At 41.8% G+C, this 57,671-nt stretch carries 48 protein-coding genes (1 of these 48 running past the window's edge); 31 read left to right on the forward strand and 17 right to left on the reverse strand.

All coding sequences use genetic code 11. The features are described from left to right. Nucleotides 1-762: 762 nt before the first annotated feature. Nucleotides 763-1,554: a lysophospholipid acyltransferase family protein gene (locus LZ23_RS04375; protein WP_045211928.1), complete on the reverse strand. Its 792-nt coding sequence runs from the start codon at nt 1,552-1,554 to the stop codon at nt 763-765. Nucleotides 1,555-1,629: 75 nt separating this feature from the next. Continuing rightward, on the reverse strand, nt 1,630-3,417 hold the full coding sequence (locus tag LZ23_RS04380) for an ABC transporter ATP-binding protein (RefSeq protein WP_045211930.1): 1,788 nt from the start codon (nt 3,415-3,417) through the stop codon (nt 1,630-1,632). 764 nt (nt 3,418-4,181) lie between these two features. Between LZ23_RS04380 and LZ23_RS04385 the strand changes: the two genes are divergently transcribed. The 3 genes from LZ23_RS04385 to LZ23_RS04395 are packed head-to-tail and all read left to right on the forward strand — an operon-like array spanning nt 4,182 to nt 7,446. After that, entirely contained in the window at nt 4,182-5,252 is a 1,071-nt protein-coding gene (locus LZ23_RS04385; protein WP_157493106.1) for a glycosyltransferase, read from the forward strand. Further along, a complete protein-coding gene (locus LZ23_RS04390) occupies nt 5,252-6,025 on the forward strand; it encodes a glycosyltransferase family 2 protein (protein ID WP_045211931.1) in 774 nt (257 codons plus the stop codon). Before LZ23_RS04385 ends, LZ23_RS04390 begins: the two co-directional genes overlap by 1 nt. Beyond that, nucleotides 6,022-7,446: an O-antigen ligase family protein gene (locus tag LZ23_RS04395; RefSeq protein WP_045211933.1), complete on the forward strand. Its 1,425-nt coding sequence runs from the start codon at nt 6,022-6,024 to the stop codon at nt 7,444-7,446. The genes LZ23_RS04390 and LZ23_RS04395 overlap by 4 nt, the downstream gene beginning before the upstream one ends. On the opposite strand, the gene LZ23_RS04400 is transcribed toward LZ23_RS04395, so the two are convergent. The 4 genes from LZ23_RS04400 to larB form a co-directional block, all read right to left on the reverse strand. Then, nucleotides 7,433-8,272, reverse strand: a complete 840-nt coding sequence (locus LZ23_RS04400; protein WP_045211935.1) for a lipopolysaccharide kinase InaA family protein — start codon at nt 8,270-8,272, stop codon at nt 7,433-7,435. The two genes, LZ23_RS04395 and LZ23_RS04400, sit on opposite strands and share 14 nt — an antisense overlap. A gap of 358 nt (nt 8,273-8,630) precedes the next feature. Further along, nucleotides 8,631-9,431, reverse strand: coding sequence for a hypothetical protein (locus tag LZ23_RS22320; RefSeq protein WP_052507116.1), 801 nt, complete (start codon nt 9,429-9,431; stop codon nt 8,631-8,633). A gap of 7 nt (nt 9,432-9,438) precedes the next feature. Next, nucleotides 9,439-10,374, reverse strand: coding sequence for a lysophospholipid acyltransferase family protein (locus tag LZ23_RS04410; protein WP_198145899.1), 936 nt, complete (start codon nt 10,372-10,374; stop codon nt 9,439-9,441). A 7-nt stretch (nt 10,375-10,381) separates the two neighbouring features. Continuing rightward, nucleotides 10,382-11,167: a nickel pincer cofactor biosynthesis protein LarB gene (larB, locus tag LZ23_RS04415; protein ID WP_198145900.1), complete on the reverse strand. Its 786-nt coding sequence runs from the start codon at nt 11,165-11,167 to the stop codon at nt 10,382-10,384. A gap of 64 nt (nt 11,168-11,231) precedes the next feature. Between larB and LZ23_RS04420 the strand changes: the two genes are divergently transcribed. The 20 genes from LZ23_RS04420 (at nt 11,232) to acs (ending at nt 31,700) form a co-directional block, all read left to right on the forward strand. Further along, a complete protein-coding gene (locus tag LZ23_RS04420) occupies nt 11,232-12,644 on the forward strand; it encodes a sigma-54 dependent transcriptional regulator (RefSeq protein ID WP_045211936.1) in 1,413 nt (470 codons plus the stop codon). A 431-nt stretch (nt 12,645-13,075) separates the two neighbouring features. Beyond that, nucleotides 13,076-14,257 (forward strand): pyridoxal phosphate-dependent aminotransferase, encoded by a 1,182-nt coding sequence (locus tag LZ23_RS04430; protein ID WP_045211940.1) that lies wholly within the window; start codon nt 13,076-13,078, stop codon nt 14,255-14,257. A 459-nt stretch (nt 14,258-14,716) separates the two neighbouring features. Continuing rightward, entirely contained in the window at nt 14,717-16,165 is a 1,449-nt protein-coding gene (gene ffh, locus LZ23_RS04440; protein ID WP_045211944.1) for a signal recognition particle protein, read from the forward strand. A gap of 35 nt (nt 16,166-16,200) precedes the next feature. Then, a complete protein-coding gene (rpsP, locus tag LZ23_RS04445; RefSeq protein ID WP_045211945.1) occupies nt 16,201-16,440 on the forward strand; it encodes a 30S ribosomal protein S16 in 240 nt (79 codons plus the stop codon). Between the two features lie 165 nt (nt 16,441-16,605). Continuing rightward, the gene (locus LZ23_RS04450) at nt 16,606-16,839 is read left to right on the forward strand and encodes a KH domain-containing protein (RefSeq protein WP_045212016.1); all 234 of its coding nucleotides are present in this window, start codon (nt 16,606-16,608) and stop codon (nt 16,837-16,839) included. A gap of 8 nt (nt 16,840-16,847) precedes the next feature. Then, on the forward strand, nt 16,848-17,384 hold the full coding sequence (gene rimM, locus LZ23_RS04455; RefSeq protein ID WP_045211947.1) for a ribosome maturation factor RimM: 537 nt from the start codon (nt 16,848-16,850) through the stop codon (nt 17,382-17,384). A gap of 102 nt (nt 17,385-17,486) precedes the next feature. Beyond that, nucleotides 17,487-18,764, forward strand: coding sequence for a tRNA (guanosine(37)-N1)-methyltransferase TrmD (gene trmD, locus LZ23_RS04460; RefSeq protein ID WP_045211949.1), 1,278 nt, complete (start codon nt 17,487-17,489; stop codon nt 18,762-18,764). 238 nt (nt 18,765-19,002) lie between these two features. Next, on the forward strand, nt 19,003-19,362 hold the full coding sequence (gene rplS, locus LZ23_RS04465; RefSeq protein WP_045211950.1) for a 50S ribosomal protein L19: 360 nt from the start codon (nt 19,003-19,005) through the stop codon (nt 19,360-19,362). 111 nt (nt 19,363-19,473) lie between these two features. Then, nucleotides 19,474-20,088, forward strand: a complete 615-nt coding sequence (rnhB, locus tag LZ23_RS04470; RefSeq protein WP_045211952.1) for a ribonuclease HII — start codon at nt 19,474-19,476, stop codon at nt 20,086-20,088. After that, on the forward strand, nt 20,070-20,468 hold the full coding sequence (locus tag LZ23_RS04475; RefSeq protein WP_045211953.1) for a YraN family protein: 399 nt from the start codon (nt 20,070-20,072) through the stop codon (nt 20,466-20,468). Before rnhB ends, LZ23_RS04475 begins: the two co-directional genes overlap by 19 nt. Continuing rightward, entirely contained in the window at nt 20,413-21,249 is an 837-nt protein-coding gene (rsmI, locus tag LZ23_RS04480) for a 16S rRNA (cytidine(1402)-2'-O)-methyltransferase (protein WP_045211955.1), read from the forward strand. Before LZ23_RS04475 ends, rsmI begins: the two co-directional genes overlap by 56 nt. Then, nucleotides 21,249-22,025, forward strand: a complete 777-nt coding sequence (locus tag LZ23_RS04485; RefSeq protein WP_045211957.1) for a PTS system mannose/fructose/sorbose family transporter subunit IID — start codon at nt 21,249-21,251, stop codon at nt 22,023-22,025. Before rsmI ends, LZ23_RS04485 begins: the two co-directional genes overlap by 1 nt. 60 nt (nt 22,026-22,085) lie before the next feature. After that, nucleotides 22,086-22,379, forward strand: a complete 294-nt coding sequence (locus LZ23_RS04490; protein ID WP_045211958.1) for an HPr family phosphocarrier protein — start codon at nt 22,086-22,088, stop codon at nt 22,377-22,379. Further along, nucleotides 22,380-24,146, forward strand: coding sequence for a phosphoenolpyruvate--protein phosphotransferase (gene ptsP, locus LZ23_RS04495; protein ID WP_045211960.1), 1,767 nt, complete (start codon nt 22,380-22,382; stop codon nt 24,144-24,146). A gap of 6 nt (nt 24,147-24,152) precedes the next feature. Continuing rightward, nucleotides 24,153-24,914, forward strand: a complete 762-nt coding sequence (locus LZ23_RS04500) for an MlaE family ABC transporter permease (protein ID WP_045211962.1) — start codon at nt 24,153-24,155, stop codon at nt 24,912-24,914. 572 nt (nt 24,915-25,486) lie between these two features. After that, nucleotides 25,487-26,251, forward strand: coding sequence for an ABC transporter ATP-binding protein (locus LZ23_RS04510; protein ID WP_084590891.1), 765 nt, complete (start codon nt 25,487-25,489; stop codon nt 26,249-26,251). A 65-nt stretch (nt 26,252-26,316) separates the two neighbouring features. Further along, nucleotides 26,317-27,837 (forward strand): MlaD family protein, encoded by a 1,521-nt coding sequence (locus LZ23_RS04515; RefSeq protein ID WP_045211966.1) that lies wholly within the window; start codon nt 26,317-26,319, stop codon nt 27,835-27,837. Nucleotides 27,838-28,271: 434 nt separating this feature from the next. Further along, nucleotides 28,272-28,553 carry an amphi-Trp domain-containing protein gene (locus LZ23_RS04520; protein ID WP_052507118.1) on the forward strand — a complete coding sequence of 94 codons (282 nt, stop codon included), beginning with the start codon at nt 28,272-28,274 and terminating at the stop codon, nt 28,551-28,553. A 178-nt stretch (nt 28,554-28,731) separates the two neighbouring features. Further along, nucleotides 28,732-29,595: a LytR/AlgR family response regulator transcription factor gene (locus LZ23_RS04525; RefSeq protein ID WP_045211969.1), complete on the forward strand. Its 864-nt coding sequence runs from the start codon at nt 28,732-28,734 to the stop codon at nt 29,593-29,595. 185 nt (nt 29,596-29,780) lie between these two features. Beyond that, nucleotides 29,781-31,700: an acetate--CoA ligase gene (acs, locus tag LZ23_RS04530; RefSeq protein ID WP_045211970.1), complete on the forward strand. Its 1,920-nt coding sequence runs from the start codon at nt 29,781-29,783 to the stop codon at nt 31,698-31,700. 190 nt (nt 31,701-31,890) lie between these two features. On the opposite strand, the gene LZ23_RS04535 is transcribed toward acs, so the two are convergent. The 3 genes from LZ23_RS04535 to budA form a co-directional block, all read right to left on the reverse strand. Beyond that, nucleotides 31,891-34,806 (reverse strand): insulinase family protein, encoded by a 2,916-nt coding sequence (locus tag LZ23_RS04535; protein WP_157493107.1) that lies wholly within the window; start codon nt 34,804-34,806, stop codon nt 31,891-31,893. A 543-nt stretch (nt 34,807-35,349) separates the two neighbouring features. Then, a complete protein-coding gene (locus LZ23_RS04540) occupies nt 35,350-36,027 on the reverse strand; it encodes a M48 family metallopeptidase (RefSeq protein WP_045211974.1) in 678 nt (225 codons plus the stop codon). Then, the gene (gene budA, locus LZ23_RS04545; RefSeq protein WP_052507119.1) at nt 36,024-36,755 is read right to left on the reverse strand and encodes an acetolactate decarboxylase; all 732 of its coding nucleotides are present in this window, start codon (nt 36,753-36,755) and stop codon (nt 36,024-36,026) included. Before budA ends, LZ23_RS04540 begins: the two co-directional genes overlap by 4 nt. 319 nt (nt 36,756-37,074) lie before the next feature. On the opposite strand from budA, the gene LZ23_RS04550 reads away from it, so the two are divergent. After that, entirely contained in the window at nt 37,075-37,833 is a 759-nt protein-coding gene (locus LZ23_RS04550) for a ParA family protein (protein ID WP_045212019.1), read from the forward strand. 687 nt (nt 37,834-38,520) lie between these two features. Here the strand turns inward: LZ23_RS04550 and LZ23_RS04555 are convergent. After that, the gene (locus tag LZ23_RS04555) at nt 38,521-38,940 is read right to left on the reverse strand and encodes a hypothetical protein (RefSeq protein WP_045211977.1); all 420 of its coding nucleotides are present in this window, start codon (nt 38,938-38,940) and stop codon (nt 38,521-38,523) included. A gap of 136 nt (nt 38,941-39,076) precedes the next feature. Between LZ23_RS04555 and LZ23_RS04560 the strand changes: the two genes are divergently transcribed. Next, nucleotides 39,077-39,961: a ParB/RepB/Spo0J family partition protein gene (locus tag LZ23_RS04560; protein ID WP_045211979.1), complete on the forward strand. Its 885-nt coding sequence runs from the start codon at nt 39,077-39,079 to the stop codon at nt 39,959-39,961. Next, nucleotides 39,958-40,929: a bifunctional heptose 7-phosphate kinase/heptose 1-phosphate adenyltransferase gene (locus LZ23_RS04565; RefSeq protein ID WP_045211981.1), complete on the forward strand. Its 972-nt coding sequence runs from the start codon at nt 39,958-39,960 to the stop codon at nt 40,927-40,929. Before LZ23_RS04560 ends, LZ23_RS04565 begins: the two co-directional genes overlap by 4 nt. A 138-nt stretch (nt 40,930-41,067) precedes the next feature. On the opposite strand, the gene LZ23_RS04570 is transcribed toward LZ23_RS04565, so the two are convergent. From LZ23_RS04570 to LZ23_RS04580, 3 genes are all read right to left on the reverse strand, one after another. Then, on the reverse strand, nt 41,068-41,613 hold the full coding sequence (locus LZ23_RS04570) for a type I restriction enzyme HsdR N-terminal domain-containing protein (RefSeq protein WP_045211983.1): 546 nt from the start codon (nt 41,611-41,613) through the stop codon (nt 41,068-41,070). A gap of 155 nt (nt 41,614-41,768) precedes the next feature. Beyond that, nucleotides 41,769-42,554: an adenine nucleotide alpha-hydrolase family protein gene (locus LZ23_RS04575; protein ID WP_045211984.1), complete on the reverse strand. Its 786-nt coding sequence runs from the start codon at nt 42,552-42,554 to the stop codon at nt 41,769-41,771. Next, a complete protein-coding gene (locus tag LZ23_RS04580) occupies nt 42,541-43,713 on the reverse strand; it encodes a homocysteine biosynthesis protein (RefSeq protein ID WP_045211986.1) in 1,173 nt (390 codons plus the stop codon). Before LZ23_RS04580 ends, LZ23_RS04575 begins: the two co-directional genes overlap by 14 nt. Nucleotides 43,714-43,775: 62 nt before the next feature. On the opposite strand from LZ23_RS04580, the gene LZ23_RS04585 reads away from it, so the two are divergent. The 5 genes from LZ23_RS04585 to LZ23_RS04605 all read left to right on the forward strand — a co-directional run bounded on the left by LZ23_RS04585 (nt 43,776) and on the right by LZ23_RS04605 (nt 52,779). Beyond that, nucleotides 43,776-45,080 carry a helix-turn-helix domain-containing protein gene (locus LZ23_RS04585; RefSeq protein WP_045211988.1) on the forward strand — a complete coding sequence of 435 codons (1,305 nt, stop codon included), beginning with the start codon at nt 43,776-43,778 and terminating at the stop codon, nt 45,078-45,080. A gap of 131 nt (nt 45,081-45,211) precedes the next feature. Then, on the forward strand, nt 45,212-46,375 hold the full coding sequence (gene dnaN / locus LZ23_RS04590; protein ID WP_045211989.1) for a DNA polymerase III subunit beta: 1,164 nt from the start codon (nt 45,212-45,214) through the stop codon (nt 46,373-46,375). A gap of 5 nt (nt 46,376-46,380) precedes the next feature. Then, nucleotides 46,381-48,768, forward strand: coding sequence for a DNA topoisomerase (ATP-hydrolyzing) subunit B (gene gyrB, locus LZ23_RS04595; protein ID WP_045211991.1), 2,388 nt, complete (start codon nt 46,381-46,383; stop codon nt 48,766-48,768). A gap of 455 nt (nt 48,769-49,223) precedes the next feature. Then, the gene (gene gyrA, locus LZ23_RS04600) at nt 49,224-51,647 is read left to right on the forward strand and encodes a DNA gyrase subunit A (protein ID WP_045211992.1); all 2,424 of its coding nucleotides are present in this window, start codon (nt 49,224-49,226) and stop codon (nt 51,645-51,647) included. A 325-nt stretch (nt 51,648-51,972) separates the two neighbouring features. Next, nucleotides 51,973-52,779: a tetratricopeptide repeat protein gene (locus LZ23_RS04605; protein ID WP_198145901.1), complete on the forward strand. Its 807-nt coding sequence runs from the start codon at nt 51,973-51,975 to the stop codon at nt 52,777-52,779. Between the two features lie 89 nt (nt 52,780-52,868). Here LZ23_RS04605 and LZ23_RS04610 read toward each other — a convergent pair whose 3' ends face one another. The 4 genes in view from LZ23_RS04610 to LZ23_RS04625 are tightly spaced (at most 26 nt apart) and all read right to left on the reverse strand, a layout consistent with a single transcriptional unit that may run on beyond the window. After that, entirely contained in the window at nt 52,869-53,759 is an 891-nt protein-coding gene (locus tag LZ23_RS04610) for a hypothetical protein (protein ID WP_045211995.1), read from the reverse strand. Next, on the reverse strand, nt 53,756-55,273 hold the full coding sequence (malQ, locus tag LZ23_RS04615; protein WP_045211996.1) for a 4-alpha-glucanotransferase: 1,518 nt from the start codon (nt 55,271-55,273) through the stop codon (nt 53,756-53,758). The genes LZ23_RS04610 and malQ overlap by 4 nt, the downstream gene beginning before the upstream one ends. Further along, entirely contained in the window at nt 55,270-57,156 is a 1,887-nt protein-coding gene (glgB, locus tag LZ23_RS04620; RefSeq protein ID WP_045211997.1) for a 1,4-alpha-glucan branching protein GlgB, read from the reverse strand. The genes malQ and glgB overlap by 4 nt, the downstream gene beginning before the upstream one ends. A gap of 26 nt (nt 57,157-57,182) precedes the next feature. Next, on the reverse strand, nt 57,183-57,671 hold the 3' portion of the coding sequence (locus tag LZ23_RS04625; protein WP_052507121.1) for a DNA polymerase III delta subunit-related protein. The gene runs 357 nt beyond the window's last position; 489 of the gene's 846 nt are visible here — the last part of the coding sequence; its start codon lies off the right edge, out of view — the gene reads right to left on this strand; its stop codon occupies nt 57,183-57,185.

Consider the following 57,671-nt stretch of genomic DNA (forward strand, 5'->3'; position numbering starts at 1 on the left):
ATTTTGCCAATAAAATCAGACGGTTACAATTTTCATATTTTTACGATTTTTGATCATGATTGATGCACATTTGCCTGAAAAATTCCGTTAAAGATGGGAACTTTGCGCCTGGCACAGGGACTGTCCCTCGCTGTGTAAATTTTTTCATTGAAGCAAATTTTTTACAGGAACCAATGCAGTATTAATCTTTTTTATAGTACCTCGCGGGGACTGTCCCAATTTCCAAATATGGGACTGTTCTTCAATGTGGAGGCGGCTTCCAGCCGCCTGGAATTAAATAGCCTGCAGGATGCAGGCTCCACTTTAAAGACAGTTACTCGCAGGTTCGGTCCCGGGCCGCCCCAGGGGAACAAATATGTGACAGTTCTTCAAGGTGGAGGCGGCTTCCAGCCGCCTGGAATTAAATAGCCTGCAGGATGCAGGCTCCACTTTAAAGACAGTTACTCACAGGTTCGAACCCGGGCCGCCCGGGTAAAGAGCTTACAAGTAAATTCAAAAAAACTGGACCCCGGATCAAGTCCAGGGTGACTGTTAAAGCAAACTATTACTCTTTGTCGTCATTCCGGCGAAAGCCGGAATCCAGGTTTTTATTTGCACTTGTTCCCAGGCTCCAGCCTGGGAACATCTCTTTTTTTTGTGGCTCCAGCCACATTGTAAAGAAGCGGCTGGAGCCTGGGAACGAGGGGTAAAAGTTACTCACACTTTCGGTTCCGGTCCGCCCGGGTGAAGCGCTGCTAATAGACAACAGCTTTATTTAAACATTTACTCCTCAAGCTTTTTCCATTTTTCCAGCTTATCCTGGATAAAATCCACCACCTGCTGATGCTCTTCCTTGCCATTGCCCTCAACTTTCATGGGCTGACCAAAGCAGAAATGAATAAACCTTTTGGGTCTTATGCGGCCAAAATCCTTTAAAGGCCAGCCTGTGCTCCAGGCATCAGTTTTTAGCGCCAGCGGAATCAGGGGCACTCCTGCTTTTCTGGCCAGCTTGACTCCAATAGAATTGAACTTTTCCGGATCAAGTTTTGTGGTTCTCGACGTCTGAGGAAAGACAACTATGGATGTACCTTGAGATAATTTCTCCTGTCCCTGTTCCATAACGGTCTTGAAATCCTGCTTTGGGGTCTTGCGAGTGACCACAATGGGTTGCCGGGAAATCATGACATGTTTGAAAACCGGATAGCGAACCAGGCTATCCTTGATGACAAAAGTAACCTTTCTGTGCGGACGGATTATCCCGCCCAGAACAAAAGTCTCTAAGGTGCTCATGTGATTGGCTACAAAAACGCATGGCTCCTTGAGATCAATGAAATTCTTCTTGCCATTGACGAAAAACCTGCAATCCACCTTTTCAAGGTGCTTCAGGATGGAAAGACTGCTATCCACCCAGTCTTCTCCTGTAAACTGCTTTTTTTTGGCCTTGCGTGCTGAACGAAATACAGTTCCCAGCATCCTCAGGTAGAAATAAGGGGTAGGCAGGATGTGAAAGATTTCTGATGACTTTGCAGGATTGGTTACATAGCTGTCTTCATAGCTGATTACAGATGAACTCATGACATCTCCTTATGTATTGTTGAAAAGTAACTCTAAAGCGAAAATAGTTTCAGGCATTGCCGGCAATTGCCGTTTTTATCCCAGCGATGCAGTATCAACCTGCAACTCCTGGGTAAACTGCATATCATGCAGGCGCTTGTATAATGAACAAGACTCAAGTAGCTCAAAGTGTGTACCCATGGCCAGAATTTTTCCATTAGACATAACTACAATTCGGTCAGCGGTCAGAACTGTGGACAGCCTATGGGCGATGACAATGCTGGTCCTCTCCTTAGTCAGATTGTCCAAAGCTTTCTGTACAATACGTTCAGACTCGGTATCCAGGGCGCTGGTGGCCTCATCAAGGATGAGAAGAGCTGGATCTTTCAAAATGGCCCTGGCTATGGTGATCCTCTGTTTCTGCCCTCCTGACAGCTTGACCCCTCTTTCGCCGATAACTGTATCATAACCCTGGCTGAGTTCCAAGATAAAATCGTGAGCATAGGCTGCTTTGGCAGCGTTTATTATGTCATGTTCAGGAACATTGTCCATTCCGTAGGCAATATTATCGCGTATAGAGGCATTAAACAGAAAGTTATCCTGAGCCACAATGCCCATAAACATGCGCAGATCAGCCAGGTTATAATCTTGAACAAAATGGCCGTTGATGAGAATCTCACCGTGCTGGTGCTCATAAAACCTGGGCAGAAGATTTATTAGAGTTGTCTTCCCTGAGCCGCTGGGCCCGACTATTGCCAGTTTTTCACCCTGTCGGACATCTAAGCTGATATTATTTAGTGCCGGAGCCTGACTGCCTGGGTATGAAAAAGTGACTTTCCTCATCTCCAGGCTTTGAAATGGAGGCTTAAGCTCCTTTGATCCTCCTTTTTCTATTCTTAATTCCCTTGAATCCAAAACCTCGAAAACCCGCTCAGCACCTGAAAGGGCCTTTTGAATTGCGATATTGGTCTTGCTCAGACCTTTAACCGGCTGATAGAGCATGATCAAAGCCGTCAAAAAAGAAAAAAAGGTCCCTGGAGTAGAATTACCTGCAATAACCTGACTTCCGCCGTACCAGACAATGAGTCCTACTCCAATGGCTCCAATGACTTCCATGATAGGTGAAGAGGCATGATGGTATCTGTTTTCTTTAATGGCAATGCCCACAAGTTTCCTGTTTTCAGCGGAAAAATTGTGCTGTTCTTTCTTTTCATTGGCAAATGCCTTGATTACCCTGATGCCTGAAAATGTTTCCTGTAAGAAATTGGTTATATCTGAAATTTTGGATTGAGTTTTGCGGCCCATTTTCCTGAGCTTCTTGGCAAAATAAATAAAAGGATAAATGGCCATGGGATAAATAACCAGGGACAGGGTGGCCAGAACAGGATCACGGTAAAAGATAACTGCCATAAGCACAAGCATGGTCAAAAGATGCCTGACCAACTCTACAAGCTTGGGCAGACTGACAGCAAGCAGATTTACATCACTGGTTATCCTGGCCATGAGCATACCTGTCCGGTTGTCCTCAAAAAAGCGCACAGGCAGGGCAATCATTTTAAAATAAAGCTCTCTGCGCAGCTGACCAAGAACCTGAATACCGCAATAATTCATCTGAAAGTTCTGAACATAAAGAAAAAAACCTTTGAGAGCAAAGACCAGTACCAGAAGCAGCGGTATTAACACCAGAGCCTGCTGATCTTTATTAATAAAAATATCATCTAAGGCAGGTTTAACCAGAAATGCTGCTGCTCCAGACATGGCAGCCACTATTCCAAGTGCAAATAGTGAAATAATTATTCTGACCTTGAACTGCTTGAAATACGCCAGGGTTCGTTTGGACAGCCGCCAGCTGTCAACTTTAGACCAGTCGGATTTTAATTGCATGAAGTATAAACACTTGATTTTAAAAGTTTATCTAACGCGGATTGTACCCGCAACCCAAAAAAAGATATTTTAACCGCCCGTTCGAAGACTCACTCAAGACGCAAAGTGCATTCAACCGGGGTGCCTTTACGGTTCAAATTTTCCTGTATTTTATGACAGGGTTTCAGGAGTAAGTTACTAAGCTTTTTCCGTGACCCTGCACGGAAAAAAGTGGCCCCTTCGGGGCAAAAGAGACTGCCCACGGAATACTCGGAAAAACACTGAATAAAGAAAAGAGACATTTTCCGTGTCCTTCCGTGTGTTCCGTGGGCAAAACCTCTTGGCTTTCTTTGAAAATGAAACAACATGTTTGTTTGAAATTTCCGCTAAGCGCCTAAAACTATAAGCAAGCTATCAAAACATGAAAAATGACCATCATTTCTGATAAGCTCTGCGTAAACATGTGCAGACTATTCAGTTCCGCATAAAAAAACAATACCCGACACAGTGCTTTGCGTCAGCAGGAACTGAAAAAGACGAAAGCTTGTAATGTCATTAAAACAAATTTATGCCAGACTCCGGTGCAGTTCATCGTCTCGTCAATTCTATCCTGATTCCTCAAGCGCGCAGTTGACATGTCCATGCTTAGAGAATTAATGGATCATGGATTGACTTTTTACGATCAGATTGCCCACAGGACAAACGCACAGGCGAACAAACAAGTGCTCACCATGCTAATTCAATAACACAAACTACCCAAATTGAAAAAATCTCTGAAAATTCTCATGGTCACCAGGACCAGTCATATCACTGAAATAGATATGATGTGCAGAATGCGTGCGCAAGGTCAGGATGTCCACGCCCTTATTGAATCAGCCTGCACTCATGCTGACCTCCTCAGTCAGGCTGGTGTACCTTATCATAACCTTGATTTATCATCCCGGCTGGATATAAAAGGCATACTTTTTTTACGCAAGCTGATCAGGAAAGAAAAATTTCAGGTGGTGCACGGCTTTTCAAACAGGCCCATCAGTAACCTGGTCTGGGCCAGTCTGAACCTGCCTCATGTCCTTGTAGCCTACAGGGGGGCCATTGGTCATGTTCGGCGCTGGGACCCTGACTGCTGGCTGAAATGGCTTCACCCCAGGTTGGATCGCATCAGTTGCGTTTCTGAGGCAGTACGCCAGGATCTCAAAAATTCAGGTGTCCGGCCGGACAAGCTTGTAACCATTTACAAAGGGCACAATTTTTCCTGGTATGATGATCTTGCCCGGATAAATATCCACAAGGAATTCAAGATACCAGCCCAGGCTGTCATTGTTGGCTGTGCTGCCAATATGCGCCGGATCAAAGGGGTGGACGTACTCATTGAGTCCCTGTACCATCTTCCTGAACATATCCATTTGCTGCTCATGGGTGAAGTTCGTGATCCTTTGCTCATCAGGCTTTCAAAGGATCCTCGCTTAACCCGAAGAATTCACTTTGCAGGATTTCGCAAGGACGCTCCATCCCTTCTTGGCAGCTGCTGTATAGCAGTGGCACCTTCAAGAGGAAGAGAGGGTCTCACCAAGTCAATAATTGAACCCATGGCCCAGGGAGTTCCTGTTGTGGTCACTGCAGCTGGAGGTCTGCCGGAAATGGTAGAGCACGGAAAAAGCGGATTTGTTGTACCCATGGAAGATCCAGCAGCCATGGCTCAAGCCATTAAGCAACTGACCTGCAATCCTGAAAAACGAAAATTTATGGGCCAAAATGCCAGGAAGTATGTTCGCTCCAGATTCAGCATTAACCAGACTGTAAACCAAACCCTGGAAATGTATCACCAGGCATGCACCCAAAAAGGAATTTTGTCCTGATGCCTGAATATACTCCCATAAGCGTTATAATTCCTTGTTTTAATGAGGAAAACAATCTGCATGACTGTTTAGAAAGCGTAAAATGGGCTGATGAAATTATTATAGTTGATTCTTTCAGCACTGACAAAAGCTTAGACATTGCCGGCAGGTATACGGACAGAATTTTAAGGCGAGCTTATAAAAACCACGCTGATCAGCTTAACTGGGCAATCCCCCAGGCAAAATTCGACTGGGTTATGGTGGTGGACTGCGATGAACGTATTCCTCCTGAGCTTATCAGGGAAATTCGTGCCCTTAATCTCAGCCAGAGTAATGTGGACGGCTATCGCATAGTTAGGTCTAATCATTTGTTTGGAAAAAAAATGCGCTACTCAGGGTGGGGCAGGGACAGTGTACTTCGACTATTTCGTAAAGATAAGGGTAGAAAAAAAATCAAAAGAGTTCACTCTGACTTTCAGGTGCCGAAAGAAGCACCCTTAAAAGGGGAAATACTTCACTACCCCATGCCTTCCATGGAAATCTGGTTGGAAAAAATAAACCGCTACACCACATGGAAAGCCTTGGATAAAATGGAAAAACCAGGTATTTCCCCTGTGATTCATCTCTTTACCCGTCCTCCACTTCGTTTTTTTAAGGACAGCATTCTGCGACTCGGCATTCTGGATGGATGGCGCGGTATTCTTGTAGCTGCCATGTCCGCTTTTGCTGAAATGGTTATGTCTGCCAAAATGATAACGCTGGATCAAGTACTTAACAAAAGGAGTAAAAGGTGAGTAAGAGTATTTTAGTTTGGATAGATGAATCTTTTACAAGACTATTTAACCCAGGTAATCATAACAATAATATGGCTGCCAAATATATCGGTGTGTTGGGCTTGGTATTGTTTGCGATAGGCCTATCTTTGGGTAAATCTCTTCAACTCATAGGTATAGCTGCAATGCTTACTGGAATCATTATGGACAGCAGTAGATTTTTTAAAATCGTCCGCCTCAGCAAACTAATGTGGATGGTTATCTGCTTTTTGGTTTTCATTTGGTTAAGGACATTTTATGGGATTTTAGCTGAGACAGATATTGAAGCACACCGATTAATCGATGGTGCCAGAAAATATTCATATTTAGCAATAGTTCCAATTTTTGCTTACTGGATAAAAGGAGATGAAAAAATTGTTACATTTTTTTTTCTTATTACCATAATATCTTCTGTAGCCTACCTTATGTTGTTTTCTGGTTTGGATTTTTTAAATTTTACACAAGGCAGGGGCGTCGACCTTAACCTACCCACCTTAATTATTGCCTATGCTATGTTTTTGAGCCTTATGCTTTTATGGATATTTTTATTCGCATTAAAAATACCTGCTACTCTTGCGCAAAACTACTTTAATAGATTAATTTTTGCTTCCCTGTTAGGGTTTTCTTTTTTTACAATAGCCATTGCTCTAATAACATTAGAAGCAAGGGCATCTTCAGCTGCTCTTCTACTTTGCATTATAATATTCGCTCCCTGCCTCGTTTTCAGTCACCTAAAAAAAGCAGGAATAATCAAGACTGGAAAGTCAGCTACTGTTTTTTTTATATGCTGTACTATGTTTTTTTTGCTATTTTCTCTATCATCCTTTTCAATGGTCAAATCCCACCTAAGCAACAATGAGAAAGCATTTGTCCACCTTAAGCAGAGGATCAACGATGACTATTTAGCAATAAAGCATATAATAAATCGAGGCGACATACAAGAAACCCCAATTACAAGCTTGGGAGAAAGAATTTATATGTGGGCAATAGCATGGGAGCTTATCAAGGAAAAGCCATTTTTTGGACACGGAAGGGGGGTAGTCATAAAAATTCCCGATGCTGCAGGTCCAGCTGGAACAAAAAGGGTCACACCTCATTTCCATAATACAATAGTAGAAGCTCTTGTTGCTTGGGGTATCGTAGGCTCAATGTTGCTGTTCGGGCTCTTCATTGGAATACTCATCCAAGCCCATAGAGTATGGAGAAAAGATGCTATGAGTTTAGAAATGTATCTCTATATTATTGGAGGAGCTCTTATTATTGTGGCTTCTGGAATGACTCACTCTTTAGGGGTCAGACAAACCACATGGACATACACCGCTTTATGGGCTGGAGTGGCACTCTCATTTTGCATGAATAACATAAACAGATCTCAAATAAGGCAGACAATTACCCGAGCTTGAGCTTGCTAGTTTTTTTTATCTTGAGCCTTCTTTTTATACAAAAACCGCCGTTTCGTAAAAAAAACAACAAATGTAACCAAATTGTTCTGTAATCCGAACCAAAGTATTCTCTTAAAAACCATTCTGTCTCTGGCTTTGTATATTTTAGGCGCATAAGGCATCGTAGATCTAAATATTGCTTGATAAAAGGGACAAACTTAGAAACTCTCGCACAGTGAACCTTGTCAGTATCTACTAAAAAAATTTCAAGCATTTCGTGACAATTTCTTTTTACCAAAAAATTATGCTCTACGATGTCGGTATGGCGCAATCCATGATCATGTAATTTTTTGGCAAGATGGGCCATTTTTGAAAGAAGTACGGGTTGATTCGTTTTGCAAACTTTAAGATAGTCTTGAACGTTTCCATCGTTCGCAAGGTACTCACAAATTGCTATGCCTTTTTTTTTCCATGGCCAGATACCGAAAGTACAGTATCCGACAGGTTCCGCTGTTGGAATTCCAGCTTTTTCTAATTTCAAGGCTCCGTAGAAACTTTTTTTCGCTCGACTTTGCAACAATTCTTTCACAGAAAACTCAATTCGCCTATTCCATGCTAACTTACTGCTTAAATCAAAAATTTTAAGAAAAAATTTTTGATTATTATAGGTTATTACCTTTAACGAGTGCCCTTCTCTGCCAGAGGATAGTTCATTACCCAACAAATTTTTGTCGCTTTCTTTAAGTGCCTTTCTTATGTAGTGCATTAAAGATACTTTGGTTTTGTTAGGCTTGTATACTTCCCAGTTTCGCCCTTTTAGCAAGTGAGCCTTGCAAGCTGTCTGCATAAATATATCTCTTTGGACGGTTAGGTTAGCCTGCATCAAATTGACACTAAAAATTAGCAGAAAACTTTCATATTTTTCGCAACAAAAATAGCACTAAAGCGACGTTTTCTTTCAGCATCAAGGGGACAGCCACTTATGCTAACTTATAGTCTGGCCTTTTACGGTTTGATGTAGACAACAATGGGTGTGTAGGGTGGCCGAGGATTAATTTACTTAAATAGTAGCTGTACTGACAGCCATTTAAAGTTAGAGCATGCCCTCTTGGACTCTTTGGAGTATGACAGCTATTTTCACAAACTATTTCGAAATGATATCCAATACTGAATTGAGTCCGTATTTTGGATAAACCCAATGCATACTAATGTAGATCAAGCCTTATATTGGAAATCACATTTTCAACAGCCTCTTCACCTGCAACATTCCTGGTATGTCTTTCCCACCAGATGCGATGGACGGCCCTCACGCATACGGGAATGCTTGCCAGCCCCACCTGCATGGCCATGGCCAGTCTATGCAGGCCTTTGTTTATTTTTACAAGTCTGCCATTTCTATCCACAGCAACTCCGATGGGATCAGGGGCCAGATTATCGTCATACCCGTTTTTTTGCAGTTGATACATAAATGCCAGATAAATCTCAAGAAACCTGACTACCTTTTGCTCAGTATCAAGATACACACCTTTATGGTATGAACGATAAGGCCTGCCCTCGGCAATAAGAGAAACAAGTTCTTTGTAGCGCGTACTCTTTGTCAGGTCATCCCTGTGTTGCCAGATATCAGCCATAAACCTGTAACGAAAACTCCTGGTAAAATCTACAATAGACTCATCCCAGTCCCCATCCCAGATAAACCGGTTGGCCAGACGCCTCCTTTCGTACTTGCTGTCAAACTTGACCAGATCGGTTAATAAACATACAGGGACCAGCAATCTAATTTGACGGGCAAAGCGCTGCTCTATACTGCGCCTTGACAGACCCGCATTTTGCACCATGCTTCCAAATGGATGGTTATACTGCCACAGACTGAGCAGTGTGTTTTCCACAGGCTGAACTACAAGATGCTTGCACTTCTGTCGGACCGCCCTTTGCAGACCAGCCCAGAACATGGAAAAATAGAGCCTGGGATGTCCGAGTGTTAGAAAATCCTTTTCACTAAGCATCTTCGGATCAAAAGTCCTTCAAAGGTAACTGGTTAGACCTTTTCCAGCGGTTATGCATCCAAAGCCACTCCCCGGGGTAATGCAAAATAAAGTCTTCCATAACCTTGTGATATCGTTTTACCAGTTCTAAAATATCTTCCTTAACACATTGCAGGTCAGAAGTTTGCACTTCAATAATTTCCAGCTCATAATGACCATGACTGTTCCTCCTTGACAGCTCTACAAACAAAGGTACACCAGCCTTAAGGGCCAGAAATGCAGGCCCAAGAAAAACAGACGATCTGCGCCTTAGAAACTCAATATATTGATCCACTTTTCTCTGAGACTGATCAGCCAGGATTACAAGAATCTCACCGTTTTTCAAGGCTTTCATGCCCTGCCTCAAAGCCTTGTCTTTGGGAATTACCCTGTTGCCGTGAAAAGTTCTTAAGCTGCTTATATATTTGTCGAGATATCTGTTTTTTATAGGCTTAACCACGAAGTTCATGGGCTTGAGCAGAAGACCTGTACATACCCCAATGATCTCCCAACTGCAGTAATGCCCTGATACCACCACTGCACCCTGATTATTACGCAGTACTTCATGGAATGAGTCACAGGCTTTAAGGCTTACGAATTCACGGGCATTCCGGGCATCTTTTATCAAGGGAATGCGCAGCATCTCTAAGAGGTTAAGTACCTGTGAATGATATGATTCCCGGGCAATATGCTCAATTTCCAAGTTTGTTTTTTCAGGAAAAGTATTCTTGAGGTTACTTAGAACCATTGATCGGCGGATGCGCAGATGATCATAAACAAAATTGCCAATGGAAGAGCTTAAGCTGATTGTCCTTTCCCTGGTCAGACGTCTGATTAGAACAGCGCACAGCATCAGGATCCATGATGCAGGAAGACAAGCCATCCTCTTCATTTTTTTGGAAAATTTCTTTTTTTTTGCACTCACTATTCCGTCACCCTCCGGCATCAGCACCTTGTGATTTTCTGAGCATCTTGACTGCAAAACATGCCGCACCAAAACCATTATCAATATTAACCACAGCAATACCTGGAGCGCATGAAGTTAGCATGGCCAGCAAAGGAGTTATACCGCTTAAGCTTGTTCCATAGCCCACAGAAGTAGGAACCGCAACCACAGGTGTATCGCAAAGCCCTCCCAATACTGAAGGCAGGGCTCCTTCCATGCCTGCTACTGCAATTATGACTCTGGCCTTATATAAACTGTCAAGATGGGGAAGCAGACGATGCAGACCTGCCACGCCTACATCAGAGATAAATCCGGCATCAACCCCAAAAAACTGGCAGGCAGCCAGGGCTTCGAGGGCTACTGGCAGGTCTGCCCCTCCAGCTGAAACAATAAGAGCCTCGCCATATTCCTGCCAGGGAAAGTCTAAATCTGTGTTACCATTCAGTACAAATATGCCTGGTACTTTCCAGAATTTCCCTTCTGGAAACTTTTCTGCCAAAGCGCAGCCTTTGGGTTCATCTAATTTGGTGACCATGACCGGGGTCTGTCGGGCAGCCAGAATTTCAACTGCAGAATAAAGTTGTTCAAGACTTTTTCCTGGTCCGAACACAACCTCTGAAATACCAGTTCTAATCCCTCTATGAGGGTCAAGGTTCAAACCATGGTCTGCCTGGATAAAAGGGAGATGCCCAATTCGGGCAAGAGCCTGTTCAGTGGATATGTCGCCATTGGAAACCTGACTCAACAATTCAAACAATTCATGTTTCAACATATTTTAATTTCACCTGTATAAACGCATTGAAAATTTATTACTTTAGTTGTATGGGAAAGCACTTATGTCCGCTAAATCAATACTTTTTATAACCAGAGCCGACCTGCTCAGCCCGGTTTTATCCAAACTAAGGGATAAAGGTTACGAACTTTTAATGAGTGAATCCCTGGCCGGAGCTGCCAAGGTTCTGGAGCAGAAGTCACCGCCCCTTGTTTTTTCCCAGGCCGAATTGCCCGGGTATCGGGCCGAGGATCTGCTTGACCATTTAAAAGACTGCAGCATAGCGCCCAGAGTAATTGTTGTGGCTGAGCACGGCAGTGCGGAACAGGCTAAAGCAATTATGGAAAGAGGAGCAGCTGACTACTGGCTTGCACCTTTAATCTGGGATAAAGTCAAAGCAGTGCTTTCCGGTGAGTCAATAAAATCAGCTCCCCTTGCCAGAGAAAAAGCCCGGGAAACATCAATAATAGGCAGCCATCCGGCTATGAAAAGGGTCCTGGCTTTGGCAAGACAGGTGGGCCCATCTAAGGCAACAATTCTTATAAGCGGAGAATCAGGTACGGGCAAGGAAATGTTTGCCAAGTATCTGCACGCCAACAGTCCGAGATCCGGCAATGCCTTTGTGGCCATAAACTGCGCAGCCCTTCCGGAACATCTTTTGGAAAGTGAACTGTTTGGCCATGAAAAAGGCTCTTTTACCGGAGCCATCAGTCGCAAGATCGGCAAATTCGAACTGGCTGACGGAGGAACCATTCTTCTGGACGAAATTTCTGAAATGGATCTGTCCCTTCAGGCTAAACTTCTGCGAGTTCTCCAGGAAAGCGAAGTGGACAGGGTAGGTGGATCAGAGACTGTCAAGGTGGATGTGCGTGTTCTGGCTACCACCAATCGCAATATTGAAGACTGCGTTTCCAAAGGAGAGTTTCGCCAGGACCTGTTTTATCGTCTCAATGTGATTCCCCTCAAGTTGCCCGCACTTCGAGAGCGTGGAGATGATGTGCTGCTTCTTGCCGGTCATTTTGTTTCCAGTTTCTGCAAACAATATGGTCTGGGCAAAATGACCTTTGATCAAAAAGCTCAACAATGGCTTATGGACTATGACTGGCCGGGTAATGTCCGGGAACTGCAGAACCTTATGGAACGGGCAGTCTTGCTGGCCGGCCCTGACAAGATTATTGGCATTAGAAATTTTCTGCTCAATGACCAGGATTGGATGGGCCATGAAGAAATGGAAACTGAACAATGCTCTGATCCCGTCCAGGAGCTTGATTCTCCCGCGCCGGATTCCCAGGCCGTACAGGTAGAACTAAGTGACGATGATGTAATACCTATATCAGAAATGGAAAAGCGCATGATAATCAAGGGACTTGAGCGTACCGGCGGCAACAGGACTCAGGCTTCAGAGCTTCTCGGCATTTCAGTCAGAACCTTGCGCAACAAACTTAACGAGTATAAAAAAGAGGGCCTTATTCTTTGAAGAAGGGGGGAGGCTGGTTTAAAAGCTGAAGGTTTAAAGGCGGAAGGCGGAAGGCGGAAGGCGGAAGTGAGAGGGTAGTTGTTGCGATTTTGGTGACATATATAAAACTTTGTTCCCAGACTGGAGCCGAATTTTGACGAAGCGGCTGGTGCAGCAAAAAAAGAGGTATTCCCAGGCTGGAGCCTGGGAACAAAAAAAATTGCCTTAACGCGTTAGGGATTGCCGCGCTCGAAGACTCGCTCGCAATGACACCTGAGCTGTCAGGGATGTAGTTGCTCAAAACCTGTCACCCACGAGGGAGCCTAAGCGACCGAAGCAATCTGTATGGTATAACCATAATGCTTTATATTTTTTGCCATTTTGGTTTTAGCTGCTTGTTCTTTTTGTCACAGACCTTCTGGTTAAATCACTGAAACAAAAAAAGGATTTTTATGTCAATAGTTACTAAACAGATCAGTCAGTATATGGAAAAGGCATCCTGGATCAGAAAAATGTTTGAAGCAGGCAGTCAACTCAAACAGGAGCACGGAGCTGAAAATGTTTTCGATTTCAGTCTGGGTAATCCTGACCTGCCTCCTCCTGCTGAAATCAAAACCGCTCTTGAAGACATTGCTGCCCATGTAGATAAGCCTTTCAGTCTGGGCTACATGCCCAACGCAGGCCTGCCCCCCGCTCGTGAAGCACTGGCCAGGTATCTGACTGAGGAACAAAAAGTCAGCCTGAGTGCCGGAGATGTCATCATAGTTAATGGAGCGGCCGGTGGAATAAATGCCCTTTTCAGAGCAGTCCTTGAACCAGGAGATCAAGTAGTATGTCCAGCTCCTTTTTTTGTGGAATATGGATTTTACGCAGAAAATTTTCAGGGAAAACTTATTCCTGCCCAATGCAAGCCCGGCACATTTGAACTTGACCTGGCTGCTTTGGACCAGGCTATTGGACCAGAAACCAGGGCTGTACTCATCAATTCTCCCAACAACCCCTCAGGCAGGGTTTACACAGAGCAGGAACTATTGGATCTGGTAAGTATCATTAACAGCAAAAACGCCCAGACCCGGCACCCTATTCTGCTGCTGTCCGATGAACCTTACCGCTTCCTGACTTTTGACGGCATTGAAGTCCCATCCATCATGGCTATGTACGAGCACAGCATTGTAGTAAGTTCTTTTTCCAAAAGCCTGTCCATGGCAGGTGAAAGGGTCGGCTTTTTATGCGTCCATCCTGATATGCCGGGCAAAGAAGAACTTCTTGCGGCAGTTACCTTGACCAATCGCATTCTGGGTTTTGTTAATGCCCCGGTAATCGGCCAGTTACTCGTCCAAAAAGCTCTTGGTGCCAGTGTCGACACAAAGGTTTACCAGAAGAGACGACAGGCCATGGCAGAAGTTCTGGACAAGGCAGGAATAAAATATTCCATGCCAGGCGGAGGATTTTATTTCTTTCCTGAGGCTCCGGGAGGTGACGATCAGGCCTTCACCAGGAAACTTTTTGAGCACAACGTCCTGGCAGTGCCAGGAACGGGCTTTGGCTATCCAGGCTATATTAGACTGACATTTTGCGTATCTGAGGATGTCATTAGACGCTCAGAAGCCGCTTTTTTGAAGGCTGTCCAATAGCACAACCAGCTGAGTAATGACTGTGTATACAACTAATGTATCTGTTTAGCGCTTTTAAAGAAAGCAGGGGACAGGCACTCCGGGACCCACTTGAGCATCAATTTGTGCTCAAAATGACTCATTTTTGGGACAAGTGGGCCCCGGAAGAGCCAGTCCCCCTCCGGGCTGTATGCCTCCGGGCAGGAAGCCGTGCCACTTACAAAGCGCTAAACAGATACCAACTAATTTGCTGTATCAGCTCAAAAATCACATTTGGTGTCTGGATGATATCAGCAAATCAGATACTTATGATGATATCAACTTTGGGGTGAAGGCTGCTTCTACTTTGCTTGACTTGACAGACAATACGGGATAAAAAGAGTACTTTTTTCTTATCTCAAATTTTATAAAGATCTAATTCAAATGCATTTGGTACCTCTCGTAGCCTGATGTCATGCTTTACAGGAATATATACAACTGATGTTCGACAGTTTATCCGACAGACTGAATTCTGTTTTTAAAAAATTAAGGGGCCAGGGCCGTCTGGATGAAAAAAGCATCCAGGAGGGAATGCGCCAGGTGCGTCTGGCCTTGCTTGAGGCTGATGTTAATTATAAGGTTGTCAGGGACTTCACTGAAAAAATACGTGAACGGGCCATGGGACAGGATGTCCTCAAAAGCCTGACCCCTGGTCAGCAGGTCATTAAAATAGTTAACGATGAGCTGGTGGAGCTTCTTGGAGGAGATCAGGAAGGTCTTGATCTCAAAACCAGGCCTCCGGTCATTATTATGCTTGTGGGCTTGCAGGGATCTGGAAAAACTACATCTACAGCCAAGCTCGCACTTTACCTGCGCCGCCTTAACTACTCTCCCTACCTGGTACCCGCTGACGTCTACAGACCGGCCGCTATCGACCAGCTTACCCGTTTAGGCCAGGAACTGGACATGCCTGTGCATCCATCACAGTCTCATGACAATCCGGTGGATATTTGTGCTCAGGCTATAGAAGTCGCCCACCAGAAGGCTCACACTGCCGTACTTCTTGACACAGCAGGGCGTTTGCATGTTGATCAAAAGCTTATGAATGAGCTTGTCATGATCAAGGAAAAGTGTTCGCCCCATGAACTGCTTTTTGTAGCAGATGCTATGACCGGACAGGATGCAGTCAATGTAGCCCAGAAATTTAACGAATTACTTGATGTCACCGGCATAATCCTTACCAAAATGGAAGGTGATGCCCGGGGAGGAGCAGCACTTTCCATAAAGTCCGTCACCAATAAGCCCATCAAGTTTATTGGTACAGGCGAAAAACTGAGCGATCTCGAGCTTTTCCATCCTGACCGGGTTGCCTCCCGCATACTGGGTATGGGCGACATCATGACCCTGATTGAAAAGGCCCAGTCAGACATTGGCGAGGATGAAGCCAAAGATATGCAGGAAAAGCTGCAAAAGGCCCAGTTTAATCTTGACGACTTTCGCAAGCAGATGCGCAGACTTAAAAAAATGGGATCCATTGAAGGTCTGTTAAAGATGATACCCGGCATGGGTAAAATCAAGGACAAGATTAAGGACCTGAAAGTACCTGAAAAAGAAATGGTTCGCCTGGAAGCCATTATCAATTCCATGACACCTGCAGAAAGAAAAAATCCCAAACTTTTCAATGCGTCCCGCAAGAAACGAATTGCTGCCGGTAGCGGAACAACTGTTCAGGACGTAAATCAGCTTTTGAAAAACTTTGAGCAGATGCAGAAAATGATGCAGAAAATGGTTAAACAGGGCGGAGGAGGTTCTGCGGCACCCTCCATGCCTGGAATGCCTGGAATGCCTTCCATGCCAGGCCTGACAGGTACTGGTGGCGGAAAGTCAGCCACAAAACCCAAACCAAAGCCCAGACGAAAAAAAGTCAAACGTAACAAAAAGAAAAAGTAACTATTCACTATAACAATAAACGGGGGTTTATACAAATGGCACTTAAAATCAGACTTACAAGAATGGGCTCCAAAAAGAAGCCCTTTTACAGAGTTGTGGCCCTGGACAGCGCTACAAGGAGAGATGGCCGGGCATTGGAATATCTTGGATATTACAATCCCATGAAAGAGCCTGCAGAAGTAAACATTGATATGGAAAGGGTACAGGTCTGGATTGATCAGGGTGCGAAACCCAGCAATACAGTTAAGTCTCTTTTAAAAAAAGCAGCAGCCTGACTCTACAGCTTTTTTAAAAGCACCTCAAACAGTTATCCGAGGCAGATCAATGCCCTTTTTGAAAATCTATGCTGATACTTAAAAGCCCGGTTTCCCCAGGCTGATTTGATTTATGCCTGAAGGCCGCAATACCTGTCCTGAATCGCACTTATATCGGAGGTGATTATTATGAAGGAACTGATCGAATACATTGCCAAATCATTGGTTGACAACCCTGATGAAGTATCGGTTTCCGAAATCGAAGGGGAACAGACATCAGTCATTGAACTCAAAGTTGCCAAAGAAGATCTGGGCAAGGTTATCGGCAAGCAGGGACGCACAGCCAGGGCAATGCGGACCATTCTCGGTGCTGCCTCAACTAAGGCCAAAAAGAGGGCTGTTCTGGAAATTATTGAATAATACCTTCCATGGCTCTTAAAGATCTCATAGTTTGCGGAAAGGTTGTGAAGCCGCATGGACTCAAAGGGGAGATTCAAACCTTGTGGTTTGGAAACTCCCCTTTACTTTTGGATAAAGTTCCCGGCATTTATCTAAGAAAAACTGGTGCAAGGCCGGTGCAATTCAAGGTATCTTCCTGGCGCCGACATCAGAGCAGGATTCTTCTCATTTTAGACAGACTAAGTGGTCGCGATGTAGCTGAAAGCTGGCGTGGTGCCGACATACTCATAGATCCAATCCATCTTCCAGAGCCCGATAATGAAGAGCTTTATGTCTATCAACTGACCGGTTGCTCTGTCTGGCTGCCAGAGGAAAAGTACATCGGCGTATTGGAGGAAGTAATGGATAACAAAGGCAGTGAGGTGTGGCGCATAACCACTGCTGATCATCTGGAAGTTCTATTTCCTGCCCATGACCAGTTCATTGTAAGTATTGATACCCATAAGCGAAAAATCATCATCAAGCCACCAGAAGGTCTCCTGGAAATTTATGGCATCGACTTCTAAGTAACTACACTTCATTATATTTCATTACCGCGCTAAGCAGACAAGATTTTTGTGACGCAATAATAGACAACTTTTGACCGTCAGTTAAGAAGGTTTTTATAAGTGCATTTTCATATTATCAGCATCCTTCCTGAATATTTTACCTCTCCACTTTCCTGCGGTCTTCTTGGAAAGGCTATTGATAATGGAATTATATCCACTTCAATGATATATCCAAGAGACTTTACTCATGATCGCCACAGCACTGTTGATGATCGTCCTTATGGAGGAGGGCCGGGCATGGTCATGAAAGTTGATCCCTTGCTGCAGGCCATCCAAAGCCTTCCCCAAGGATGCACCACTGTACTGCTTACTCCCAAGGGCAAACCTCTTAGTCACTCAACAGCATGCAGGCTTTCTCTACACAATAATATTGCCCTTATCTGCGGAAGGTATGAAGGCATTGATGCCAGACTGGAAGATCTTGCTGAGTTGGAGCTAATTTCAGCCGGTGACTTTGTTTTAAACGGGGGAGAAGCAGCAGCACTATGCCTGATGGAAGCAGTAGCCAGATTTTTGCCTGGTTTTATGGGCAAAGAAGAATCCGTTGGAGAAGAAAGTTTTTCCCATGGACTGCTGGAGTATCCTCACTATACTCGTCCTGAAATATTTCAGAATAAGGAAGTCCCTGAGGTGCTGCTTTCCGGACATCACGGCAGAATTGAACGCTGGCGCAGGGATCGATCTTTAGAAAATACACTGAATAACAGACCGGAACTTCTTGACAAGACCATCCTCAGCAGCCAGGACACCTCATTTTTAAAATCAGTGCAGCGTGCCAAACCCTCACGCAATCTTTACCTGACCTTACTGCACTGGCCGGTACTCAACAAATTCGGCAAATCCGGCACAACTTCTTTGACAAACCTTGACATACACGATATAGCACGCGTTTCCGAAACATTTGGTCTTGGAGGTTATTATATATGTACCCCCCTGAAGGACCAGCAGCTTTTGGCAGAAAGGCTTATTACTCACTGGACAACAGGTCCTGGCAGTAGAGGAAATCCTGACAGGGCTGCAGCGCTTTCAAGAATCAGGGTAGCTTCCAATATTAATGAGGCCATCAAAAGCATTGAGGAAAAAACTGGAGCAAGGCCGCACATTGTGGCCACCAGCGCCAGGGGTGATGGAGATGCCACATATCAGCAGGTCAGGGAAACTCTAAGCAAACGGCCTGTGCTTTTAGTATTGGGCACCGGTCATGGACTCAGCCCGGATATTATGGACATGGCCGACAATTTCCTGAGACCCGTGCGCTACTTGAGCAGCTTTAATCATCTTTCAGTAAGATCTGCTGCTTCCATAATGGTGGACCGCCTCATAGGAGACTATCTTTAGAAATATTTCAGCAAGCCTGTAACAAAAATGCAAGAAATTGCTAATACTTGTTTTTCAGCTCTTTTTCACAGCTTTGACCCTTGGAGCAAGGGGTGTATTTTTTCAGGTTTGATCCCGGTTTCACCGGGTGGAGAGCCTGCAACCAGGAACTTCCGGCACTCAAAAAAAGAATCATTATCAAGCTTGAACTGCTTTCAGGCGCTTAACAGACAAGACAATTCATATTCAGGAGAATACAATGAACATCATGCAAAAAATCCAAAGAGAACAGCTCAGGATGGACATTCCCAAGTTCAAAGCCGGGGACACCGTGAAGGTGCATGTCCGAATTATTGAAGGTGAAAAGGAACGTGTACAGGTTTTTCAGGGAATAGTGTTGCGGGTCAAGCGCGGCGCAACAAACTCCACTTTTGTTGTCAGAAAGATTTCTGATGGTATTGGAGTTGAAAGAGTTTTCCCTCTTAACTCTCCCTACTTGGAAAGGGTAGAGGTTCTCAGCGAAGGCAAGGTCAGACAAGGCCGCATTTTTTACCTGCGCAAACTGCGCGGTAAAGCGGGTCGCATAAAAACCAAAAACACCTGGAACAGACCAAACTAACTACATGCCAGCTTTATCAGCCAGCTGGCGCTTAAACTCATACGCGTCAGCTGGCTCATTTCACTTCCTCCAAATTCCTGCCACATTACCCGATAAAAATTGTATTCACAAATGAGCACTTCTCAAACTTTACAGCCCGGAATCATTGCCGGTACTGATGAAGCCGGCAGTGGTTGCCTTGCCGGACCGGTAGTGGCTGCCGCTGTAATATTACCAAATCCCTGCATGCTTATCGGCCTTACTGATTCCAAAAAACTTTCTGCCTTAAAAAGATCTAACCTGGCTGAAGCTATCAAGGAACATTCTGTAGCCTGGTCTCTTGGATTGTCATGGCCGTCTGAAATTGATCGCATAAATATTCTGCAGGCCAGCCTTAAGTCCATGGTCAGAGCCTTGATGGGCTTGAAAATAACGCCTGAGCATGTTCTGGTGGATGGCAAGTTCACTGTTCCCATGCACATTTCCCAGAAGGCCATCGTCCGCGGGGATATGCTGGAACCTTGTATTTCTGCAGCTTCCATACTTGCCAAGACCTTCAGAGATGGTTTAATGAAAAGCCTTGAAAAAAAATATCCAGGATACGGACTGGCCAAGCATAAAGGATATCCAACAAAAATGCACCTGCAGTCCATAAGAAGGCTCGGGCCTTCCAAAATACACAGAAGATCTTTTAAAGGAGTTCTTCCCATTACCAGGGAGAGACCTTTATGGCTAATCAATACTTAAACACCGGTAAATTCGGCGAACAAGCGGCAGGCTCCTACCTCACTGAAAAAGGTTATACGATTCTGGACCGAAACTGGCGATATCGAAGAGGAGAACTGGACATTGTCTGCACTAAGGATAACATACTTATTTTCGTAGAGGTCAAGACCAGATCTTTTCAGTCCAGAGCAGAGCCAGTTGAAACCCTTGGCAAAGTTCAGAAACAGACACTGCTCCGGACAGCCAGTCATTATCTTTGTTCCCAGGGTCTTTGGGAAAAGGAGTGCAGGTTTGATTTTATAAGCGTAACAATAGCCTCGGAAGTACACATCAATCATGTCAAAAATGCCTTTGAATTCAGCTTTGTGGGTGGTCGCAACGCCCCTTGGCAACCTTGGTGATATTTCATCCAGGGCTTTGGATGTGTTACGCTCTGCCGGGCTGATACTGGCTGAAGACACTCGCAAGACCGGACTGCTTCTGGAGCATCTCGGCATAACCGGCAAAAAATTTCTTAGCCTGCATGAGCATAACGAGGAAAAGCGCGTAATGCAGGCCATGGCAGAAGTAGAATCAGGGGTGGACTGCTGCCTGGTCAGTGATGCTGGTACTCCCCTGATTGCTGATCCAGGATACAGATTAGTCCGTGCTTTCAGATCCAGGGGGATTAATGTTATACCCATTCCAGGTCCATGTGCACCCATTACTGCACTCATGGCCTCTGGACTCCCACCATATCCTTTTGCTTTTCTTGGCTTTACTCCAAGAAAGCAGGGAGATATAGCTTCTTTATTCAGCAAATGGATTACAATATCAGCCACTTTGATTTTTTTTGAACGTAAAAACAGGCTCAACTCAACTCTTGATACTGCATATAAGATTTTTGGCTCACGTGAATTTTGCGTGGCTCGAGAGCTGACCAAAAGGTTTGAAGAATTTATCCACGGGCAACTTGGAACAACTGTTATTGATGAAAACAGTCTTCTCGGTGAAATAACTGTAATAGTTGCCCCGCCCGGCAAGGAAGAAATGAAGACACCCCTGCAGCAAATACAGAACATGATTGATGAATGCACGCGCAAAGGCATGAAAGCCAAAGAAACAGCACGTGCAGTTCACCTTGGAGCGCATGGCTGGAGTACTAAGGCAGTCTATGAATTAATGATCAGAGGTGAGAACTGATGCTTCCTGTCAGCCTCAAAGCACTGGTAACTTGTTTTTTTCGCTCATACCTGACTGCGGCAGCTTTTAATACCAAGGGTATGCAGAATATTGGACTGGCCTATGCATTAGATGCAGGTCTCCAGGAAATTTATAAGGAACATGGGAAGCTGCAAAAGGCCAGACGGCGCCATCTCAAGCTTTACAATACACATCCCATGTGGAATCCGCTGTTAATTGGCCTTTTTCTCTCTCTTGAGCAGAAGATATCGCACAATGTGTTCCCGTCCCAGTCCATGCCCAAGGTCAAATCAACCCTTGTTTTCACTTTGTCCGCAATAGGTGATTCTTTTTTCAGCGGCAGTCTGCTCATTACATGGTCACTGATTACTTTGATTTTGCTTATGTCTGGACTTTATTTTCCAGCCATAATTTTTGGGACAGTTTTTTTTCTCAGCCTGCACCTTTTCAAGGTTTATACTTTCTATATGGGGCTGACTCGCGGCCTTGTCTTTATCAATGATTTAAAAAGGTGGAATTTGATTAATCAGGGCAGTCGGCTTAAAGTCCTGAACTCATTGTTAGCTGTGGCTTTTGGGCTTGTCATTTGGCCGTTTAGCTGGCATTATATACACTTTATACTGGTATTTGCGGCAGGCCTGATCCTGACCTTCCTCTACCGCAGACTAATCTGGATTAGAGAGGTGCTGCTTGCATCTGTGCTTGGATTATGCCTTATTGCCCCGGAATTCCCTTTTTGGCTGCATGATTTTCTGCAGCAGCATTTGACCTGGTAATGTCAAATCCCTCCTTTTGGTGGGACTGAACTTTGAACTCTCAAGTTTGCGAATTATCTCATGGAAAATATTGTGGACGAACAATGCTTTGAAGTCAGTATCAGTTTGGACAGCGAATTTGGACTGCACGCCAGGCCTGCAGCTATTCTTGCCAAAGAGGCTCAAAATTATGCCTCAGATATTAAAATGGTCTTTAATGGAAGTGAAGTAGATGCCAAAAGCATTCTGGACATTCTGACCCTCGCAGTGCCTCACGGCGGTCATTTGGTCATCAGGGCTACCGGTGATGACGCGCAGGAAGCTGTAAAGCGCATTAAAAAACTCATCAATGGACGATTTGAAGGAAATACTTAGATGGCTCATCAAATATTTAAGGGAATACCAGTATCTTCAGGTATAGCCATCGGCAAAACTTACTTTCTCCATCGAGGAACTCACACCTCCACTTTGCGTATGGACATCGAGCAATCTCATGCACCTCAAGAAGTTCAGCGCCTTCAGACAGCTTTTACTGCTGCCTTGCATGACCTTGAAAAAATAAGGGAAAAGATTCCTGGAGAGCTTAAGGAACAGACTGCCATCATTGATTCTCATATTATGCTTCTTAAAGACCGAAAATTTCAGACAGCTGCCCGAAACTATGTCAATGAGCGCTTCATAAATGCTGAATGGGCCCTTGAAAAGTCAGTTACAGATATTGAAAAGGCTTTCAGCAAAATCGAAGATGAATATATTCGAGAAAGAATCCAGGATGTCCGACTTGTGGCTGACCGGGTCAAAAGTCAGCTCTATGGAACTCCCACAGACATAAAATCTCTGACGCAAAGAATGATACTGCTCGCCTCTGATCTGTCTCCGGCTGACACCATAGAGCTGCAGTTAGATAAAATCATGGCCTTTGCTACTGTATCCGGGGGCAAAACCCCCCACGCAGAAATAATCGCCAGATCACTTCAGATTCCCGCCATAGTAGGTATAGAAGGCCTCAGTGATATCCAGGATGGACAATTTGTTATCCTGGATGGGTTCAATGGCAGGATGATTGTAGATCCTTCTGAAGAAGAGCTGGAACATTACACCCAGCTTAAGTATCAGTTTCAGGAATATCAATCCCAGGTCAACCGGAACTGTTATCTCCCGGCCGAAACTTTTGACGGTTATAAAATCAATGTTTCAGCTAATATTGAGCTCTTTGAAGAAGTTGCTGCAGTCATTGACAACGGAGGGGAAGGCATCGGGCTTTACAGGACCGAGTACAGCTTTCTGAACCGAGATGACCTGCCTGATGAAGAAGAGCTCTATGAAGAATACCGTGACCTTTCTTCAATAATTTATCCGCAGAAAGTAGTTATACGCACTCTGGACCTGGGAGCTGACAAAATCGCCACCCAGTTCGGCCCAGTTCGGGAAGCCAATCCAGCACTGGGCATGCGGGCCATAAGATTCTGCCGCAAACATCCTAAACTTTTCAAAACCCAGTTAAGAGCTATTTTGCGGGCCAGCGTACTTGGAAACGTATCCATAATGTTTCCCATGATCTCCGGTCTTCAGGAACTTTTTGAAGTAAAGGAAATCTATTTTGAGGTCCGCCAGGAACTCAAGTCCCAGGGTGTATCCTTTAATCCGGTCATGCCCATGGGCATTATGATTGAACTTCCAAGCGCTGTGCTCATTGCTGACATGTTAGCCAGGGAAGTGGACTTTTTCAGCATTGGCACCAACGACCTGATCCAATACTCTCTTGGCATTGACCGGACCAATAAGCATGTCTCCTATCTCTATCAGCCATTACATCCTGCCATTTTGCGAAGTATCAAATCAGTAGTGGACGCAGGTCACGAGGCGGGCATAGAAGTCAGTCTGTGTGGAGAAGTAGCAGCTGATCCATACTGCATTCCCATATTAATGGGCATGCAGATCGATTCTATCAGTCTCAACCCCCAGGCAATACCTGGAATCAAGCGCATAATCCGCCAGGCCACTATGGATGAATGCAAGGAGCTGCTCAAAAAAGTTCTGGAAAGTGATGATGTTAAAACAAGTAACAAGCTGGTCAAGGAAATGATTTTTACCAATTTCCCTGAAGAGCTTATGTTTTACACTTCGCTGATAGAGGAATAACAGAATATGCTCAGTTATATCGGCAGGAGCACCATAAGTCTGCTGGCTGAAACGGGCCGCATTGCAATGCTCTTTCTCGAAGCGCTGTTCTGGCTTTTTCGTCCACCATTCAGGGTCAGGCATTTTTTCAAGCAACTTGAGTTTATTGGCGTGAACTCCTTGTTTGTTGTTATGCTCACATCTCTTTTTACGGGTATGGTTCTGGCTCTTCAAACCTACTATGCTTTTAGAATGTTTTCTGCTGAAACCCTTGTTGGGGCCACTGTTGCCTTGTCCATGACGCGGGAACTTGGGCCGGTAATTACCGGCCTCATGGTCACCGGCAGGGCAGGGTCAGCTATATGCGCAGAAATCGGAACCATGCGTGTTACTGAGCAGGTTGATGCCCTGACAGTAATGGCCATTAACCCGGTTCAATACCTGGTAATGCCCAGGGTATTGGCCGGATTTATCGTATTGCCTCTTTTAACCATTGTCAGTGATGCTATGGGCATTCTTGGGGGCTACATCGTCGGGGTTCAAATTCTGGATATTCATGGTGGTCTCTTCATGAACAAAATTTATGAATTTGTAGAACTTGCTGATGTTTACAATGGTTTGATCAAGTCATCTGTTTTTGGAGTAATTCTGACCCTGGTAGGATGCTACAAAGGGTTTTACACCAAAGGCGGAGCTGAGGGTGTAGGCCGCTCTACTACTCAGGCTGTAGTCATGTCATCTGTTCTGATTCTTGTCAGCGATTACATTTTAACAGCTATTATGTTCTAATTCGGGCTTTGCCCGCAACCAAAAAAAGATATTTTAACCGCCCGTTCCAAGACTCACTCAAGACGCAAAGGGCGCAAAGGATGAAAAAAGTTTTTTCAATCTGCCGGGGAACGGCAAATTAAATGGCAGCCCGTTTGAAAACTGATGCCCTTTTTTTAAAAATATCTTCTTTGTTGTCTTTAACTTTGAGTCCTTCGCCTGCCCAGTTGAATTGTTCTAAGAGCAAGCCCGAAGGGCATTTAACCGGGGCACATTTGCGGTTCAAATTTTCTTGTTTTTTCAACACGATTGAAAGGTAAGTTACTAAGCTTTTTCCGTGACCCTGCACTGAAAAATGTGGCCCTTCGGGGCAAATGAGACTGCCCACGGAATACTCGGAAAAACACTGAATATAGAAAAGAGACCTTTTCCGTGTCCCTCCGTGTGTTCCGTGGGCAAAATCTCTTGGCTTTCTTTGAAAATGATACAACATAAATGAAACAACATGTTTGTTTGAGATTTCCGCTAAGCGCTTAATGCTGTTGCATGGTTTGGTCCATAGCTGCCTGGTAGACGCTTTAATAACGATAAATATGCAAAATTCACAACAAATCATAGAACTTAAAAATGTCAGCAAATCCTTTGGCTCTTTTGAAGTTCTGAAAAATCTTGATCTTGGCCTGGAAAAAGATAAAGTCAACATCATTATCGGACGCAGCGGAGGGGGTAAAAGCGTACTTATCAAGCACATTATTGGACTTCTTAAACCAGACCAGGGTCAGGTACTGATTCACGGGGAAGATATTGTACCTATGAATGAAAGAGAAATGGCCCGCATCAGAAGAGGCTTCGGCATGTTGTTTCAAGAAGCAGCTCTTTTTGATTCTTTCAATGTCGAGGAGAATGTCGCTTTTCCCCTTGTTGAACATACTCGTAAAACAAATTCTGAAATCAGGGATATTGTTCATGCCAAACTCAGTTCAGTCGGCTTAGCCGGCATGGGGCACAAAATGCCATCTGAGCTTTCCGGGGGCATGCGTAAAAGAGTAGGCTTAGCCAGGGCACTTGTAATGGAGCCAGCCATAGTTCTTTTTGACGAGCCTACTTCCGGACTCGACCCGGTCATGGCTGCAGCCATTAATGAACTTATAGTACGAACGCAACAAGAGTTTGGTGCTACCTGTGTAGTCATCAGCCATGACATAGATGCCACTATGAAAATTGCTGATACAATATATATGCTATATGATGGGACCATCATTGCTCAGGGAACTTCCGAGGAAATGAAGCAATGGGATGATCCTGTTGTCAGACAGTTCATTCGTGGAGAAGCCAAAGGTCCTATTCAGGTTACATGAGCCCCAGCTTTTCACAGCGAACCCAGTTTTTCCAATTGATAATTTGTAACCCATAAATACCCTATATGAACAAAAAAATCGGCGCTGAAGTCAAGGTGGGCTTTTTTGTCCTGGCTGCCATTGTACTTCTTGCTTACATGACTACTCAGCTCACAAGAGGCACCGGGCTTACCAGGGATAGCTACACCGTCTATGCTCTGTTTGAAAACATTTCAGGTCTGAAGACCAATTCACCTGTTGAGATTGCAGGTATTGATGTTGGTACAGTCCGCAATGTTTCTTTAGAAAATAATCTGGCCAGGGTAGCTTTGTCCATCCGTTCCGATGTAGTACTGTATGGTGACTCTAAAGCCACCATTAGAACTCGTGGAGTACTGGGTGATAAGTTTGTTGAGTTAAATCCCGGCAGTCAACATATGGCCAGATTAGAAGAAAATGGAGTCATAGCATACAGTGTTCAGCCAACAGATCTTGACCAGATCATGGCCAGGGTAGGTGATATAGCAGATGATCTTCGTGTTGTATCCAGCAGCGTTGCTCATGTGTTTGGCGGACCTGAAGGAGAAGAAGGCATGCGTGAAGCCTTTGTCAACCTTCGTGATGCTGCTGTTCACCTCAACCAGCTTGTACAGGCCAATACCAGGGGCGTTGAAATGATTGTTCAAAACCTTCAGAACTTTACTTCAGATCTGGCCTCCATCAGTCACAGCAATAAACAGGGAATTGAGCATATCGTCCGAAATTTTGAAACTGCTTCTATAGAGTTGAACCAGACACTGCATCAGGTGAACTCCATTCTCTTAGCTGCCGAACATGGTGATGGACCTGTAGGCACACTGTTACAAGACAGGGAGATGAGCGAGGATATGCGCAGAACCGTGGCTTCTCTTGAAAGTGTCACCCGAAAGCTTGATGAAGGCCAGGGTACACTTGGCAAGCTCATAAGTGATGATGCTACAGGACAAAAAATAGATGATGCTTTGGACGGTATAAATGAATTTCTGGAACGCTTTGACAGATTTCAGACAGTTGTTGACTTTCGATCTGAATATCTATTCGGATCAGGTGACTTTAAGTCATATATGAACCTGACCCTTCAGCCGGCAGCTGATCAGTTTTATCTCCTTTCACTTATTGATGACCCGCGAGGACGTACCAGAACTACAGAAACCACCACCCGTACCCGTGTCAATCAAGGCCAGTGGACCACAACAGAGGAAATTGAAGATAAAACATACAAAAACAGACTTAAATTCTCAGCGCAACTTGCCAAGCGATGGAACGATCTGATTCTTCGAGGTGGAATTATCGAGTCAACTGGAGGAGTTGGAATGGACTACTTTTTGTGGGATGACCGCATCAAGCTGTCCATGGAGGCCTTTGACCTTGGTTCTGATGACAGAGCTCATCTTAAGGCAGGAGCCAACCTATATTTTTTGAATAATTTTTATCTAACTGCCGGATATGATGATTTTATCAGCAAACATTCCAAAAACCGTTCATTCTATGGAGGGCTTGGATTTTATTTCACTGACGAAGACCTGAAATATTTGATGTCATCAGTTCCATTGGGAGCAGTAGAATGATGAGCTGGAATTTTTCTTGTAATTTTTGCTTCAACAGGGTAAATATATACCACCATTTCAAATAATGTGGAGGCGGCTTCCAGCCGCCTGTTTAAAAAGCCTGTAAGAAGCAGGCTGCACCTTTGAATACAGTTACTAACAGGTTCCGTTTCGGGCCGTCCGGTTTAGGAGCCTCTACGCAACTTAAACCAAATTGGCAATAGATTCAAAGCATTATGGTTTTACCTTATATATTGCTTCGTTCGCTTAGGCTCGCTCGCTATGACAGGTTTTCAGTAACTACATCCCTGACAGCTCAGTTGTCAATGCGAGCGAGTCTTCGAGCTCGGCAATCTCTAACATGCGAAGGCTAATCTTTAGTTACTCACAGGCTCGGTCACGGGCCGCTCGGTTGATGAGCTTATAAACCATATCACACAAAAAGGAGTAAAATAATGGAAAAAGTACTTTTTAAGAGTGAAGAAAAGAAACAGACCACCGAAGTAGCTTCTATTTTGCGTATGGTGGCTGATAAGGTTGAATCAGGACGCATTAGTCTCACGCACGGAAGCGATGAAGTTACACTTAGTATTCCCAAAACCGTTACCCTTGAGTTCAAGGTTGAAGAGGAAACTAAATCCGGTAAAGATACCTTAAAAAAATCTCTTGAAATTGAACTGGAATGGTACGAGGGTGAAGACGGATCACCCACAACGGGTGAGGTCAAAGTCGGCTAATTGATCACAACCTCGCGGTGACTGTTTCAATTTCCTGAAAGGGTGCAGACTCGTTAATTTACTGACAGGTTCGGTTCCGGCTCCGGGAGAGGCACTTATCAGTATATCTGAACAGTATACAACCTAAGTAATAAGCTTTTGCATACACTTCAACCAATCGTTTTTTACGGGCAAACATATGTCATTTTTAAAGGCTCTTATAATCCACCCGGAACGTGAGGTCAGCTCCAAGTTACGAGAATATCTGTCCAGTGAATCCCGTGTTAAGGTACTGGGAGAGGCGATGACCTCTTTCGAGGCCCTGGAGCTTCTGGAAAACATTTCTTATGATGTTTTTTTTCTCAGCATCAATCTGCCCAATGGAGTTGATGGCATTGAGTTGACTCAGATGCTGAATCAGAGAAAGACGCGTCCTAACATTGTCTTCATTGCTGACGATGAGCTTATGGCTTATAAAGCTTTTGAGGTAGGAGCAACTGACTATCTCATTTGGCCTTTTTCCAGATCAAGGGTACAGAAAACAGTAGAGCGTCTGCACCGTTTTTCAGCGCAAGCTCGAATTGTAGATCGCAACATTCCTGACAACTCAGATATGCACCAGGAACTGCAGGAGGAAACAGTCAAACTAAATCTTTCTGATACAGATGAGGATTCATTTTTATTGGCACTGCGCCGTGCATGGGATACCAGCCACAAAGGCCGTATGGAAATTGAAAAATTGCCCATAAACTTAGACGGGAAAATGATTCTTGTTCCCTATACGCAAATTGTATTTATAGAAGCTTACGAGGACTACAGTTTTGTTCATACAGCCCAGGATAAATTTTTAACTTCGTATCGCCTGAAAAACTTGGAAGAACGGCTCAATCGATATGGTTTTTTCAGAGTTCATCGAAAGTATCTTGTAAACCTGGAAATGGTAAATGAAATAGCATCATTACCAGGAAGTAATTTTATGCTCAGAACTGCAGGCCGCAAAAAAATTGAACTGCCCATCAGCCGAAGACGAATCAGTGACCTTAAACAGATACTTGGACTTTAATCATCTCGCCGTTTAACCAAATCTTATTGCCTCTAACCGATTAAATATCCAATTTTCTTTTATTTCATTTAAACAGAGAATCAGTTTACCGCACGAATATGGCATAAACAGGCGTCTCAATTTGAACATATTTCAAAAGATAAAGTGATCTTAGCATTACATTGTTAAGAAAGGAGGATGATTCTATGGAAGGTAAAGGAGCCCTTGATTCCCTGCTACAGGAAGAGCGAGTATTTAGACCCCTGCCTCAGATGGTTATTGAGGCAAACATCAACCCACAAGAATATTCTGTGGTGATGAAAAAAACTAAGGACGACTACTTAAGTTATTGGGAAGAAGCAGCCAAGGAGCTTGACTGGTTCAAGAAATGGGACAAGGTACTTGATGACTCTGAACCGCCTTTTTACAAATGGTTTACCGGAGCCAAGTGCAACATTGTCTACAACGCTTTAGACAGGCATATTGAAACAGCCAACAAGAACAAGCTGGCTCTGATATGGGAAGGTGAGCCGGGTGATTCCAAGAAAATGACTTATTATGAACTCTACCGAGCAGTAAATAAGTTTGCCAACGCATTGAGGTCTCTTGGTATTCAGAAAGGCGATCGGGTAGTACTGTACCTTCCTCCTTTGCCCGAAACCATGATTGCCATGCTGGCCGTTGCCAAGGTTGGCGCAGTTCACAGTATGGTGTTTGCCGGTTTTTCTGCCAAGGCGTTAAGGGATCGCATAGAAGACGCAGAAGCAAAACTCATCATAACAGCTGATGGATTCTACCGCAATGGACGCGTTATCAATCTTAAAAGTATTGTAGATGAAGCATTGGTAGGTGGATGTGACTGCTTAGATACAGTAGTTGTTGTTCACAGGGCCAATGTTGAAGTTGAAATGACTGAAATGCGCGATATCTGGTATGAGGATCTGGTCCGGCAGGAAAGCCCCATTTCCGAGACAGAGGTCATGGACTCTGAAGACATGCTGTTTCTTCTGTACAGTTCTGGGACCACGGGCAAGCCCAAAGGTATTGTGCACACACATGGTGGCTACATGGTTGGTGTTCATCGCTCACTAAACTGGGTCTTTGACATTAAACCAACTGATATTTTCTGGTGCACTGCAGATGCAGGGTGGATCACAGGACACAGTTATGTTGTATATGGACCACTAATGGCCGGTACAACCACCATAATGTTTGAAGGGCACCCCTTATATCCACAGGCTGATCGTTTGTGGCATATTGTTGCCCGATACGGCGTTAACATATTTTATACAGCGCCTACATTGATCAGAATGCTCATGCGTTTTGGTGCTCAGTACCCCAAACAGCATGATCTGTCCACGCTAAGACTTCTCGGCACAGTAGGTGAGCCAATTAATCCTGAAGCATGGATGTGGTTTTATAAAAATATTGGACGCTCTGAATGTCCTGTCATGGATACCTGGTGGCAAACTGAAACAGGATCTTTCATGATCAGTGCACTGCCCATATCTCTGCTCAAGCCTGGATCAGCAACCAAACCTTTGCCAGGGATTGAAGCTGATGTGCTTGATGAAGACGGAAATCCAGTACCTCCAGGAAAAGGCGGGTATCTGGTGCTCAAAAACCCATGGCCATCAATGCTTCGCACTCTTTATAAGGATCCTGACAGATACAAGAAAACTTACTGGGAAAAATTTCCTGGTTACTATCTTGCAGGGGATGTTGCCAGAAAAGACGAGGATGGCTACTTCTGGATACAAGGTCGTTCAGATGATGTACTCAATATAGCTGGGCACAGAGTAGGTACTGCTGAGCTGGAAAGTGCCCTGGTATCTCACAAGGCTGTTGCTGAAGCTGCTGTTATCGGAGTACCAGACAAAATCAAGCACGAAGTTGCCAAAGCATTTGTAACACTCAGTGCCGATGTTGATGTGGAAAACACAGACGATCTTATCAAAGCCCTGAAAGGTCATGTCCGCAAGGAGCTCGGTCCCGTTGCAGTTGTTAAAAGTATTGAATTCAGAGAAAAGCTGCCTAAGACGAGAAGCGGAAAGATCATGCGCCGAGTCCTCAAAGCCCAGGAACTTGGTGAAGAAGTTGGAGATACATCTACCCTTGAAGATTAATCAATTAATAATAAAGCCCGGAATACTTATTCCGGGCTTTTCTTTGGAGACTTGCGTCATTTTAGTAACTTACCGTTTCAATCAGTAGAAAAAACTATAAGTGTATTTAACCTTGAAAGAGCTATGATGCCCAGATCATTATTCTTCAAACTTCAGCCTACAGTCTTCAGTCTCAAATGTCGCAATATTCTTATATTATTCTGAATTTATTATCTAAGGTAATAGTTTCAGATGCCTTTTCCACTTGATCATGCCCCCCAATGACACAGATCATGCCAGGGTCTTCCTTAAATGCAGTTTCCAAAGTTCTTCCGAACTCCTGGAAATGATCTAAGGAAGTAGAGAGAATCTCATTTCTCACTTTTTGCCTGTGATCATCATCAATATTTGTCAAATACCTTACAGCTGAAGAAAACCCTTTAGCATCAGGAAGCTGATAAGAGTCCATTTCTCCGATTGCACCTATAACAGCTTTTTCCACTTCATCTTCGTTGAGGTCTTTTCTAATTAAAAATGAGCCACATCCTGCAAAAGCATTGAGCGTTTCAATAATATTGGGATCTCTGTAAGATGCGAAGGTCATTATATTAGATAAATAATCATAACTGCCAAATGCTCCGTAAGCACCTCCCTGTACACGTATTTGATCCCAGAGCCAGCTTGCCCGCAGAAATCTGCTTGCAACAAGACTTGATCCGTGAAAGTTATACTTAGTATTTGCAAGGCTGACAGTTTTTCCAACGTAATTGACCTGGGCAGGTATAAAAATTCCTTCGTTGCCAGCCTCGCAGCATGATACCCAGGTGGAGGTTGATATTTCATGCTTATCAATACTGTCCAGAAAGTTCTCAGCTTCTATCTGATATTTTTTAAGTAAATCATCTTCAGCCGTGATATTTACCAGCATAGCATCTTTATGGAAAAGCAGAAAGCCTATTTCGTTCAGGTCTCGTTTTATTTTATCCCAGTCTTTATCCATCATTTTAATCAGATGTCTCAAGAACAAAAGATAGCTTAATCCAGACATATGTTCCTGAGCCCAGTCTGCTTCACTATACCTTGATTTCAGCCTTAACCCGACAAACCTGTGACCTGCAGGAACTAAACTTTGTTCCATGGCTGATTTTTCTTCCAGAAGAATCTGTTTAAATCTATCTCTGTTTCCTAAATCTACTTCTTTAATAATTTCCCGTATTATTTGAAAAAGATCAGGAACATTGTCGGGCAGTGCTTTTGCTCTTAGAAACAATCTGCACGCACCTGACTTTTGGCCTTTAATGGAATTGGAAAACACCACTGGAGACAAGCCGCCAGTTTTTTGCCTGATTAGTGTTGTCATGTTAACAAAATCTTTATCTTTGGTGCCCATCTCAACCAGGGCCCGACCAAAAAGTGGAATATATGGGAGATATTTTTGTGGAAGAAAATGCAGGTCAAAGCCCAGATCAAAATAATAAATACCATTTGTAGGAAGGGGATGAATCAAAGTTTCAACTCCTTTTAACTCAGTCACCTCCCTGGGAACTGTTTTGACCTTCTCTTCCATATCAGACCTCTGGAGTCTCGGGATACGGGCTAGTTCCTGAGGATCATCTGATGCTTCCTGAAACTGTTTTAATTCTGCATTTTTTTGGATAATCTTATGAATTTCTTCGTCAGTCATCCTTAATCTTGCCTCTTGTAACTGTTGTGTTTCTTCTTCCTGGATCATGGCTTCAAGGCCCTGATCAGGCTCAAGGATAACAACCGATCTATGTTCATTTTCTATAAGGAATTTATTAATCAAGTCTTCAAAAATTCGCTCTCCTGAATCAAGCCTTGTTTTAATATTTTCCAGTACATCAGAAAATTCCATTAAAGTGAAAGGACTGTCATCATAAAGCCAGGTTGTCAAAGCCCTGAACATTACTGCCATTCCCCTGGGAAACGATCCTGTGTTATTTTCTCTTAATGCAAACTCAAGACTGTTAATGGCAGCTTTAATGATTTCCTTGTCTATTCCATCTTCAACGAGCTTTTTAAGAGTAGTTTTTATGAGTCTTTCAACTTTACTAAGGTCCTTGGAATCGATGCCGCGCATCCCTGTTGAGTAGTACATTTGCCTAATGTCCGATTCAAGGCCAACCCCAGCCAAATCTTCTCCAAGGCCTGAGTCGATCAATGCTTTTCGCAACGGAGATCCTGGCATACCCGTCAGAATATAATCCAGAATTCTTAAGTTCAGGTTTAGTTCAGCATCAAAAGTATCAGGAAGAAGCCAGTTGACTGTCAGGAAGGATTTAGGATTGCTTTCGTTAGAAGCACTGTACGATTTAATAACTCTTTGATTCATTTTTAATTTCGTTTGAATCTTAATATCTGAATCGATTTTTTGTAAGTCGAACTGGTCTAAATAATGGCTCAATTTTTCCAAACGTTCATATTCATCATTATCACCATAAAAAAAGATAAAGGCATTGGAAGGATGATAATACTTTTTATGGAAGTCGGTAAAATTTTCATAAGTCAGGTCTGGTATGACCTTAGGATCCCCACCTGCATCGAATCCATAGGTAGAATCTGGAAAAATTGACATTTGCGAATAGTCGTATAACAGGCTTTCAGGAGATGAGTATGAGCCTTTCATTTCATTAAAAACTACGCCTTTATATTTTAGCGGGGCTTTTGGGTCGCTGACTTCATAGTGCCATCCTTCCTGCTCAAATGTTTGCCTGGCAAGCTTTGGGTAAAATACTGAGTCAAGATATACATCCATTAAATTGTAAAAATCCTGAAGGTTTTGACTCGCTACAGGGTAGCAAGTTTTATCAGGAAACGTTATTGCATTTAAAAATGTTTGCAGAGAACTTTTTAACAGCTCTACAAATGGTTCTTTAACGTTATATTTCTTAGATCCGCATAGAACTGAGTGTTCTAAGATGTGCGCTACACCAGTATTATCTTTTGGTGGTGTTCGAAAATTTATACTGAACACCTTGTTTTCATCATTGTTTTGCAGCGATAAAATTCTGGCATTTGTTTTTTTATGTATGTAGAGCCTGGCATGAGAGTTAATTTCTTTTATTTCTTTTTCTTCCAGCAATTCATATTTATCCTGATAACTCACGTAATCCTCCTGATATGTCATTATTTTGTTATTATCCTGGTATTAGTAACTTACACCTCAAACTCTGTTTGCCGTTCCCCGGCAAATGAAAAAACTTCTTTCTTCCTTTGCATCCTTTGCGTCTTGAGTGAGTCTTCCAACGGGCAGTTAAAATATCTTTTTTTGGGTTGCGGGCACGTCCCGCATTAGTAGCTTACCGTTTCAAACCTTTAGAAAAATTCAAGATAGTTGGTATCTGTATAACGCTTTAGGTCTGGCATGGCTTCCTGCCCGGAGGCATACAGTCCGGAGGGGGACTGGCCGGGACCCACTTATCCCAAATAATGAGTCATTTTGAGCACAAATTGATTCAGTGGTTTTTGAGGGAGCATTACCCATTTCTAAAAACTTGAAGACTGAGTTGTATGTCATAGCTATTTTGAGGTTAAAACCCGAATGTAACAGCTTGACTCGGAGACTGCCCTCAATTGACTTTTCAGAAACGCGTAACGCTCCCGTTTTTGACTGCTGGCTCATGCTAAGATTTTTCTTTATCTATTTTCATCAGTCTTCAAGAAGCAATTTTTTCCTCTCTTTCCAATCAGGCAAAAATGCTGTCATCAATGTCTTGAAATTATGATTGTGAGACGGCTCGATAAGATGCACCATTTCATGCACCAGCACATATTCCAATGCCTCTTTATCTAAAACAAACAGCGCGGTGTTAAGGTTTATCTTTTTTTTCCTGATATTACATGAACCCCACCTTGTCTTCATTTTTCGAGCTTGCAGCCTATTTACCTGAACTCCGATTCTATTTTCCCATTTTGTCAGAAGCACCTGAGCTTCTTCAATTAGTTGTCTCCTTGTCCAGTCATATAGAAGCTTTTTTTTCTTTTCTAAATCAAAACCTCTTCTCATATACACATTTATTCTTGACCGCTCCATAGATATACTATTTTTGTTTTGGCCTTCCCGATAAACAATTTTATGATGTTTACCCCAAACATGTAAATATTCAGGTAAAGCCTCCTGTTTGTCTAATAAAGTCTTCATACTTTTGAATTTCAACACTTTCTTAGACAGCCATTTCTTATGCACAGACAGATTTTTTTGGATCTGATCCATAGTCATCAGTTCTGGAGCAGTTACAACAACTTCACCATCAGGAGGATATACCCTGATGTACATATTTTTGATTTTTTTAAACTGAACTTTTATTTGTATTTTTGAATATTTCATTTGGCTTTTTTCGGCATTTTTTCTGCAACTTCCAGATCTTCTTTAACATTTCTGGTAAAATCAGCAGTTAAATATTCAAAGCTGAAAGGCAAGTCCATTTTCAAGGACTTAAGTATCTGGATCCCTATTCTCATACGAATTGGTTTACAGTTCAGCAGGTGACCTCCGTAACTTCTATCATCAGATAGAAAATGCAAGTGAGTTCCTGTAACATTTATTGAACCCAAAAAGTCAGGAGTGTAAAAACCAGCTAATGTACCTGAAATTCCATTTCTCATGAACAATTGCTGATCTTTAGCCACTTCTGCGAGAGGGCGATAATGATCCTGCTTTGCTACCGACCGAACTGTCATACTCTCAAAGTCTCCATCAATCCATAAAGCATACATCATATTTTTTGATGGAACAATTTCTTTAATCATTGCCATTAGTCGGTCAAAGTCTTCAATATTGTAATTGATTTCCTCGCTAAGCATCTCATGAAAGTGCGTAACGCAGGCAAAAGGAGTGCACGCATCTTTATCAGGTTCATTTACTCTCCCATCACCAGTTATTTGATATGCTTTACCTCCAAGAAGCATTAACTCCCCATCTAAATCATTGAAAGTGCCAAGCCCAAAATCGCCGTTACGCATAACCTGTTTTAGTGTTTTATTTTCACGATAAATTCCTTCCACCAAACTGTTAACAGGTGCTGAAACATATAGCGTATCATCAAATTTATCCATTTTATACAATTCTCCATCAGTGTTTTGATTTCCAATTTATCATAATTATTTGAAATTCGTAGCAGTACAGCCATTTGCATGTGGCACGGCTTCCTGCCCGGAGGTTTACAGCCCGGAGGGGGACTGGCTCTTTCAGCCCTTGTTTTATTAAGTCTGTGTTTTACATCAACAAAAAACAAGGGCTGGGGTGCCTGTCCCCTGCTTTCCTTAGAAAAGGGCTAAACTATTACGAAAATTCTTTGACTTGTCATTTGCCATCTTTTGAAATAAATTAAAGTTACTCGATGTTTCACGTGGAACATTTTCTTTGGAGGAAAAATTGAAAAAAATAATTGTAATTGCCAATCAGAAAGGCGGGGTAGGGAAGACTACTACTGCCGTTAATCTGGCTGCGTCAATAGCTGTGATGGAAAAAAAAGTTCTTCTAATTGATTGTGATGCCCAGGCTAATGCTACAAGCGGTTTAGGATTGTCTAAAAGCGACGTACACAAAAACTTATATCAAGGTCTGTGCAATGAAGCAAGTTTTTCTGAAATTGTATATGATACAGAGTTAAGGTTTTTAAAACTAATTCCATCTTCTCAAGATCTTGTAGGGGCAGAGGTTGAGTTAATCAACAGGGAAAACAGGGAATACTTTCTCTATGAGCTTATTAAAGACAATATTGATGAATTTGAATATGTTATCCTTGATTGTCCGCCTTCGCTGAGTATAATAACCATTAACGCTCTTTGCGCTGCCAATAATCTACTCATCCCTTTACAATGTGAATATTATGCTCTTGAAGGCATCGCACATTTATATCAAACATATGAACTGGTCAAAAAAAGATTAAATTCGGACCTGGACTTACTGGGCGTAGTTTTGACCATGTTTGATAAACGAAACAAGCTTGCACATCAGGTGTCAGAAGAAATTAAGAAGCATTTTAAAAATAAAGTTTTAGAGACTGTTATTCCAAGAAATGTCAGGTTATCTGAAGCTCCAAGTCATGGCAGGCCAGTAATTTCATATGATATAAGATCAACCGGTTCACACGCATACCTTGGACTGGCAAGAGAGATTATGAAAAAATAATATGCATTCGCAAAGACACCTTAGCTGTCAGGCATGTAATTGATTGAAATCTGACATTGCGATGGAGCTTAAGCGATGGAAACAATGTGTATGGTAATACCACGTTGCTCTGAATTGGTTACCGGCTTGATTTTAACTACTTTGAGCCTCTTCACCCGGGGGTCTAGACCGAAACTGTGAGTAACTTACACCCCTCGTTCCCAGGCTGGAGCCTGGGAACAAGAAAACAGACTTAGCACGTTAGGGATTGCCGCGCTCGAAGACTCGCTCGCAATGACACCTGATCTGTCAGGGATGTAATTAATCAAAACCTGTCAGCCACGAGAGCATAAGCGAGCTAAGCAATCTGTTTGGTTAAACCATAATACTCTGAACTTATTAGCAAAAAGATTGTAGTTACTTGTAAGCTCCTCTCCCGGCGATACCAGGACCGGACTTGTGAGTAACTTTACGAGTCTGTCACTTTTCTGGAAATTGGGACAGTCCCCGCGAGGTACTATAAAAAAGATTGATGCTGCATTGGTTCCTGGAAAAAATTTGCTTAAATGATAAAATTTACACAGCGAGGGACAGTCCCAGTGCCAAGTGCAAAGTTCCCATCTTTGACGGAACTTTTCTGGCAAATGTGCATTAATCATATGCAAAAAAAATAAAACAGCGATCAATATGATACTTTGAAGCTTGATTCTACTTTACTTGGCAACCAAAAGGTGTGCACTCATAGCAAATATGATCCTTGAAATGTTTTTTACTGACTCTATAATTACAGTGATTACATTTGAAGGATACAAGGCCACCAAGGTTAGCGGCTTTTAAAGTAAACTTTTTAGGATCATCGATTGTCCAGTCATGGGTGTTAGCCCCACAATTATCGCATTTAACTACTTTTTCCATGGGATAGTTAAAATCCCAGTAAGATAGGAATTGTTCCCAATCTGCTATTGGTTCAGCCATGGGTTTACTTTCTTTAGACCTGGCAACTTCATCTGGAAAAAGAACTGCTTCTAATTGTGACTCGTGCTTAAACCAGATTGCAGCCTTGATATAAACTCCATGCAATTGACCGTTTTCATCATAGAGTGGTTGAACATCTTTTTTTGTAAACATAATTTCTCCTTATTGATATTGGTTTTATTTACCTGATAATGATACACTTTTGGTATCTACTCACCATTGCTTGCAGTATTGTTTTATAAATTCTTACAGGAAAAAGTCAAAAAGATAAAAATTAACAGGATAAAAAATGAAGATTAAAGATAAAGGACTTGGTAAAGGGTTAGATGCGCTAATACAGCCTGACTTCTATGAAGATGATGAAAAAGAGAAAGAAACCAGGCAGATCAGTATTAATAAAATTACACCAAATCCTCATCAGCCACGGAAAAAGTTTGATGAAAATAAAATATTGGAACTCAAAGAGTCTATTGAAATACAGGGAGTAATTCAACCAATAATAGTTCGCAGAAACAATCTGGGTGAATATCAAATTATAGCGGGCGAGAGAAGATGGAGAGCCAGTAAAATGGCTGGTCTTAAAACCATTCCGTCAATTGTTAGAAAATATTCTGATACTGAAGCCCTGACCATTGCCCTGATTGAAAATTTGCAAAGAGAGGATCTTAATATCATTGAGCAGGCCAAAGCACTGGATCAATTAAAAAATGAACTGAATATTAATCAGGAACATCTGGCACAAAAAATCGGGAAGAGTAGGTCAAATCTGACGAACACACTCAGGCTGTTAAATTTGCCTTCTAATATACAGGACCTGGTAGCTGAAAATAAGATCTCAGCTGGGCATGCCAAGGCATTACTTGGGCTTAAGAATATCGATGTACTGGATGAAGCTGTAGATAGTATAATCAATAAAAACCTGTCTGTCAGAGACACGGAACTGCTGATAAAAAAATTAAATAATCCTGATGATAAAAAAAATATACAGTCCAATACTCATGATAAAGAGTTAAGCAAAAATATGAGTAACCTCATTAAATCCAAAATAAATAAAAATTTAAAGGTAAAATTTAAAGGTGACAAAAATAAAGGTCAGCTGGTCATAAATTACTCCAGTACTGATCAATTGCAGGATGTTCTGAATCTGTTTGGGATGCATGAAGGAAATAAATGATGAACGGCAGAACTGACACTTTACTGAACTTGATAGACAGACAAAACAATATCATCATTGGTGATATAATACTTGATCATTATCAATGGGGTGAAGTTTCAAGAATTTCACCAGAAGCACCTGTGCCTGTGGTTGTTGTAGAAAATGAAACATATCGCCTGGGTGGAGCTGCAAATGTAGCCAGAAACTGTAAAGCAATAGGTGGTTCACCTTATCTGATTGGAGTTGTTGGGTGCGACAGTCACGCTGATATGATTGAAAAGCTTCTTCATGAAGAAGGGATTGATTCAGGAATTTTAAGGTCAGATAACAGGAGAACAACAGTAAAAACACGGGTTATGGGGAATACTCAACAGATTGTGAGAGTTGATATGGAATCCATTAACCCGCTTAACGAAAGTGAGCAATTACAACTTCAGCAATTCTGGAACGAATCACCAGATAGTGATTTTGTCATCATTTCTGATTATGGGAAAGGGGCCATTGATGATTTTATTCTGAAAATGGTAAACAGAAAGATTATAATTGATCCCAAAAATAAAAACTTTGCCAATTATCACAGAGGATTCATCATGACTCCAAATCTGAAGGAAGCGCGGGAGATGAGCGGGATTGATATACAGTCACGAGAAGATCTGATTACTGCGGGCAAGAATATAATAGACAGGTGTAATTTAAATTATCTGTTAATAACCATGGGACCACATGGTATGGCTCTTTTTGATGAAAATAAAGTTGTACAAATCAAAAACAGTGCACGCACTGTTTTTGACGTAACAGGTGCTGGAGATACAGTTATCGGGGTTCTTTGTTCGGCTCTGGAAGCAGGCATAGACTTAAAATCAGCATGTATTATAGCAAATACTGCTGCTGGGCTGGTTGTTGGCCAAATTGGGACTGCAGCAGCTTCAAAGTCCGAAGTCCAAAAAGCATTGGTGGATATTAGTATGGATATTGTTGATGACTGATCAAATGGGAGCATTACGCGTTTCTGAAAAGTCAATTGGGGACAGTCCCGAAGCCAGGGAAAGTCCCCGAGTCAAGCTGTCACAACCTGGTTTTAACCCCTAAACAGCTATGACATACAACTCAGATTTAAAGTTTTTTCAACTCATGCACTGATCTGTGCAGCAAGAGTCGCTTAAGGCAAACATTGCATAAACTATCCTGGACTCTTTGTTTTTTCGACTTTCTGTAAGCTCAAAAGCAGGGGCTTCCTTATATAAAGCCTGAAGTTTACTCCAGTCAGGTATGCAGTGATAACCACGACATAAATCCTTTTTATCAGCTGTGCGTATTAAAGCAGCGTCCTTACAATCAGTGACAATAACATATGGTATGGGTTTGCCATTAAATATGCGCGCTGCGCATACGAACTGCGTAATGAATGTTGACACAGCACCTGGACAAAAACCTATGAGTAACGCTGGATTGTCATCAATGTGAATAACAAAATCTAAGCAGACTACATAATGATCACTGCCTAAGGTCAGATTCAATTTATATTTAGGAACTATAGCTGTTTTTGGATAGCCTTTCTCTTCGACCATCAAAGCTGCGAGTGACTGTCTTAAGTCTTCATAAGTTGTCAACTCAATATTTTCGCCAGTTAAATAATCAGTAATAACCTGATTAAGACTTACTTCATGCATTTATAATATCCTTTATGTTTATGTAAATGGATCCACAACCTGTTTGTCACAGCAATTTTGGGTATAAAATCTGACTCGAACGCAAAAGCACGGAAACTGACATTGGGACTGACCTGAATGTAATTTTTAGAAACGCGTAAAGCTCCAACTGACCCTTATTGACGATCATAATAACCACTAATCTTATTAAATGAGAGTACTTCGAGATTAAAGGGAGTTACACCGACAACTTCAGCATACTTATAAAAATCGTCTGATATATCAGTAAATCGGTCATGTTCACTGATATCAAGTTGAAAGAGATATTTTTCTGCTGTAATTTTTCTAAATCTGAAACCTCGAAAATGATTGCGAAGCAGGTAATTTTCTACACTTCTAATTTTTATTACCTCAAGATAATCAAGAGGTAACTGGTATTCAAATCGACATAATATACACGACCTTGAAGAGTTGGCTGAAAAGTTGAGATTATATCTCCGGGCACACTCTCTGATATTTTCTTTAGTAACAGATAAATCTGCAAATGGAGAGATTATACCATTAATTTGATTGGCTTTTATGCCTGGCCTGTACAGATTAAGATCATCATAATTCGTTCCGTCAATAACGTTAAATTTATCTGTATAATAATCTTGAGCATATTTAAACATTTTCATCTTGCAATGAAAACATCGCAGGGTATCATTACGTACTACCTCGGAAATTTGTCGGTAGTCATAAAAAAACAGGTCATGTTCTATGTCATGTAAACTGGCAATTGATATAACAGATTCTATTTCGTAGTCTGTTAAGTGCGGGCCGATCATTGTAAAGCCTGTAAATCTTATTCCACTTTTTTTAAGAATTAAGGCAAGTGTAGTACTGTCCAAACCTCCTGACATGGCAAGAGCTAAAGGTTGAAGTTCCTGCAGATATGGGTACAGCCTGTCAATTGGATTCAATTTGTTCCTGGGGTTGTGTTAAGATAAATTCACCATTTTCTATAAGTTCCTTTAAATTATCTGCAATTTCCAGTGACATGGAATAACTGGTTAATGGAACTGTGGAAACTTTTTTGTCAAAAAGTTCAATTTCGCCTGATTTGAGGTCAGCGTAGGTAATATATTTTAAAATTTTAGATTTTCCTGCTCCATAATCATGGCCATAATCAACAACAGGCATATCAATGTCAGAATCGGCTACACCGGTGAACCAGGCAAGGTCTTCGTTAATAATTGGAATAGGAATACCAATTCCAACGGAAAGTGAGCATCCATAACCGGCAAAACTGATTCCACGCAAATATCTCGGATTCATTTCCTTGAGATTGCCCTTAACCATCAGCGTTCCTGAAGGTAATTTGGGAATACCTCGTTCATTGCGCGGGGGTGAGGGATTATGTTGTGTACCGGAGCCTAATACATAGCCTGTGGCACCACCAATTAGAATTTTGGTGCCAAGTCCTATTGTCAGAAAATAAGGGTCATTGAATAAAGGGCTTAGTTCTCCGGCTGTTGCAAAGTTGAGATTGCCCATATTTGCTCTGAGAGGACCCATATATGTATATTTAATTTTATTTGTCAGATTTACCGCACAATTGTAGTTCTGGTATGCATTACGCGGATTAAGAAGCAAGGCATTGCGCATTTCAGCTAAGGTTATATCTTTTTCAAGATGAGTGCGAGGATAGCAGTCAGTGCCATAAGCAGTAGCTTTTAACCGAACAGATTTACCTTTTACCAGGTCCTCAATTACGTGACCACCTCCGTACTTAAATTTCCCAGGATAAACCTTATTCAGTGGATCATCTTCTGATGTCTCTGTGGCTCCGAGAAGTGCATCTACAGCGGCAAGACCAGAATAACAAGGTACTCCATTCAACCAAGTGTGTTGAGTTTTTATAAGTGGCGGCTGCTGTCCAATATTAAACAGGGCTGCTGATGAACACATAGGGGAAAAAGTCCCGGTTGTAACGACATCGACCTTTTGAGCAGCCTTGACCTTTCCCTGGGTTCGTACTAATTTTGTCATTTCACGGGCATTAAGGACAACTGCTTCTTTTGCGCGAATCTTCTGATTTATCTGATCAAGTGTTTTGCTTACAGAATACTTGTCTTTCATTTATCCTCCGATTTATTAAGATATGAGGGGGCTGACATTTTGTCCAGGAGCATTGCGTGTTTATGAAAAACCGTCTACCTCCCCTATGTTTACAAAGTGGCAAGGCTTCCGTCAATATCCCCGACCTTATGGATATAAAAAAAACATATAATCGCACACTTTCTGATCACTTGATTCAAAACGGTTTGGACTACAGTAATTTAAATATTTCAGATAATATTAAATTGTGCGAAGATGACACTTATGTAGAGTTGTATTTTCCACACATTTTCCTTTATGAAATATATAAAGACCAAATCCAAAATGATGCTGAATATTTTTTTAACAAAAAAATTATACATAATGTTAATAATAATGGTAGTTATGATATAAAAAAATTAATCACAGATAATAAAGATGTAAATTATAAATTTGAAAACTTCTTAAAAAATGAAAAAAATCATATCGCCTATAATATATGTTTAGATATATGCAAAAATAGGTATAAAAAAAATTTTATAACTCTATATGGAACGAAAAAAACTGGAAAAACTCATCTATGTCATGCAATCATAAATAAATTAAAAAATAAAAATATTATGTATATAGATGCTGATGATATATGCTCGGAATTTAAAATTGAAAAAATAAACATATCAAAAAAAATATTAAAATATGATATAGTGATCATAGAAAACATAAATAAATTTCACAATAACAATAAATGTCAAATCATATTCAAAAAAGTAGTAGATAATTTTCTTTCCAAAGACAAAATATTAATCTTGACTTATCAAGGGGAATTTATCGATGAAAATATATATGAAAATGATCTGTATACCAGAATCATGTCATCTATGACAGCAAAACTGAACACGCCAGGTCTGAATGATAAAGTAGAATTTGCTAAAAAATTTTGTCAGGAAAATAAAATCAGGTTGGGTATGGATATTATTTTTACAATCTCCAAGAGTTCTGATACCTTCTGCTCTCTGAGAGGGGTTCTTGAGAAATTGAAATTTTCAAGAGATAATCAAGGTAGAATTGATCCACAAGCAGCCCGAAAATTAGAAGAAAATAACTGCACGACCAACATCAAAAGCAAGGAAATCTTAAACACGGTATCCAATTTTATGGATATTTCCTGCATAGATATACTGAGTAAAAAAAGAGATAAAAAAATTACGCTGGCCAGACAGATTTGTATGTTTCTGATAAAAAAGGTGTTAGACTGGCCATACTGTAAAATTGGTGAAAGTATGGGTGGACGAAGCCACAGTACTGTTATTTACAGTATAAAAAAAATCGAAAAATTACAGACTGTTAACCAAGATATCAACAAAATGGTAAATGATCTGTTCGTAAGGGTTACAAAAAGTAATTTATGAACAGAAATCAAAAATTTTCTTTCATGATCGTTATAAATGTTCAAAAACAATACACATAAGTCTTTTTAAAATCAAATACTTATATTAATTATGAACCTAAGATCAGGGTAAACAAATACAAGGAGATATAAATGTATTTAAGAGTATTTAAAGAGGATATCATTGAAGGCATTCTCAGATGTACGAGTGTTATTTCCCAAAAAACCGGCCCTGCTTATTTAAGGACTTTATGGCTAAGTGCAGATGATGAAAGATTGAATATTATGGGCACAGATGGAAATATCGAATTTACAGGTTCATATAATGCAAATGTGTTGGAAAAAGGATTGGTGGGAGTAGAAGGAAAAAAAATTGGAGATCTGATTCGAAAGCTTAAGCCTGGAGAAATAATTATCAGAGCAGATAATGAAAACAATGTGCTCTCAATTCAGCAGGATAAACGAAGATATAAAATACCCACAACTGAGAGTTCCTGGTTTCCGGATCTTGATGAATTTCCTGAGGAAAATAAGGTTCTATGGTCAGGTGAGATTTTAAAAGAGATAGTTGACAAAACACTGTTTTGCATAGGCGAAGATGAATCCATGGGTACCATAACTATGCTTAAGGTAGCAAAAGGGGATCCTGAGTATTCAGTTGTTGAATGTTGCGCATTTGATAATCAGAATATGAGTATTTACTCTTTTAAAAATGAAGATATTTTCAATCTGATTCCTGAGGAAGGCTTTCTAATTTCTAGAAAGTATATCATGGAATTAAAAAAATGGCTGACAAATCATGAGATAGAGGTGAACATTACTACTGACAGACTTTTTATTCGCAGTGAACAAATCAAAGAAAGCATCAGTTTTCCTCTTAGTTTTGGTACGTACACGGACTATAATGAAATACTGAAAACATTCGTTAGTAAGATCAACTCAAGGATCATTGTCAATCGGAAAGAGTTTCTGGAAACTCTCGACAGGTTGTACATATTTACCACTGATTACAATCGAGCTATCATGCTCCAATTGTCTCCTCAGGAAATGACTATCACCAGTACAGCAGTAGAAACCGGCGAGGCATCTGAATCTATAAGTTGTGACTTTAACGGTGATATCAAAGAATTGATTTTTAATATTAGAAGCTTGATGGATATCTTGAATCATTTCAGCTCAGATGATGTCCATCTTAATTTATCTGAAGAAACATTACCTTGTAAGGTCACGAGTGAAAATGAAAAAAACTTCTTTGTGATAACTGTACCGGTTCAGATTGAAGAAGAGGAATACTATACCGAGGAAGAGGATAATTAAATTCGATGGAACAGACTAATAACGAATACACAGCACAAAATATTCAGGTTCTTGAGGGGCTTTCGGCTGTTCGGAAGCGCCCGGCCATGTACATTGGAAGCACTGATGTCAAAGGTCTGCACCATTTGGTGTACGAAGTTATCGACAACAGCATTGACGAAGCTATGGCTGGCTTCTGCAGCAGAATCAAAATAAATGTACATTTGGACAACAGCGTTACCGTTTCTGATGACGGACGAGGAATACCGGTTGATATTCACGAGAAAGAAAATAGACCTGCCTTAGAAGTTGTAATGACAATCCTGCACGCTGGGGGTAAATTTGACAGTGACAGTTATAAAGTCTCCGGGGGGTTGCATGGTGTAGGTGTATCGGTTGTAAACGCATTGTCTGAGTACCTGGAAGTAACAGTCAGACGAGATGGTCAAAAATATTTTCAAAAATACGAAAAGGGTATTCCGGTTTGCGGTCTTCAAAATATGGGCGATTCAACCGGCCGGGGCACAACCATTAAATTCAGACCGGATGAAGAAATATTCAGTGAACTGAATTTTGATTATGACATCCTGGCCAAAAGGTTTGAAGAACTGGCCTATTTAAACAGTGGCATTAAGATTGAGTTTTATGATGAACGAAATCAGAAAAAAGATATTTTCAAATATGAGGGTGGTCTGCTATCATTTATTAAAAATGTAAACAGGGACAATGGTATACACAAACCTGTTTACGGTGAGGGAGAAGTTAATAACGTAAGTATTCAATTTGTTCTGCAGTACAAGACAGGGTATAAAGAACATGTTTATTCTTTTGCCAACAACATTAGAACTGTTGAGGGCGGTACTCACCTTATGGGCTTTAAGGGGGCTCTGACGAGAGCCATCAACAGCTACATTCAAAACAATCAGGATCTTCCGAGAAAACTAAAGCAAAAACTGACCGGCGATGATGTTCGAGAGGGTCTGACAACCATCATCAGTGTCAAAGTCCCTGAACCACAATTTGAGGGACAGACCAAGACAAAACTGGGAAACAATGAAGTCACTGGATATGTTTCAGGAATTGTATATGAGAAAATTATGACCTTTCTCGGGGAAAATCCCAAAGAGGCCAGACTGATAGTTGAGAAGGTGGTTGACGCAGCAAGAGCAAGAGAGGCTGCCAGAAAAGCCAAAGACCTGGTCAGACGAAAAGGGGCACTTTCAGATTTCTCACTTCCTGGAAAGCTTGCTGACTGCCAGAGTAAAGATCCAGTCTTGTCGGAAGTTTTCATTGTTGAGGGGGATTCAGCGGGCGGTTCAGCAAAGCAGGGTCGAAATCCCAAATATCAGGCTATATTGCCTCTTAGAGGTAAGATCCTCAATGTGGAGAAAACCAGGTTTGATAAAATCTTAGAAAATAAGGAAATCAAGGCCATGATTACAGCCATGGGCGCAGGCGTAGGCCATGATGGCATAAATCTGGATAAACTTCGCTATCATAAAGTTGTAATTATGACCGATGCTGATGTTGACGGAGCGCATATCAGAACCCTTCTGCTTACCTTTTTCTTCAGACAGTACCGCGAATTAATTGAAAGGGGCTATCTTTATATTGCTCAGCCACCTCTGTATCGAGTGCATAAAGGCAATTTTGAGAAATACATAAGCGATGAAAAGGAAATGAATGACTTTTTGTTGTCACGTATTTCGGATGAGATAACTATAGTTGCTGAAAACGGTGAAAGCTACTCAGGTGAGGAGATGATCGAGGTCATCAAGAAAATGATCGCCATCAGGGATAATTGTGTTGATGCTTCAAATATGGGCATTAACAGAGACTTGTTTATCTCTCTCATTGAATACGAAACCAAGCTGCACCCGGTTACTTTTGTTTACGAAGATTTTTCAGGGTTTGTAAGTTTTATGGATACCAGGGGGTTTAGTGTACGACTGGAGAAAGAAGAGAGCGAGGAAGAGAAAAGATATTTTCTCTTCTTTACTGATAAAAATGAGCATACGATTAAAATGGGTATTGAATACTTTAACTCCAGAATTTACAAAAAATCTTATGATTACTTTCAGGAATTAAAAACACTTAACCCTGATCTGAAATACAAGATAGTAGTAAAAGATGAAAGTATAGAGGCCCATGGAGTATTTGATATAATGGAAAAAGTTTTCAGTCAGGCACACAAAGGAATCAATATCCAGAGATATAAAGGTCTGGGTGAGATGAACCCTGAGCAATTATGGTCTACTACAATGGATCCTGAAAAACGAACCATGCTCCAGGTGCAGATAGCTGACGCAGAAGAGGCTGATGACCTGTTTTCCAGGCTTATGGGCGATAAGGTAGAACCAAGAAGAGAATTTATTGAACGTAATGCTCTGGATGTAGCTGAGCTTGATATATGAGCCTGTCCATCTGCGATGACTGACGGTGCTGATACTGAAATATACATTGCCTCAGGCATGAAATAAGTATTATAAAATTGAGAGTATTGAGCTTTTCTTAATATTATGTAATAGTTTATCTCTTTTCTAAGGAAAGCAGGGGACAGGCACCCCAGTTTTTGTTTTTTGTTGATGTAAAACACAGACTTAATAAAACAAGGGCTGGGAAAGCCAGTCCACCTCAGGGCTGTATGCCTCCGGGCAGGAAGCCGTGCAACATGCAAATGGCTAAACTGTTACAATATTGTAAATATTGTTGTATATCATAGTTATTTTGGCGTTAAAACCCGTTTACGTCGGCCTGGATCGAGGACTTTCTCAGGCTTCGGGAATTACTTCATTAACTTTACAGAAATGCGTAATGCTCGTGATAAAATGGCAAAACTATTACAAAAAAATGATTCGGAGTAATCAGAGTGAAAGATAATATCTCCATAGAACAGGAAATCAAAAAATCATATCTTGAATATTCATTAAGTGTGATCATTGGCAGGGCGATTCCTGATGTTCGCGACGGGCTAAAACCAGTTCATCGACGAATCCTTTTTGCCATGCATGAACTTGGCAATACCTTCAATCGACCTTACAAAAAATCTGCCAGGGTGGTGGGTGATGTTATTGGTAAATATCATCCCCATGGAGATTCAGCTGTGTATGATGCTTTGGTCCGCATGGCCCAGGATTTTAATATGCGTGACCCTCTTGTGGACGGTCAGGGTAACTTTGGGTCCATTGATGGTGATGCACCAGCAGCCATGAGGTATACTGAAGCGCGCATGTCCCGTCTCGCAGGTGAATTTCTTGCAGATATTGAAAAAAAGACTGTAAATTTTCGGGCCAACTATGACAATACACTTCACGAACCAGAGGTGCTGCCCACCAAAGTCCCCAATATTTTAATTAATGGCAGTGCTGGAATAGCTGTGGGTATGGCTACCAACATTCCTCCACATAATCTTGAAGAAGTTGTAAATGCACTTCTTTATGTTCTGGACAATCCAGAAGCCACTGTAAACGATATAATGAAGTTTGTCCGGGGTCCGGATCTTCCAACAGGAGCTTATATCTATAATATGAAGGGTATAAGGGAAGCTTATGAAACCGGCCGGGGTAGCTTTAAGATAAGATCCAAAGTAGAGGTTGAATCCAGAAATAAAAATTATGACAGTGTTGTTATTACAGAAATACCTTATGCCCTGAACAAGTCAAATCTTGTGGAAAAAATTGGGGTGCTCATTAATGAGAAAAAAATAGAAGGTATATCTGATTTACGGGATGAATCTGATCGTAATGGCATTCGCATTGTAATTGATTTGAAAAAAGGTGCCATCGCAGATGTAATAATCAATAAGCTTTACAAGATGACCAGTCTTGAAACCAGCTTTGGCATCAACATGATGGCTGTTGTGAACAACAGACCACAGCTCTTGAATATACGCGATATCATGATTCACTTCCTTGAGCACCGCAAGGAAGTAATTATCCGCAGATCGCGCTTTGATCTGGAAAAAGCAGAGCATAGAGCACATATTCTGGAGGGTTTACAGATAGCTCTTGATAATATTGATGAAGTAGTCAGGCTTATAAGATCGTCATCTACTCCTGCTGAAGCCAAGGAAAAGCTGATAAATGCATTCAGTCTGTCACCAATTCAGTCTCAGGCAATTCTGGATATGCGATTACAGCGTCTAACCAACCTTGAGCGGGAAAAGCTTCTCGAAGAATATAAGGAAATATTGAAGAAGATAGAATATCTCAAAAGCATTCTGGAAAATATTCAGGTTTTGAAAGGTGTTATCCGGGAAGAACTGGAATATATAAAAAAGACATATTCCACTCCACGCAAAACTGTGATTATGGATCATGATCCCGGCAGCATTGATGTTATGGATATGATCCCCGACGAAGATGTTGTCTTAACCATGTCCAGGAACGGATACTTTAAGAGAACATTATTAGAAGTATTTCATCAGCAGAAAAGAGGTGGAAAAGGAATTGCCGGTGCCAATGTTTCTGAGAAGGATTTTATTTCTACTCTTATAACTACAAGTAACCACCAGGATATCTATCTGTTTTCCAACAAAGGAAGGGTTTACAAACTCAAGGCTTATGAGATTCCCGAGGGTTTAAGAACTGCTCGGGGAGTTCACATAAATAACCTTCTTCCATTGAGTAAAGACGAATACATAGCTACGGCCCTGTCTGAAAGAAATATGAATCCTGAATCTTTTTTTCTTTTTGTAACCAAAAGAGGGCTGGTAAAGCGAACAGCTGTAGAACTGTATAAAAATATGCGATCCATGGGACTAATTGCAGTTAATCTCAAGGATGAGGATGAACTTATTGGAGTACGCGTGGTAAATGCTGAATCCAGAATAGTTCTTTCCACAAGAGATGGTTATGCAATTCATTTTGAATGCACTGACATTAGACCCTCAGGAAGAAATGCCATGGGTGTAAAGGGTATTTCCCTGCGCAAAACTGACCGGGTTGTATCGGTGGTAATAGTAAATGGAGACGATAGAAATGATCTGTTTTCCATCTCTGAAAAGGGTTTTGGCAAGAAAACGAGTCTTGAAATGTACAAAGTACAGTCAAGAGGTGGAAAAGGAATTATTAATATGAAGGTCAATTCAAGAATAGGCCAGGTTGTGGGCTCAATGCTTCTGAATGACAATGACGAATTAATATTCTTCACTTCAGCCAATAAAATAATAAGGACCACTGCCGCAGATATCAGACAGGTGGGAAGATCAACCATGGGTGTCAAGATGGTCAATCTGGACCAGGACCAGAAAGTTATATGCTTTGATATAATTATTCAGGAAAATCAGTTGTAGTTAAAATTAAATACCTTTAAGAGTTTAGACCTATGGATGCTGCGCGCGGACAGACTCTTGCAGGACCCACTTGCTTAATAAGTGGCAGGGATTATTACGCGTTCCAAAAAAGGTAACCTGGGGCTGTTCCGAAGCCAGAGACAGTTATCGTGCCAATTTGTCACAACCTGGTTTTAACTCCAATACAGCTATGACACACAGCTCAAATTTACAGCTTTTAGAAACGCTTAATGCTCCCAAGTGGCACTTTTAAAACATGGGCTATTAGCTCCAAGTGCAGCCCAAAATACCTGTCTTTATTCAGTTCATGCAGGGCGAAATAATTGTGAAAAAAATTCAATTCTTGTCAAAAGCTCTAATTATTTGGGTTTTAATTATTTCATTACTTTCCTGCCTTGAAGCCAATGAATCCACGAACAACTTCATCAGAGCTGAAAAGGCTCTTTCATCAGGTAAACATTCTGACGCTATCCATTATTACGATATTCACCTTGAAGAAGAATCAGATCCTGACCAGAGGTATATAACCTGGGAAAGATTGTTGTATATTCATCTGGATATTGATCAGGATATTGAACGAAGTCTCGGAATTCTACGAAATATGAGCTTTGAATTTCGCCAGGACAGAGAAAGGATATGGGATATATACAACAGGATAGGGTTATTGTATGCTCGTTTGAGGCAGTTTCAAAACTCATTGGAAACCCATAAAAGGGCTTCAGAGGCAGCATTTAACGATGCTACGCTTGTTGAGTCATACATGAATATAGCTCAGACCTATGTATACATGCGTGAATATAATGCTGCAGCTGCAACTCTTCAACGGATTATTAAGAATGATATGCAGGCTGATAAATACTTGATTGGCAAGCCAGAGTATCTGCTGGGTAAAATATATTTAAGACAGAATGATTTTGACAAGGCAGAATATTATCTGCAAAAAGCCTACTACTCCTGGGCTGATGATAATATCCGATCTATGGCAGGTATCATGCTGCTGGATGTCTACCTGCTCAACGAGCAGGTAGACAGTGCCAAAAAAATATTAATGGAACTTAAGGAGATTTACCCTAATCCACTGGTCATGAAAATGAGATTAGATGGTATCAAAAGAGTGGATCAAGATGATTAACCGTGTCCTTCCGTGTGTTCCGTGGGCAAAACATCTTGGCTTTCTTTGAAAATGAAACAACATGTTTGTTTGAAATTTCCGCTAAGCGCCTAATCAATCTTAATCCTATAATGTTCGAGGGCGCTTTCCAAAGATTGAAGAACTTCGTTCAATGTCTCCTGATCCTCTTCAGGTGCTTTTTCTCTTAAATATTCAATTCGTGAAGTATATTCATGAATAAGTAAAAGAGTAATATAATCTGCAGTCTGTCGGGGAATATTTCTCAGAGCATTTATGATCTGTTCATGCTCATCAACCCTTTGGCCAAGTTGTTCAACAGCTTCCTGGTAAGCTATATCCTGTTCACTTACCAGAGCTTCTACCCTGTAGACTTCTTCAAGAAGAAATGTACCCTGACTGTTTAGCTGACCAATTCCGGCAGTGTTTTCAGAGACCATTTCAAGTGTTAAGTGGTTTTGCTGTGCTGTTTCGTTCAAACGTTCATGCAGACAATAATAAAAATATGCACCAACTGCGAAAAGAATTATAACTCCTGCAAGAGCAGTAATACCTGCGATTCCTCCAGCAGGAGAAGGCTTAGAGTAAGGACGGGGTTCATCAGAGGGCGGAATTGATTCTGCCTGTGATTCAGAATCGTGTTGGGGCTCTTGTTGAGGTTCGTCCTTCATTAGAGCTTTTTCATGTTCTTTATGCATATTTAGTATCTCCCCTTTCAGCTGCCTTGACTTGAGTCTGACTAAGTGAAGACGGTCTTTAACCTCTCTGTTTCCGGGCAAAAAAGTTATAAGGCCGAAAATCAGACCTGTTACAAAACAGACAAAAACAAATACATAAAAAGATACTGCCGGCGTACTTAATTCCGCCAGCCACAAATTGAGCAACAATGGGTCTCTCGTATCCAGTACCTGGCTGTTTTGTACAAGAAACAGCATGCTGAAGGCAAATACAAGGGTCAAAAATATTACTCTGAAGGCATTCACATTGACTCTCCTTGGCTGTTGTTTCTTCCATAAATATGAGTAAAATCAGTAAGAAATTTTTCTGTATCCTGATTCAGATTATCTTGCAACATTCTCCATTCCCAGTTTCCAGAAGAAGTTGAAGGCTTGTTCATTCGGCAGTCTGCATCAAGTTTAAGAATATCCTGCATTGGTATTATGCAGAACCTTGCCGGTGAAGCCATTGCCATGCGAATCAGTTCCTTACAGACATTGTTCTTATTGATCTGTTTGCCTGTGTATTTTTCTAACCGCAAAAGCGTCTCCTGGTCCAGTTCTTTTTTAAGCCAGCCTAAAAGGGTGTTATTGTCATGAGTACCGGTATATACTACGCAGTTATATACATGATTATGAGGAATATAAGGGTTGGAAGGCATATCCGGGCCAAAGGCGAATTGAAGAATTTTCATTCCTGGCAATTGAAAATGGTCTCTGAGTTCAAGGACATCTGAAGTTATGTAGCCGAGATCCTCTGCCACGAATTGAGCCGGAGATACAATCTCAGTAAGTGCTTGAAGCAGTTCTTTTCCAGGACCTTTGACCCATTCACCGTTGACAGCTGTTTTCTCACCTGAACTTATTTTCCAATAAGCGGCAAATCCTCTGAAATGATCAAATCTAAGCAGATCAAACATATTAAGATTTTGTTCAACGCGTTTTTTCCACCATAAAAAGTCTTCCTGCATGCAGGCATCCCAGTCATAAAGAGGGTTACCCCAGAGCTGACCTGTTTCACTGAAATAATCTGGTGGAGCCCCTGCTACATGGGTAGGCATATTATTTTCATCCAGAAGAAAAAGCTGTGGGTGAGACCATAAATCACAGCTGTCAAGGCTGATATATATTGGCAGATCACCGAATATAATGATGCCCTTATTGTTGGCATATGTTTTAAGTTTATTCCATTGAGTGAAAAAAAGATATTGCCAGTATTTCTTTTTTAGAATTAACTCTTCCAGATTGTTATTTATGCGATTAAGCTGCTCAGGATCCTTAAAACGACATTCTTGGGGCCAATTGTACCATGGTGCTCCATTGTGCCTTGATTTCAAAGCACTGAAAATAGAAAAATCATCTAACCAGAACTTATTTACATCACAAAATAAAATAAAATTAGGATCTGACTCAATATGATCCATATTCTTAAAAAAAGCTCTATTAAGGATGCGCTTCTTAAAATCCCAGGCAGTTTCATAATGGGATTTTTCCGGAGAAAAGGCAGGATCTTCCTCAAGATCATCACCATGCAAAATTCCCTGACTGACAAGAGATAAAGGATCGATGAACAATGGATTTCCTGCAAAAGCGCTATAGCTGGAATAAGGTGAATTACCTGTTCCAGGAGTAGTGGGATTCAGTGGTAGTATCTGCCAGATTTTCTGACCTGTTTTGCTCAAAAAATCTACAAAAGTGTACGCACCAGGACCAAGATCACCAACCCCGTAATCAGAAGGCAGTGATGAAACGTGCAGAAGAATTCCAGATCTTCGTTTCACGAGACAACCTCCAGAAAAATAATGGCCATGGGTGGTAAACTGAGTTCAAGACTGCATGAATAACCATGACTGTTGTGAGGATGGGATTCAATTATGTCTGAATTGGTAACACCTGAGCCTCCAAAATCTGGATTATCACTGTTTAAAATTTCCTTCCATGATCCTAAAAAAGGTACACCCAGTCTATGTTTTAATCTCGGGACCGGCGTGAAATTTGCGGCTACAAGCAGGGGTTTATCATCCCTGCCCATACGCAAAAAGGACAAGGTACTGTTGTCCGCGTCATGACAGTCAATCCACGAAAAACCTTTGTTGCTGAAATCTAACTCATACAACTGGGGATGCTGCTGATAAAAGTGATTAAGGGTCTTCATCCATTTTAGCATCTGTTGATGATTTTCATATTCCAGAAGATGCCAGTCCAGACTTTTATCGTGGTTCCATTCGGTCCACTGGGCAAATTCGGACCCCATAAAGGTCATTTTTTTTCCCGGATGAGCATACATATAGCCCAGAAGCAGACGCAGTCCCGAGAATTTATTCCAGTCGTCCCCAGGCATTTTATTTATTAGAGATCCCTTTCCATGCACTACTTCATCATGAGACAGGGGAAGAACAAAGTTTTCAGAATATGCGTACCAGATACTGAAAGTCATTTTGTTATGATGGTATTTGCGATAAACCGGATCTTTTTCCATATAATTTAAAGTATCGTTCATCCATCCCATATTCCACTTGTAGCCGAATCCAAGTCCACCAACATAAGTAGGCCGGGAAACCATGGGCCATGATGTTGATTCTTCTGCAAAGGTCTGTACATCAGGATAGTTCTGGTAAATGGTGGTGTTGAGAAGTTTCAGAAAATCAATGGCTCCGATATTTTCATTTCCGCCGAATTCGTTGGGAATCCATTCTCCGTTTTGTCTTGAATAGTCTAAGTACAGCATGGACGCTACGGCATCCAGTCGCAAACCATCAATATGATATTTGTCAAGCCAGAACATGGCACTGCTGATAAGAAAGTTTACAACTTCATGTCGGTCATAATTGAAAATAAAGCTTTTCCAGTCGGGATGAAATCCCTTGCGGGGATCCTGATGCTCGTAAAGATGGGTCCCGTCAAAATATCCAAGACCATATTCATCTGTGGGAAAATGAGATGGTACCCAGTCCAGTATAACACCAATGTCATGCTGATGCAGAGCATCTATCAGGGCCATAAAATCCTGAGGTGTGCCAAATCTGCTTGTAGGTGAAAAAAAACCAAGACATTGATAGCCCCATGATCCATAAAAGGGATGCTCAAAAACAGGCATAAACTCAACATGGGTATAACCCATTTCCTTCAGGTATCCTGGCAGATCTCTGGCAATTTCTCCATAAGTTAGAAATCGGGATGCATCAGAGGGATCTCTTTTCCATGATCCAAGATGCATTTCATAAATGGACATGGGCTTTTCAAGACCGGATTTTTGACCTCTTGTGTTCATCCACTGACTGTCACTCCAGTCATAGTCCATTTTCCAGATTCTCGAAGCTGTATTCGGAGATGTTTCCCAGAAGAAGGCAAAAGGATCACCTTTATCAGCTCTGTAGCCATGAAATCTTGACTCTATATGATATTTGTAAGTCTGGCCAGGCATGGCTTGAGCAACAAATCCTTCCCAGATGCCTGAACCATCGCTTCTTGGATTTAATTTATGAGATCCTGGACTCCAGTAATTGAAGTCTCCAATAACTGACACTGCCTGGGCATTGGGTGCCCATACAGCAAAGTATGTACCTCTTACTCCACCATGCATCAGAACCTGGGCTCCAAGATGCTGGTAAAGTCTGAAGTGTCTGCCCTGTTTAAACAGGTAAATATCATGTTCTGTAAACAATTTGTTCTCCTTTTAACAATACTTGCTTAGGTTGGGTTGCGGGAAAAACCCGCCTTAGCCTTGAGAAATTTTTTCCACAAACTTACAGCCATCCACTCCATTACCAGGTCAACTTTTGTGGTGTAATGCAAAGAATGTTCAGCTTTCTTCAAAACCTGAATCATCTGGTACCTGACAGGTGAATTCAAAGAAGTAAAAGGATTATCAGGTTTTTCATACAGCATGGAGTTGATCATTTCCTGCCTGCACCTTGCAATTAGAAAGTGAGCCATTTGTGATGAAACACTATCTTTTGACATGGTTCTGTCAAGCCAGCCTTTTCCAGTCCTGGTGAATTGGATAAGTTCATTGAATAATACATCAGTATCCTCAGGGATATTAGATGCAGACCTGCTCAAGGTAAGCACAAAACTTCTGGAAACGAGAGTGGGAAAAAGGTTTTCCCGTTGTGGGGTTAAGAGAACAAAACTGTTGCCAGGGCAGGGTTCTTCGAGTGATTTGAGTAAAGCATTGGC

Source organism: Desulfonatronovibrio magnus, from assembly GCF_000934755.1.
Classification (GTDB): domain Bacteria; phylum Desulfobacterota; class Desulfovibrionia; order Desulfovibrionales; family Desulfonatronovibrionaceae; genus Desulfonatronovibrio; species Desulfonatronovibrio magnus.

Excerpts from the sequence above, each read along its gene's own strand:
- dnaN (WP_045211989.1), top strand. The coding sequence starts at position 45,212 with ATGTATTTAAGAGTATTTAAAGAGGATATCATTGAAGGCATTCTCAGA.
- LZ23_RS04555 (WP_045211977.1), bottom strand. The coding sequence starts at position 38,940 with ATGTTTACAAAAAAAGATGTTCAACCACTCTATGATGAAAACGGTCAA.
- LZ23_RS04515 (WP_045211966.1), top strand. The coding sequence starts at position 26,317 with ATGAACAAAAAAATCGGCGCTGAAGTCAAGGTGGGCTTTTTTGTCCTG.
- LZ23_RS04390 (WP_045211931.1), top strand. The coding sequence starts at position 5,252 with ATGCCTGAATATACTCCCATAAGCGTTATAATTCCTTGTTTTAATGAG.
- LZ23_RS04570 (WP_045211983.1), bottom strand. The coding sequence starts at position 41,613 with ATGCATGAAGTAAGTCTTAATCAGGTTATTACTGATTATTTAACTGGC.
- LZ23_RS04565 (WP_045211981.1), top strand. The coding sequence starts at position 39,958 with ATGATGAACGGCAGAACTGACACTTTACTGAACTTGATAGACAGACAA.
- LZ23_RS04525 (WP_045211969.1), top strand. The coding sequence starts at position 28,732 with ATGTCATTTTTAAAGGCTCTTATAATCCACCCGGAACGTGAGGTCAGC.
- LZ23_RS04375 (WP_045211928.1), bottom strand. The coding sequence starts at position 1,554 with ATGAGTTCATCTGTAATCAGCTATGAAGACAGCTATGTAACCAATCCT.
- LZ23_RS04585 (WP_045211988.1), top strand. The coding sequence starts at position 43,776 with ATGAAAAACCGTCTACCTCCCCTATGTTTACAAAGTGGCAAGGCTTCC.
- rsmI (WP_045211955.1), top strand. The coding sequence starts at position 20,413 with ATGCCTTTGAATTCAGCTTTGTGGGTGGTCGCAACGCCCCTTGGCAAC.
- gyrB (WP_045211991.1), top strand. The coding sequence starts at position 46,381 with ATGGAACAGACTAATAACGAATACACAGCACAAAATATTCAGGTTCTT.
- ptsP (WP_045211960.1), top strand. The coding sequence starts at position 22,380 with ATGGCTCATCAAATATTTAAGGGAATACCAGTATCTTCAGGTATAGCC.
- LZ23_RS04485 (WP_045211957.1), top strand. The coding sequence starts at position 21,249 with ATGCTTCCTGTCAGCCTCAAAGCACTGGTAACTTGTTTTTTTCGCTCA.
- LZ23_RS04580 (WP_045211986.1), bottom strand. The coding sequence starts at position 43,713 with ATGAAAGACAAGTATTCTGTAAGCAAAACACTTGATCAGATAAATCAG.
- ffh (WP_045211944.1), top strand. The coding sequence starts at position 14,717 with ATGTTCGACAGTTTATCCGACAGACTGAATTCTGTTTTTAAAAAATTA.
- rpsP (WP_045211945.1), top strand. The coding sequence starts at position 16,201 with ATGGCACTTAAAATCAGACTTACAAGAATGGGCTCCAAAAAGAAGCCC.
- acs (WP_045211970.1), top strand. The coding sequence starts at position 29,781 with ATGGAAGGTAAAGGAGCCCTTGATTCCCTGCTACAGGAAGAGCGAGTA.
- LZ23_RS04490 (WP_045211958.1), top strand. The coding sequence starts at position 22,086 with ATGGAAAATATTGTGGACGAACAATGCTTTGAAGTCAGTATCAGTTTG.
- LZ23_RS04510 (WP_084590891.1), top strand. The coding sequence starts at position 25,487 with ATGCAAAATTCACAACAAATCATAGAACTTAAAAATGTCAGCAAATCC.
- LZ23_RS04560 (WP_045211979.1), top strand. The coding sequence starts at position 39,077 with ATGAAGATTAAAGATAAAGGACTTGGTAAAGGGTTAGATGCGCTAATA.
- LZ23_RS04380 (WP_045211930.1), bottom strand. The coding sequence starts at position 3,417 with ATGCAATTAAAATCCGACTGGTCTAAAGTTGACAGCTGGCGGCTGTCC.
- LZ23_RS04420 (WP_045211936.1), top strand. The coding sequence starts at position 11,232 with ATGTCCGCTAAATCAATACTTTTTATAACCAGAGCCGACCTGCTCAGC.
- budA (WP_052507119.1), bottom strand. The coding sequence starts at position 36,755 with ATGGATAAATTTGATGATACGCTATATGTTTCAGCACCTGTTAACAGT.
- LZ23_RS04400 (WP_045211935.1), bottom strand. The coding sequence starts at position 8,272 with ATGCAGACAGCTTGCAAGGCTCACTTGCTAAAAGGGCGAAACTGGGAA.
- larB (WP_198145900.1), bottom strand. The coding sequence starts at position 11,167 with ATGTTGAAACATGAATTGTTTGAATTGTTGAGTCAGGTTTCCAATGGC.
- LZ23_RS04385 (WP_157493106.1), top strand. The coding sequence starts at position 4,182 with ATGGTCACCAGGACCAGTCATATCACTGAAATAGATATGATGTGCAGA.
- LZ23_RS04500 (WP_045211962.1), top strand. The coding sequence starts at position 24,153 with ATGCTCAGTTATATCGGCAGGAGCACCATAAGTCTGCTGGCTGAAACG.
- LZ23_RS04475 (WP_045211953.1), top strand. The coding sequence starts at position 20,070 with ATGGCTAATCAATACTTAAACACCGGTAAATTCGGCGAACAAGCGGCA.
- LZ23_RS22320 (WP_052507116.1), bottom strand. The coding sequence starts at position 9,431 with ATGCTTAGTGAAAAGGATTTTCTAACACTCGGACATCCCAGGCTCTAT.
- rplS (WP_045211950.1), top strand. The coding sequence starts at position 19,003 with ATGAACATCATGCAAAAAATCCAAAGAGAACAGCTCAGGATGGACATT.
- LZ23_RS04520 (WP_052507118.1), top strand. The coding sequence starts at position 28,272 with ATGGAAAAAGTACTTTTTAAGAGTGAAGAAAAGAAACAGACCACCGAA.
- LZ23_RS04540 (WP_045211974.1), bottom strand. The coding sequence starts at position 36,027 with ATGAAATATTCAAAAATACAAATAAAAGTTCAGTTTAAAAAAATCAAA.
- rimM (WP_045211947.1), top strand. The coding sequence starts at position 16,848 with ATGGCTCTTAAAGATCTCATAGTTTGCGGAAAGGTTGTGAAGCCGCAT.
- LZ23_RS04430 (WP_045211940.1), top strand. The coding sequence starts at position 13,076 with ATGTCAATAGTTACTAAACAGATCAGTCAGTATATGGAAAAGGCATCC.
- rnhB (WP_045211952.1), top strand. The coding sequence starts at position 19,474 with ATGAGCACTTCTCAAACTTTACAGCCCGGAATCATTGCCGGTACTGAT.